Raw genomic sequence first — 57235 nt, forward strand, 5'->3', positions numbered from 1 at the left:
TTTCGGCCACTCGGGTGCGCACAAGAACGCCTGCTGACGTGATGAGCATGATTTCGTCAGTAGGATTGACCAGCACGGCGCCGACCACCTTGCCATTGCGGGCACTGGTTTGAATGGCGATCATGCCTTTGGTGCCCCGGCCGTGGCGCGTGTATTCGACAATAGAGGTGCGTTTGCCGTAGCCGTTTTCGGTGGCGGTCAGTACGCTTTGCGACTCGTCACCAGCGACCAGCAGCGAAATGACCGACTGCCCGTCTTCGAGCATCATGCCGCGCACGCCGCGTGCGGTACGGCCCATGGGGCGAACGTCGTTTTCATCGAAGCGAACGGCTTTTCCAGCGTCGGAGAACAACATAATGTCGTGCTTGCCGTCGGTAAGGTCGGCGCCGATAAGGAAGTCGCCTTCGTCGAGCGCAACCGCAATAATGCCGGCCTTACGCGGATTGGAGAAGTCGGACAAAGGTGTCTTTTTGACCGTACCGCGCGACGTTGCCATGAACACGTAGTGATCGTCGCTGAACTCTTTAACCGCAAGCACAACCGTGATTTTTTCGCCATCGACCAACGGGAACATGTTGACGATGGGGCGACCACGGGAAGTGCGCGAGCCTTGCGGGACTTCCCAGACTTTGAGCCAGTAAACACGGCCATGATCGGAGAAACACAACAGGTAATCGTGCGTGTTGGCGATGAAGAGCTGGTCGACCCAGTCGTTTTCTTTCATTGCCGTGGCCTGCTTGCCGCGCCCGCCCCGCTTTTGCGAGCGGTATTCGGACAAGGGCTGGCTCTTGATGTAACCCGTCTGCGACAACGTCACGACCATGTCCATGGGGGTGATCAGGTCTTCCGTGTCGAGTTCGGTGGCGTTGTGTTCGATTTCGGACAAACGGGTATCTTTGGCGCCAACACTGAACTCATTGCGGATGGCAATAAGCTCGTCGGAAATAATGCCAGTGATACGTTCGGGGCGCGCCAGAATGTCGAGCAGATCGGCGATGGTGTCCATCACGTCTTTGTACTCGTTGACGATCTTGTCTTGCTCCAGCCCCGTCAAACGCTGAAGGCGCATGTTCAGAATTTCTTGCGCCTGGGTTTCGCTTAGACGATACATGCCGTCGTCTTGAAGACCGAAGACTTCAGACAGGCCATCGGGACGATAAGCGGCACGGCCGCCAGGCGTGTCGCCCTGGTCGGCACGGGCAAGCATTTCGCGCACCAGAGAAGCATCCCAGGGCCGCGACATAAGCTCTTGACGCGCAACGGGCGGCGTGGGCGCCGCCTTGATAATGGTGATGAAATCGTCGATGTTAGCCAGAGCGACTGCCAGGCCTTCAAGAACGTGACCGCGTTCGCGCGCCTTGCGCAGCTGGAATACGGTGCGACGCGTGACCACTTCGCGACGGTGGAACAGGAAGTATTCGACCAGTTGCTTCAGGTTCAACAAGCGGGGCTGGCCATCGACCAGCGCCACAAAGTTCATGCCAAAAGTGTCTTGCAACTGCGTGTGCTTGTACAAGTTGTTCAGCACCACTTCAGGTACTTCGCCACGCTTGAGCTCGATGACTAGACGCATGCCGTCTTTGTCAGATTCGTCACGAATATCGGAGATACCCTCGATTTTCTTTTCGTTGACCAGCTCGGCAATACGCTCTTGCAGGGTTTTTTTATTGACCTGATAAGGAATGGCATCAACGATAATGGCCTGCCGGTTGCCGCGTTCGAGGTCTTCAAAGTGGGTTTTAGCCCGCATGACCACGCGACCGCGACCCGTGCGGTAGCCTTCGCGCACACCCGACAACCCGTAAATAATGCCGCCAGTGGGAAAATCGGGCGCGGGGATGATCTCGATAAGATCATCGACCGTGCAGTCGGGATTGCGCAAACAATACAGGCAGCCCTCGACCACTTCAGACAAATTATGGGGCGGGATATTGGTGGCCATCCCCACGGCAATACCCGAGCTGCCGTTGACCAGCAGGTTCGGCAAGCGCGACGGCAACAGCAGAGGCTCTTGTTCGGAACCGTCGTAGTTGGGCCCGAAGTCGACCGTTTCCTGGTCGATATCGGCCAGCAATTCGTGTGCGATTTTCGACAAACGGATTTCGGTATACCGCATAGCCGCCGCGCTGTCGCCATCGACCGAGCCAAAGTTACCCTGACCGTCGACTAGCGTATAACGCAGCGAGAAATCTTGCGCCATACGGACAATGGTGTCGTAAACCGCCGAATCGCCGTGCGGGTGATACTTACCGATAACGTCACCCACAATACGCGCCGACTTCTTGTAGGCACGATTCCAGTCGTTATTCAGTTCGTGCATGGCAAACAGCACACGCCGATGCACCGGTTTCAGACCATCGCGGACATCGGGCAGCGCCCGACCCACAATAACGCTCATGGCGTAGTCAAGATAACTGCGGCGCATCTCCTCTTCCAGCGATATGGGAAGAGTCTCCTTGGCGAAGGAATCCATAGGGTTCTATATTCTTGAAAGGTATGATCGTGAAGTGGCCGACTACGGGCGAATAGGAAATTCTAGCACTTCCACCTTAGCCCTGAAGACGTTGCCCAAAACCAACAATATTGCAAAACTTACGGTAGAATTACTCATATCTGGACACCGCATGCGAATCAGGCGTCACGAAGCTCACAAAAATACCGTAAGATTCGGCCTAACACGCATGATTTCCAGAGCAATTCTTTGTTTAAAACCATTGCATTGCTATACTGGTTACGTTTTTCAATAATGCGGCGGAGGTTCGCTGCGGTCACTTACCAGCATTAAGCTCAACGAGGAGAAACATGAATAAACCCTCTAAATTCGCATTAGCCCTTGCTATTGCCGCCTTTTCGGCTTCCGGTGCAGCTTCTGCGCAAACTGTAGACAACTGGCAAACTCCTTACGGCGGCGCCGTAATGAACGGCACGAACGAATTGTGCTGGCGCGACAACTTCTGGACACCTGCTACAGGTCTGGCCGGCTGTGACGGTGTGCCTGTTGCTCAGCAAACGCCTGTTGTTGCTCCTACAGCTTCGAAAGTTGTCCTGAACGCTGACACGTTCTTCGACTTCGACAAAGCCACACTCAAGCCCGCCGGTCGCCAGGTCCTCGACCAGGTTGCTGCTCAGGCTCAGTCGCTGAACCTGGAAACCGTTATTGCTGTTGGTCACACCGACTCCATCGGTACCGAACAGTACAACATGGGTCTGTCGCAGCGTCGCGCCAACACAGTTAAAAACTACCTGGTCAGCAAAGGCATTGATGCCAACCGCATCTACGCCGAAGGCAAGGGCGAGTCCCAGCCTATCGCCAGCAACAAAACTCGTGAAGGCCGCGCACAGAACCGTCGCGTAGAGATCGAGATCGTAGGCGTTCGCAAGTAATTCTTGCAGCAATAAACGCTACAATAAGGGGTGCCTTCGGGCACCCTTTTTTTATTCGGGAAACGTCCATGCAACAGAACACGTCGTCTTCTTCTACCCAAAATGTCAGCCAGGCTGAAATCGACAAATTCAGCGCACTGGCCTCGCGCTGGTGGGACCCGGAAAGCGAATTTAAACCATTGCATGCCATCAACCCGCTACGTTTGGGCTGGGTACAAGACATTGCGGGTTCGCTAAGCGGCAAAAAGATTGTCGATGTTGGTTGCGGCGGCGGCATATTGGCCGAAAGCATGGCCGTGGCGGGCGCGCAGGTCACGGGTATCGACTTGGCCGACAAATCTTTAACGGTAGCCCGACTGCACAGCCTCGAATCCGGAGTAAAGGTCGACTATCAGTCGATTAGCGCAGAAGACTTCGCGGCGCAGCATACGGGTCAGTTCGATGTGGTCACCTGCATGGAAATGCTTGAACACGTCCCCGACCCGGCATCTATCGTGCAAGCGTGCAGCCAAATGGTCAAACCGGGGGGGTGGGTATTTTTTTCCACGCTCAACCGCAACCCAAAGTCGTTCTTGTTTGCCATTGTCGGCGCCGAATACGTACTGCGTTTGCTCCCCAAGGGCACGCACAGCTACGAAAAATTCATCAAACCCAGCGAGCTTTCGCGGGCCGTGCGTCAGTCGGGCCTCACCGTCATGCAAATGGCCGGCATGGAATACAACCCCATCACCGATTTGTACTCGCTGTCCAACGATACCTCCGTCAATTACCTGATGGCCACGCAAAAAAAGGTACTGTAAGGCATGAGCAAGCTGGTTCTGTTTGATTTTGACGGCACCCTGGCCGACACCGCGCCCGACCTGGCAGCGGCGGCCAACCGGCAGCGCGAACGGCAGGGGCTCAATGCCCTGCCCTACGAAATGCTTCGGCCAATGGCATCGGCCGGGGCACGCGGCTTGCTTAAAGTCAGCCTGGATATCGACCCTGACCATCCCGACTACGAGTCGCATCGGCGGCAGTTTTTGTCAGACTACGAGCAGCACATGACGGTGCTGACCCGACTATTTCCGGGTGTACCCGAATTGCTTCAGTCTTTAAAAGCACAAGGTTACCGCTGGGGCATCGTAACCAACAAGGTGGAATACCTCGCCCTGCCCATCGTCAAGCACCTTGAACTTCATACCGAATGTGCGGTCACTATTGGCGGCGATACCGCCGGGTACGCCAAGCCGCACCCGGCGCCCTTGCTTCTTGCGGCCGAGCGTGCGGGGTTTACGCCACAGCAATGTATTTATATTGGCGACGACGAACGCGATATTGTGGCGGGCAAGGCAGCGGGCATGCCCACCATTGCGGCTGCCTATGGGTATTGCAACCCGGCACAGGTGGCCAACTGGCAGGCCGACGCCATTGCGCATCAAGTTAACGACTTGTTGGGGCATATCAACCGGCTACTGTAAGCATTACTGTGCCATACCAGCGGTCGCTTCTGCTGCGCAGCGGCCTTACCTGCAGCCCGGCGCAGTGCATGGCCGGTTTTTTGCACAAATAATGCGATGCGGGCGGAACTTTCTTCCAGCCCTTCCCTCTAATCCTGTGTAGTACGTTACAATCTACGTTCTGGGGTCGACTTGGCTTCGACGTGGGTCGCGAAACAGAGTAGGGCATGCCGAGCACCAGTAAGCTCGTTAATCCACTGGAAAACTACAAACGCCAACGACGAGCGTTTCGCTTTAGCCGCTTAAGCGGTAAGCCGCTGCACTGATTTGTCTTTGGGTCAGGTAGGGTAAAACCTACAGCAGCGTCATTTACAAAGAATCGGTTTTGGCTGGGTCACTCAGTCAACGCTTAAATTAATGTGAATCGCTAAGGGATGGCCTGTTAACCGGCATGGCCCGAGGCTAAAACCTTAAAGTTGGTTGACTAAGCATGTAGAACTGCCTGCAGAGGGCTTGCGGACGGGGGTTCAATTCCCCCCGACTCCACCAAATGCAGAAGGCCGTAAACGAATAAAACCGTTTACGGCCTTTTTTTGTCTGGGCTCTTAATACCAGCGACGTCAGGGCCGTGTGGCAATAAACTACCGCTACAATCGGCTCAACCGCCACGTGGGTAACCTACACCCACGGCATCGAACATCACAAGAAAAGCACGCCCGATGAATAAAAATGCACTCAAGCCGCTATCTGAAGCGGAGTTTTCCGAACTCGATGATCTACTGCTGCACCACGTTGACGCCGATGATGCGATGACGCTGGACATGCTTGATGGCTTTTTGCACGCAATCGCCATCGGCCCCACAACTATTCATCCGGCCAAATGGCTCCCGTTTGCGCTGGGGTTGGACGGCTCAGGGCCACCGAAAACGTCAATGGCTGTGCTGAACCGTGTCATGGATTTAGCAATGCGGCACTACAACGGCATTATTACGGGCCTGCAATCAACCCAACCCGAAATGACACCCACTTGGGCAGCGCAGGAGTATGAGGGACAGACCTACGATACGGCCGAGGGCTGGGCTTACGGGTTTATTGAGGGCATGCAGATGTGCGCAGATGACTGGCAACCCATGCTGGACACCGCAGACGGCGCAGCCTGGTTTCGTCCTATTGGGCTCCTGGGTCAAGACGATTTTTCGCCCAATCAAGACGAACTAACGAAAACGCCGGCGCAGCGGGCGAAAATCACACAAGAGATTCCGCCAGCCGTACTCGAGATGTACTTATATTGGCTGCCCCATCGCGAGGCCATTCATGAGCAGGAGGTCGCTAACACCTCAAAGCCCAAAGTGGGTCGAAACGACCCCTGCCCATGCGGCAGTGGAAAAAAATTCAAAAAATGCTGTGGTGCCGGTGATGCCCTGCATTAAAGTCAACCACACTTTTCCTAAGGCCCACGATAACCTTAGAGGCGGGTGAAACACCCATAATAAGCTGCGGTTCGCAGCATAGAACGCAGCGCAATGCGCTTCGTATTCAGCCAAATCCAAAAGTGCTGTCATATTCGAGCACTATGGCGACTGCTACACTGCGACGGCCTCCACTTTTAATAAATATTGTCAGGATGACCAGTACTTTAGCCATTGTTGTTTCGCTTTTACTTCTGATGTACCTGGCCTACCGAGGCGTGACCGTGCTGCTTCTGGCACCGCTCATGGCGGCGCTGGCAGTGCTGCTGTCGGGCGAGATCGGCGTGTACCTGCCCATCTACACCGACACTTTCATGAAGGCGCTGGGTAACTACGTCATTCAATTTTTGCCCATTTTTTTGCTAGGGGCGTTGTTCGGTCAGTTAATGGCAGATTCGGGGGCAGCGCATTCAATTGCGCGCTGGATCGTCGACAAGCTTGGCGATAAACACGCCATCGTGACGGTGGTGTTGGCTTGCGCGGTACTTACCTATGGCGGGGTGTCGCTATTTGTAGTGGCATTTGCCATCTACCCTATCGCAAAAGACCTGTTCCGTACGGCTGACATTCCCAAGCGGCTCATACCCGCAACAATTGCACTAGGTTCGTTCACTTTTACAATGACCGCGCTACCGGGCACGCCGTCTATTCAAAACGCCATTCCCATCCCCTATTTTGGTACTAACGTGTTTGCAGCGCCAGGCCTGGGCATTATCGCGGCTGCCATCATGTTTGTGGGGGGTATGTGGTGGTTGCGTGGCCGCGCGGCCAGCGCAAAACTCGCCGGCGAGGGCTATGGCCATCACGAAGACGATAACGACGATACAGCGCTTCGCAACGTAGACAGCGGCGCGTTATCGCATATGCCACTTTTCCTGGCGCTTTTGCCGCTGGTGCTGGTCATTTCCGTGAATGCGCTTTTCACCTACGTTGTCTTCCCGCGTATGGACATGAGTTTCATCACTGACCGCTTCCCCCACACCACGCCCGCCAAAGTTATTGGGCTTTGGGCCTTAATTATTGCGCTGGCCACAGCTTGTACCACGCTGATTATTTCGCGCTTGGGGCACTGGAGCAACTTGCGCGACACAATCAACAAAGGCGTGTTTGGCTTTATGTTGCCCCTATTCAATACGGCCTCGGAAGTAGGCTACGGCGCAGTAATTGCCGGCCTCGCCGGCTTTGTGGTGATCCGCGATGCAGTGCTCAATGTAACCCCCAACAACCCACTGATTTCAGAGGCAATTGCCATGAATGTGCTGTCGGGCATTACGGGTTCGTCGTCGGGTGGCCTGAGCATTGCGCTGCAAACTCTGGGGCCGGACTATTTACGCATGGCACAAGCAGCAGGCATTAGTCCCGAACTGATGCACCGGGTTGCCGTACTTGCCGCAGGCGGGTTCGACACCCTGCCCCATTGCGGCGCCATTATTACGCTGCTGGCCATCTGCAAACTGACGCATCGCCAGTCGTATTTGAACATTGCCGCCGTCACCATGGGCGCGCCCATGATCGCCTTGGTTGTTGTGATTACTTTAGGCACGATGTTCGGCAGCTTTTAAGTCAAAGCCTGAACCTATTCGCTATGTAAAGGTCAATGAGCCTTGCTGTTGATGCCTCCGAATGCTATTAAAACGCATAAGCCATGGTGAGCCAAAACCGGGGCTTAGGGTCTGCATGGGTATCAGAGGATGGTTCACCGCCACGAGTTCGCCATGCAATGGCGGCATCCATCGAAAGCCCGTGCGCCTGGTAACGCACCCCAACCCCCGCCCCGGCACGGGTTTCGTCGGGCGCAGGCGATGTCACTTGGCTGGGTCGGGCATTGATTTTCATGTACCCATAATCATAGAACGCATAAGGTGAAAAATCGCCCAGACGATAGCGAAGCTCTAGCTGGGTAAGCCACCCTTGGTCTCCACTGGCTTCGCCGCTGGGGTAGGCGCGCACAGCGCTGGCCCCACCCAAAGACATTGACTCAGAACTGTCCAGATTCTTATTCGCCCACTGCCCGCTAAAACGGACAAACAGACTGACATTACCAGTTACGGCTTGCAGTCGAACCAGATCAAGGTTGTATTTACTGAAGCTGCCCTGGCGGACGACATCATCTTTGTGCAAGTGGCCCTGTGTCCATGTCACGGCACCATAAGTCACGCCACCGCCGCCAAAACTGTCTTTGTGATCAAAGCCAAGTGTGACGGGGAGCGTCGTTGAATGGTAGCGCTCGGTCGACGCGCCGAAAAAATAACTGTTGTACAGGCGTTTGTGTTGCCACGACACACTTAGGTTAATGTTGCTGCGTTGTGACCTAAGCAGCGCATATCCAAGGCCCGCACCACTTATGCGGGCGACGCCTTCATTACCCTCAAAGCCGTTATCCAGGCTGTATACCGTTTGTGCGTAGCCTATATTGGCGCGCAACCCCTGACCGCCTAAGGGAATGCTGTAGTTAGCGCTACCCAGCCATAAGTGGCTTTGGGTGTACAAGGCACGAAGGCTGATCTGATCGCCCAAGGCAAACGGGCTGTTGACGTCCAGATTGGCGCGTGTGCGCCATTGGCCGGAATAGTAGTTACCGTGGTTATCCAGACCGACCTCACCCTGGTAACGCTTATCGTAATCTACGACGATATCGAGATCACCGGTACCCAGCGCTGCACCAGGGCGTATCACGGGGGTTATTTTTATGCCGGGCAGATCATCCAGCAGCAACGTGGCGCGCTCGAGTGCAGACGACTCGATAAGCGAGCCGGACTGCAAGCCAGAAAGATACGATTGCGCCTTTTGAGTCAGCCCAGGGTTACCGTCCGCACTAACCCGACCATAACGTCCCTCTACAACCTGTATTTGCAAAGCACCGCCGTTCACAAGCTGCTGCGGCGCGATAAAAGCCCGCGCAAACGGGTAACTGGCTTGTTGATAATGCTGGGTGATTTTGTCGCTTAAAGACCGCAAACCCACCAGATCGAAGGATTGGTCTTGAACCTTACCCAACACCCGCAGTAATTCGTCTGAACCGAAAACTGTATTTCCCGAGAAGGTGATGCTACCCACCACCACCTGCGGCCCGCCGGGCTGCGCCGGAGCGCTTTGTGTCGGCTGCATATCCAAGCCTTTGGATGTTCTGGGTGGCGTAGGCAGTTGCTTCAGTTCTTCTTGCAAAACTCTGCCGGCATCGGGTGCTACTTGAGCAGCTGCAGGTACATGGGCAAGACCTATTAACGAAAAACACAGGAGCGCGGCGGACTGAAAAACGAATCGAGTCATGTATGCAAGTAGACGGTACGTTGAATGGCGTTGCAGCTTCGGGGGGCTGTATCAGTTTGCAGGAGGGGCAAATTTATGGCTGCGGTTCGCGTTCGCCCAAGTTACCAAGGGGGTTTACGTTGGCACCACCAGCAGCGGCCTCGGTGGCGGCCTGTGGCAGGCTGACCCCCGAACTAACGACAAAGATCGGGTTCAGTCCCGCAGTGCCAGGTAAGCTCGGCGCAGCCTGACGGCCGACACCATTGAATGACACGTTGTTGTTCAACCCGTTACCAAAACTGTTACTGGTGGCCGATTCGATGGCATTTCTTCCTGGCGTACCAAGCTCGTTCGACGATGCATTTGACGAAACGGCACGACTAGGAACTTCGTTTGACGAGGCCCCTGGCTGGATAGTCAGAACGCCTGACTGAGTAGCTACCTGGTAATTGGAGTTATTCAGGCTTTGCGCGAAGATCGTGTACGTGCCCACGGCTTCGCCGACGTTACGCGTTAAAGGAATCGTGAGTGTTTCGTTGGCAACCAAACTGCCTTCGATAAGGTGCCAGGTGAGTAAGGGATCGGCTTCAGTGCGTATTTTTGTTTTGTCATCAGCCTTTACGGTCACAGCACGTGGCGTAATGCTTGCAGTAATGTATTGGCTGGTCAACGTGTAGTTGCTTGCCTCCCCTTCGCCGGTACTACCGTCGGCCAGGGTATAGCTGACGGTAACGTAGTTTTCCCCGACGTTCTTGCTGTAGAACTGCGCAGAGACTTGCGCTAACGTCAGGCTTTCGCCATCTACTAGCCCGACAAGCTCACCACCCGAGACTGTTGCACTAGTGTTGCCATCGTAAGTCTTACTTGCCACGGTCGCACCCGAAACACTCAAGGCCTTCGGGGTAATGGTGGCTGTTTGCGCCTGGCCGGTAATGTTGTAGCTTATGTCATAACCCACGGGGGACGATGCATAGTAGCCCTGTGTCAGTGTAAGTGTCTGAACCCCGGCGTCTTTCCCCCCAAGTTCGAGTAGCGTGCCCGAAAGAAATGTTCGGTCCGGATCAAACGCAACACCATTTTTGAGCCACGTCAGATTGGCCTGAGATTCCGTAAGCGCACTTGACCCGTCATAAACTTTCGTAATGGGCGCAGCCCCCAGGTCGCCATCGATACTGACCTTCGTCAGAAACCGCCTGAGTAGGGGCGCCGACAGGCCTTCGTAAATGCGCCATGTTGTGTTGTCTGCCCCTGACGATGAAATACCCCAGTCGGCAAACGAACCGGAGGCTTGCATTTGACTGGTGCTTAGGCCCGTGCCGCCCCCGCTAGTGGCCCGGCCGGTAGAGTCAACATTCCAGTAGCTGGCATTCACTACGCCGCTGTTAGACCCTACCAGGCCCCCGATAGGCGCTTTGGCGCTGGGCACAGTTCCACTGGCATAACTTCTGTTGATTACCCCGCTGGAGCTACCGACCAACCCACCTACGATACCGCCACCACGTACTGAACCCAATGCAAAAGAGTCAGAAATTGATGCTGTCCCAGTCATGTGCCCCACCAGCCCACCGACATTGTTCGCTTTTGGCGCGTAAACCGCACCAGCGGCAAATGACTCGGAAACTGAAAAACCACCGGTGTAGCCGACCAAACCACCAAAGTACCTGCTGGTAGAGTCTGTGGAGAGGTTTGCGCGAGAATACGCCCCTATGATCGAACCCATTGAAGAGGTTTGGGCAGAGCCCACAAGCCCGCCAACACGCTCCCACCCTGCTACCGACCCTGTGCTGTAGACATTGATAACTTTGCTGTCGACAACCATTCCCGCAAGAATGCCTGTATAACTTGTGCCCGTTACGTTTGCCGACGTCACCCCGACGTTACTGATTACCGTGGATGTGCCACTTATATAGCCAAACAGCCCCACGTAGTAGGCTTCCCTGTTGATACGCAAACCATCAATAACATGCCCCAAACCGTCAAAACTACCCGTGAATTTAGTAGTAAAGTTTCCCAGCGGCATGAAACCCGCCCCAGAGTCCCAACCCGATGTCGCTCTGGCATCGATATCGGCACCCAGCACAAAACGGCCCGACAGGTTGCCGTTAATACCCTGAAGATCAGAGCCGGTGGTGCTGCCCTGGCTGCCCAAACTGGTAATAACCGTCCAGTTCAGCACTGCGCCGTCTTCGCCCAATAATGTGCTGAAGTTTTCCCCAGCTTGAAGGTTAACTTTGGCCCCTGATTGGATGGTGTACGTCGCCGTATTTCCGGCCGCCGCGCCGCCCTGGCCATACTGCAGCGCCAGTCGCCCACTAGCATTTTGGGCGGTAATGTCGGCATTGATGGCAATATTGCGCTCGGCGTTTAACGTAAACTTCGTCGTCGCATTCCAGGTTACGGCATCGTTAACAAAAATATCGCCGTTGCCACCGGCTGTACCGCCCGCCGTGCTGATCAACATATCGTTCAGGTTCAGGTCGGCCCCTAACTGGGCGCCTGTCATGTTGCCGCCGCTGGCCGCGATAATAAAGTCGTTCGGGTCGATTAAATAGGTACCGGTTTTGCCGTTGACCGCAAGGGTCGTTACTTTGCGATCGCCTAGCGCAACCACATTGGCCGCACTGGTCTCAATAAACCCGCCATCGCCCCCGCTGGGCGCCGAAGCGTCGAGCGTACCGCCAACGTTGATGCGGTCGTTCTGCATGTCGGCCAGCAGGTAAATTTGGCCCTTTTCGCCGGTTTGCAGCGTTTGTGCCTGGGTAATGCCGGTATGGTTGATGACCGTGGCTGCCAGATTACCGGCCGCCTTGGCAGTCAAATACACCAACCCGCCGTCAGCCTTGATGGCCCCACCTTGTTCAATCAGAGCATCGATCGCAGCTTGTTCTACCTCTAGCTTTACCGGCCCGCCCAGGTCTAGCTGCACCCTTTGCCCGGCACCGATCAGCACATTGCCTTTGGCGGCCGCTAGTGTACCCAGGTTGGTCACCTTGGCGGCGATAAGGGCCACGGTGCCCCCGCCGCTGCCATCGCCCACGGCCGTTATATTGCCTTGGTTAACAATGGCGTTCGAGCTCGTACCTTCAAAGCGGTAATTGCCGTTCATGAAGTCTTGTGTGCTCATGTTAAGCGTACTGGCCACCATGCTGCCGACGTTGACCTGAGCACTAGAGGTAAACAGCACCCCGTTGGGGTTTAGCAAGAATACACGCCCATTAGCATTAATAGCCCCCTGAATCACAGATACGTCGGCCCCCATGACCCTATTTAATACAGCTGCTTGGGCAGAAGGCTGGACGAAATTAACCGTGTGGCCGGCGCCCACACTGAACGAGTCCCAGGTGACGGCCATGTTTTGAGTGTTTTGGGTAACGGTGAGCGCGTTACCCGACTGATTAATACTGCCTGCACCCGCCACAATGGCGCCGCCAGTAGGCAAATCGGCCCCCAGGACTGTACCCGCCAAGCTGGCACCAAATACAAGCTGCAACATGCCAGCCAACGGGCGTAAGCGCCCTGACGCCGTGCCAGCCTTAGACCCTGCTACGCGCGCGCGGGCACACTGCTTTTTGCGTGACCTGTTAACTACCCCACGAACCGCATTTTTGCCCCTGGTACGCCCCAATTCGGTGACGGCTTGCCACAACTGTTTGGACGCATTCCAAACCAGACGGTAAATACGATTCATGGGTAAAGCCTTGAAGCATTATGTTATTGATGCAAGCAAATACTTGATTTTTGTAAATTTTAGGTAGTTAGGCGCTTGCGAATCTGAGCGAATCTGATTGAATCTGATCAAATCTGATGGAGTCTGATACCTTATATCTGGCGTGGTAAAGTGAACCTTTAACAAGGATGTAACCACGCCGCATCGGGGCATATCCGGCCCCGCCCATGCGTATGTTGCCAAACTATAAAATCATGACGCTGCCCGACCCCAAATGTGTGTCTGATGTCATGAACCTTACACTCGATGCCGTATGCGTCGTCGGGGAAAATGGCGTATTTTTGTCAGTGAGTGGTGCGCACCAACGCATCTTTGGCTACACCGCCCAAGAAATGATTGGTCGTCAAATTCTAGACCTTATATACGAGCCAGACCTCGGCCGAACTCTAGAGGCCTTTGGTAAATTAATTCAAGGGCTCTTGCCGCCAGGATTCGAAAATCGCTACCGGCGCAAAGACGGCAGTATTGCCTATATTACGTGGTCGGCACGCTGGTACAAAGACAAAAGAATTTGTGTTGCCGTGGCTCGTGACGTTACCGAAGAAAGAATAAGCAAGTCGCCCAATCATGATGCCGCTGTCGCCATGCACACGCCGGTTGGCGGCAACACATGGCGACTTTCCAGCGCCCCGCCTTCGCTTATTACGCCCTCTGGAAAAACCGTGAAACTATCAACACAAGATTACGTGGTTTTACTGGCTTTAGCTGCAGGTAATCAACAACTCGTCAGTCGGCGCGACATCGTTCAGGCCATGGGTAAAGATTTTCTGGAATACGATCAACGTCGCCTCGACTCTCAAATATGGCGCTTACGACGCAAGGTAGAACAAGCAACATGCGAACAACTGCCCATAACCACGCTGCGCAGTATGGGCTACCGGTGCTATGAAGAAATTTTTATACAGCGTTAATCTGGCTGCTGTGGCGCCCCCCAGACTCCGCATTCGTGTAATACAAAAGAAACCCCGCTGGGCATCGTGTAGGGCTATTTAACGCCCAATTTCAGCGCACTGCGTTACGACGCAACCTTTCAAGCTCAGCCTGGTTTAGCCGGGCGGCTTCGTATTCGGCATAGGCGCGCTCACCCGATTCGTACTGGCCTTTGTGTATGCAGCTACGAGGGTTGAGACGACACTGATCGGAACTGGCTGACGGGCCACTGGCGGCCGCCCCCGAGGACGAGGGGCTAAACAGGGCAATGCCGCCGGACGAACAACCTGCAAGTGCCAGGCCTAACAGTACCAGCGCACCAGAACGACCGAAATTACGAATAAGCATGCCAGCCCCTAGAAGTTAACCTTACTATTCTATAGCAGGCGACCAGGGTTGCGAATACTCGCCATCTAACTGATGGCAGACACTCAGCCTGACCGGCAAACTAGACAAACTCTAATTGCCGCGCGCGAGGTCGCTATGCCTACGCAAGAAGAAACTGCAGCCTTGGCCCGCAAAGTATTTGCGCTGGTTGCAAGCTTTACTTTCCCCCTGGCTATTCAAGCGAGCGACTTCCATACACCTTCTCGCTACTTCTCATACCAGAATCAAGAAACGGCGGGTGCAGAATGGACGCCAACAGACCCATACCAGGTATGTTTGTCTGCATCTGCCAGTGGCAAGCCACCCACACCAGCCCATGCCGCGCGCATTATTGCCTTATCCGGTGCACATCGCGTCATCAGGTGCTATTCGGAAGACATAGCCACGGCCAGAACGCATATTGCAGCGGCCATTGAAGCATTTAATACCGATGAAATGGCCAGCGCAAAAGCAGCCAGATCGGCGATGGATGGAGGCATCCCCAACTTCAGCACCGATGCCATGCTGATGAATATATTGAAATACGCCGCTGAACCTTTCAACGAGCAAGCATGGCTTTCTGCAACACGAGACGAGATTATCCGGGCTCAGTACGCCGACAAGTCTGCCTCGACCTCGGGGAAGAAAATCGTGTTCGACTGGGTATTTCCACCTGAAAGCCTGCGCGACCGAAACCCAGACATCTCTGCTCAGGAACTTCTGCCGCGCTTCAAAACAGAGGCTCTGAGACGAGCCAAAGGCGTTCAAGATACCTTTGTTATGCGTAGCGTGGTCGGAAATGTCAAATACGATCTGGGCAGCGGTGTACTTATTTTTGGTAATGGTAAAACGGCCGACAGCCCCATCGTGTTCAAACCACCGATGAATGTAAAGTTTAACGGCCATACCGTTTATGCCGTTAACGGCGCAAACGACGGCATATCAAAATATACCGATGACGCGCCGCTTACCGTGGTTGGGTTCCGAAACATCGTTGCCGCCGGACACCATCCGGGCCTGGTAACCGACCGGACGTTGCTCGCCAAGGCCATTCGTATGCCACAAGACCAAGCCGAAAAACTGCTGAACAAAACAAATATGCTGGTCGTGAATGTGGTTATGACCATTACCGGGGCCGAGCGCCTAAAGAACAAAAACGGACTGGCTTTAAGCCCCAGCAACGGCATTTTGTTTGCCAGGGTAGACAAAATGTTTGTGACCGACATGACAGGCATGCCGTTGACAACATACGCCGTCGAAGCCTTGCCTGCTAATAACGCAGCCACCGCACAACACAAAAAAACAATAAACCGCGCCCCAAACTAAAACACGGCCAGCCCCGGGCCAGGCAAAAACTGGCACAACGCGACCAGATCAGCACAGCTGCGTTCAGTCATCCATTTGCGCCGTGTCACAAACTCGTGCCGAAAGTAGCCCAAATGGGCAATAGGCCCGCCAAACGAGGTGAGCCCCAGGCGCAAAAAAATCAAAAATACGGACCAAGGGCTTTGATCGGATGTGCGGTCGACTTCAGGCGTCATGATCTATTTTCAATAAAAGGTAGCCGGGTCTCGAAAGCATAACCCGGCATTGATGACACTTGCCCCTACGCTTGCACCAACAAGAAATACCGGTGCACAGGCTTGTGACCCCTGCTGCACGCCGATACGATGGCTACTCAAATCAAACCGCGTTTTATTATCCACTGCCGAATTTCCCGATCCCGCCATGTCTTATCACGTCGTTTGGTTCAAGCGCGACTTTCGGCTTCATGATCACGCGCCTTTGCTCGAAGCGGCTCAGCGCGGGTCGGTGCTATGTCTTTATGTCATTGAGCCCGATGCGTGGGCGCAGGCAGATGCTGCAGCCCAACACTATGCTTTTATTCAAGAAAGCGCTAACGCAGTAGACCGCGCATTACGCAAAGTGGGCGGGCAGTTGAATATTGCTGTCGGAAACATCACGGAAGTACTTGATCAACTGCATGCAGCAGCGCCGTTTGCATCATTGCAATCGCATGAAGAAACAGGCAACGGGTGGTCGTATCGGCGCGACCAGGCGGTAGCGCAATGGTGCCGACGGCATAACGTCACTTGGCAAGAACACCAACAATTTGGGGTGGTCAGGCGGCTGAGACATCGCGATATGTGGCAGAGCCAGTGGGAAAGTTTTATGGCGCGTACGCAGGTCAAGTCGCCGACAAGCATTCAATTCATGCCATGGCCGCTAGGGGCACCATGCGTAAGAATCGCCCCACCCGCCTGGCCAAGCCCATTGACCCTAGGTCTTAACGATACGCCGCCCACACGCCGACAACACGGCGGGCGTGAGCGCGGGCTAGCGATTCTTAATCAATTTTTGAGCACCCGAAGCGCACAATACCGGGGTGGCATCTCCTCGCCATTATCCGCCTCCACAGCCTGTTCACGCCTCTCGACCCATCTGGCATACGGGACACTAAGTTTGCGAGAAGTCGTACAAGCCACGCGAGCTCGTGTTAACACCCTACCCATGTCGGCACTGCACCACCGCAGGGGTTTACAGGCCTTTATCAGCCGACTGTACTGGCATTGCCACTTCATCCAGAAACTGGAAAGCGAGCCGGATATTGAATTTCACAACATGCATCGCGGCTACGATGGGCTGCGTGAAAACGACTGGAACTCGCTACATTTTCAGGCCCTGACACAAGGTCGCACCGGCTGGCCCATGGTCGATGCCTGCGTTGCCATGCTGCGCGAAACCGGCTGGTTAAATTTCAGAATGCGCGCCATGCTGGTGTCGGTAGCCGCCTACCCCTTATGGCTGCATTGGCGAGAGGTCGGGCTGTGGCTGGCGCGCCAGTTTCTGGACTACGAGCCGGGTATTCACTGGAGCCAGATGCAAATGCAATCGGGCACCACCGGCGTGAATACTGCCCGCGTCTACAACCCCATCAAGCAGGCCCACGATCACGACCCCAAGGGTGTGTTTGTCAGGCGCTGGCTGCCGGCGATGCGCAAAATCCCCGACACATGGCTATTCGAGCCCTGGCGCATGCCGCCAGAGCTGCAGCAACGCTACGGCATCGAAGTCGGTAAAGATATCCCTGTGCCGTTGGTTGATCTGGAAACCGCCACGCGGGCCGCCAAACAACGACTTTACGCGCGGAAACGTCTGCCGTCGGTGCAGGCAGCGAAAAGCAAGGTCGTCGAGAAACATGCTTCGCGAAAGCGAAGCAACACGCCACCACGCAACACCACACCCCAGAACACCGCAAAACGCCATCAGCTGAATCTGGACTTTTAACTGCCTACGAAGCGCCTACTTAGACACACGCCGACTTTGAAAAAGTCATGACGTGCGACAAAAAATTGCAATGAAAATGCGAAAAAAATCAGACTTGCCGACCAAGCTGTGCTTATGCTGCGGCCTGCCATTTACATGGCGCAAGAAGTGGGAACGCGATTGGGAGACAGTTAAATACTGCTCAAAACGGTGCCAAAGAACCGGTATAAAACGCATCGGTTAAAGACCGCGGCCCAATCGCACCCGGCAGTCTTGAGTCGTGTGCCCCAACATTTGGCGCAGGCAAAAAACATCACGTCACGCTGCGGGAAACCCCGCCTTCTGCGGCCACAAATTATTAAACGCATTCACCGCGACGCTGCCATACAAGCCGGCCTTGTAAAACGGCTCATTAGCCAACCAAGCGTGCGCCGCATCGCGCGATTCGAAGTCCATAACCAGCAAGCTGCCCAACATTGTTTGACCGTCGTCGTGCGTTAACGGGCCGGCAAAAGCGATATGGTCTTGCCGCTGCGCCAGGTAAGCTTTATGTTCGGGCCTGACGCGCATACGCAGGTCGGCCGTACCGGGTTTGTCGAGCAATACAAAGGCAAACAGCATAGTTATTTCCTTTTAAACAATCCGTCTACAATCAAGACCATACACATAAAAAATTCAGGAGTTACGCATGTCAAAACTGGTACCCGTTGTCGACCCCGATGGTTTGCTCGAATATTCAGTCGTCTACACCGACCGCGCGCTAAACCACATGTCAAACCTCTTCCAGGGCGTCATGAACGACATTTCGGCAACCCTGAAAGAAGTGTACGCTGCACAAGCCGCTATTGTTGTGCCGGGTAGCGGCACATTTGGCATGGAAGCTGTTGCCCGCCAGTTTGCCACGGGCAAACGCTGCATGGTGCTACGCAACGGTTGGTTCAGTTATCGCTGGACGCAAATTTTTGATATGGGCGGCATTCCAGCCGAACATAAAGTGCTCAAAGCCCGCCCAATTGAAAGCGGGTCGCAAGGCGCCTTCGCCCCTGCCCCCATCGACGAAGTCGTGGCAGCCATTAACGAATACAAGCCCGACCTGGTCTTTGCGCCGCACGTTGAAACCGCCTCGGGCATTATGCTGCCCGACGACTATCTGAAACAAGTAGCCGACGCCGTTCATGCGGTTGGCGGTTTGTTCGTACTCGATTGCATTGCCTCGGGTACGGTGTGGGTCAACATGAAAGCTGTAGGTGTCGATGTACTGATCAGCGCGCCGCAAAAAGGCTGGACTGGCGCGGCCTGCTGCGGCTTGGTCATGCTTGGCGAGACCGCCCTGCAACGTATCGAACACACCACCAGCACCAGTTTCGCGTGCGACCTGCGCAAATGGCTGCAAATCATGCAGGCCTACGAAAACGGCGGGCACGCCTATCACGCGACCATGCCTACCGACAGCCTGGTCAGCCTGCGCAACGCCATGGCCGAAACCCGCGCCGATGGCTTCGACATCATGAAAGCCAAACAACTTGAGCTAGGCAAAGCCGTGCGTGCCCTGCTGGCTAAACATGGCTTTAAAAGCGTGGCTGCCCCCGGCTTCGAAGCACCCGGCGTCGTAGTCTGCTACACCACCGACAACGACTTGCAATCGGCTCGTAAGTTTATGGAGGTTGGGCTACAAGCCGCAGCAGGCGTGCCTTTGCAATGCGACGAGCCCGCCGATTACAAAACCTTCCGTCTGGGCCTGTTTGGGCTCGACAAGCTCAACAACATTGACCGTACCGTTCAGCTACTAGACGCTGCACTAGCCAAAATTTCCGACTGACATTTCCGGCCGGCGTGCGGTCTATATAACCAAACAGCACCGTACCCTGGCCTTTTGTACGAAATCGCTCCTTATGACCCCGACAACGCTTACATATAACCGTTAGAAATAAGGTTATTTTCTTATATTAGTTCTGATTCTATAGGCGGCTCTCTAGAATGAACGGAAAGAATTTTGATGAACCTCTTTCTGTGAGCATCCATGAGCCGCCTTACTATTCACTCGATCGAATCCGCCCCAGAAGCCGCTAAAGAGCGCCTGGAAACTGCCAAAAAGAACAACGGCTTTTTGCCCAACCTGATTGGCGTACTGGCCAATGCCCCGACCGCTCTAGAAACTTACCAGGTCGTGGGCGCTATCAACGCACGCACCGGCCTGACACCCGAAGAGCGCGAAGTCGTGCAAATCACCGCTGCAACCCTGAACGGCTGCGGCTTTTGCGTCGCTGGCCATACAGCGCTGTCACGCAAAAAACTGGGTATGCCCGAAGAAGTCATTCAGGCGCTGCGCAACACCCAAGCACTGGCCGACCCCAAGCTTAACGCGCTGGCACAGTTCACTATCGCCGTCATCGAGAACAAGGGTCAGGTCTCTGACGACGCCTTGAAATCTTTCTTTGACGCGGGCTACAGCCAAGCCAATGCACTTGAAGCCGTATTAGGCGTAAGCCTGGCCACGTTGTGCAACTTTGCCAACAACCTGGCACAAACACCCATCAACCCCGAACTCCAGCCGCACGCCTGATTTCAGGCATCAGCCTCGGCGTCGCTTGTCGCCGGGGCGCCGCAACACAATTTGCTCCGCCCTGCCCCGAATCGCCCGCCCCACCCAAGGAACCTGGTCATGACTCAATCTGCCTCTACCCTGATCAACGCCATCGCCCAACACGCCAAATCCGACTTGGCGCCACTGGTGACAGCCATTGACCAGGGTCAGTATCCAGAGCAGTATCTGCGTAAGCTGGGGCAACTGGGCGGCTATTCGGCCAGCGTACCCCAGGCTCAGGGCGGTCAGGGCCTTGATTTGTCTGTGCAGGTCGAAGCCACCACATTGGTCAGTCGCGAGTGCGGTTCGACCGCTTTTATGGTGTGGTGCCAGTCAACCTGCGCGTGGTACCTGCTTAATGCCGCCAACGCAGCAGTGCGTGAGCGCTATCTGGCACAGGTGGCATCGGGTGAGCTGCTGGCCGGTACTGGCATGTCGAATACCGTCAAACATCTGGCAGGCATCGAAAAAATCAATCTGCGCGCCACTCGCACCGAGCACGGCTACGAAGTAAACGGGTCGCTGCCCTGGGTATCGAATATCGGTGAAGATCACCTGGCCGTTGTTGCCGCTCATGTCGAAGACGAGGGCTACATTATGTTTGCCGTGCGCTGCAATGCACCTGGTGTCACGCTGCGTCGCTGCCTGCCGTTTTCGGGTATGGAAGGCACCCAGACACTTAACGTACGCTTCGACAAAGTTACCGTCGCAAACGACGACATCATTGCTCACCCCTCGCAGTTCAAAGCCTATATACAGCGGATCAAGCCCGGTTTTGTGTTGGGCCAGACAGGTATGGGGCTAGGCATTATCGAAGCCAGCATCGAATCGATGCGCGCCACCAACCAAACGCATTCGCACGTCAATGTCTTTCTGGATGACCAAGCCGAAGACCTGGCTGCAGAGCTGCAAACACTGAAGACACAGATTGCCGACCTGGCTCGGCAGGCGCAAACCGGCGAGGCACCGCTTCTGGACGTGCTCAAGGCACGCTTGGCGACATCAGAATTGGCTTTACGCGCTACGCAGTCTGAAGTACTACACACGGGCGCCAAAGGCTATCTGATGAACCACGGCGCACAGCGCCGCCAACGCGAGGCTGTGTTCGTCGCCATCGTGACGCCGGCTCTCAAGCACTTACGCAAAGAAATCAACGACCTGGAACGACTGCAAGCCCAGGCGGCCTGAACAGGGTGTCCCGACCGCTTGCCGGGCCATCGCGTTAACCATTGATCTACCCCGTTAAACCAGACGATCGCCCAAAACTTTCAAGCATCATGAATCAAACCACCCACCGCCCGCTCGTGCTCGAGGCCCGTAACATCCAGCTGACCTATACGGGCAAAGGCAAACCTCGCAACACGGTACTTACCGAGTTTTCGTTGCAGGTAGCCCAGGGCGAGACCGTGGCCATACTGGGCCCCAGCGGCGTCGGCAAGTCGTCTTTATTGCGTGTGCTTGCTGGCCTTCAGCAACCCGAAACCGGCTCTGTGCGCGTACACGGCGAAGAACTCAACGGGCCGCACCCTCGACTGGGGTTTGTATTTCAAGACCCCAGCCTGTTGCCCTGGCTCAACCTCGAACAAAATGTCGGCTTCGGGCTCGACTTCAAGCACCAGCCCAAAATCGGTGAAACCGAACGTGAGGCCCGTATCGCCGCCGCCATTGGCGAAGTCGGCCTGGCAGCAGCGCGTCACCGTTACCCTGCCGAACTATCAGGGGGTATGGCGCAACGTGCGGCGCTAGCCCGCTGCCTGGCCCGTCAACCCGAAATGCTGCTGCTCGACGAACCGTTCAGCGCGCTCGACGAAATTACCCGCACCGAAATGCAGGACCTGCTGCGCGCCATTACACAGAAACACCAGGCCGCCGCAGTGATGGTGACCCACGACATCGACGAAGCCCTGTTGCTGGCCGACCGTATCGTACTGATTGGCCATCATCCCGGACGCTTGATCGGCGAATGGCATATCACTTTGCCTCATCCGCGCGACGAAGCCGTCGACGAACTCGAAAGTATTCGCCTTGAAATCGTGCATGCCTTGCGCAAAGCACGCCAAAAACCCGCCCAGACACACTGAGAACGACCATCATGACAACTTTTAACGACACATCCGCCACGAACGAGGCCCGTCGCCAGTTCCTGAAACTTTCGTCTTTGTTTACCGCCATGGGCGCGCTGCCTTTGCTGAGCATGCAACGCAAGGCCTTTGCTGCCGACCCCAACGCCCCATTGCGTATTGGCTACCTGCCCATCACCGACGCCACGCCCTTACTGGTGGCGCACAACAATGGCTTGTTCGAAAAGCAGGGCCTGCAAGTCGAAAAGCCCCGCCTGTTCCGCAGTTGGGCCCAACTTGTCGAAGCCTTCCTGGCCGGCCAGGTCAATGCCGTTCACCTGCTGTCGCCCATGACCGTCTGGGCACGTTATGGCAGCCAGTCGAAAGCCAAGATCGTTGCCTGGAACCACATGTCGGGTTCAGGTTTGACCGTACAGCACGACATCAACGACGTTGCGCAACTGGGCGGCACCACCGTGGCCATTCCCTTCTGGTATTCGATTCACAACGTCATGTTGCAGCACCTGCTTAAAGGTAAAGGCCTTGAGCCCATCAGCGACGGCGAGCCTAACGAAAAACAAGTCAAGCTAGTGGTCATGGCGCCTTCAGACATGTTGCCCGCGCTGGCCAACAAGCAGATTTCGGGCTACACCGTGGCCGAGCCGTTTAATGCCTCGGCCGAACTACTCAAGGTTGGCAAAATTTTGCGCTTTACCGGCGACATCTGGAAAGATCACGCCTGCTGCGTCGTGCTGATGCACGAAGAAGATACCGTGAACCGGCCCGAATGGACTCAGGGCGTTGTCAACGGCATTGTTCAAGCCCAGGCATGGATCCAGAACAACCGTGAGGAAACCGCGCGCATTCTGTCCAAAGATCACGCACAACGCTATACGCCCCACCCCTTCAATACACTGGCCGAAGTTCTGGTACCTGCGAAACTGGATCGTGCCCGCTACGAAGCAGACGGCGCTATTGTCAATAAAGCGTGGCAAGAAAAGCGTATCGACTTCCAACCCTACCCGTTTCCCAGCTACACCGAAGAACTGGTGCGCCGCCTGAAGGGCACGCTGGTGTCAGGCAAAAACGAATTCCTGGAAACGCTGGACCCGGCATTTGCAGCCAAAGACCTGGTCGACGACCGCTTTGCACGCAAGGCCATCGAAAGCATTGGCGGCATGAGCGTTTTTGGCATGCCTCCAGGCTACGAGCGCCAGGAAATCATCACCGCTTAAGGCAAAACGTTCATGCGCAAGATTCTGTTTTTCGCAGCACCCGGCAAGCGCACACTGCTCAGCCTGACCGGGCTGCTGGTGCTGATCGTCCTTTGGGGGGTTGGTATCGAGTTTTTAAAACGCGATATCGCAATGGCCGGACTTCTCAGCCCCGCCGACACGCTGTCAAGCCTGTACGCCCTTGTCAGCGACAACCAGCTCACCACGCACACCCTGACCAGCTTGAAACGAGTACTGGTGGGGTTGTTCTTTGCCTTGCTCATCGGCATACCGGTCGGGCTGGCCATCGGTGGTTCGCGCACGCTTGAAAACAGCACCAGCAGCGCCTTTCAGTTTTTGCGCATGATTTCGCCGCTATCGTGGATGCCTATTGCGGTAATGATTTTTGGTATTGGCGACGCCCCCATTTACTTTCTGCTGTCGTTTGCCGCTGTCTGGCCTGTTATCTTGAATACAGCCGCGGGCGTCAAGCAACTCGACCCAAAATGGTTGATGCTGGCAAAAAGCTTAAGTGCAACCCGAAGCGAAGTCTTGCTGCGCATCGTCATCCCCGGTGTTTTGGGCCACATTCTTACCGGCGCTCGTTTGGCCATTGGTATTATCTGGATCGTGCTGGTACCTTGCGAGATGCTCGGCGTCAGTTCGGGACTGGGATACTTCATTCTAGACACCCGCGACCGCTTGGCTTACTCAGAGTTGATGGCCGTGATTGTGCTGATTGGTGCCCTGGGCTTTTTGCTTGACCTGGCCGCCCAGAAGCTTTATCAGCGCTGGACACACACCAACCAAACTTGACCCCCCTAGTCAATTACTCAAACAGGCGCTGATGCAACTGCAACAGCGCCTGTTTTTCTGATGGTAGCGTCAGTGCCGACTCGGCGCGCTCAAGCGCAATACGGGCATGTGTTAGCAAGTCCCCCTGCACCCATGGCGGCGCGTTACAGAACAAGGCATGCAACGACTTTTGCACGCGCACCTGAACCTCGATCATTCCTGCGCCATCTCGAGAGATCGGCATAAAGAAATCGTTCAGCATGTCTTCGAACGCCAAAGGTGGCACCCATACGCGGGCATACGCTATGTTTTCAGGCGATGATAGCGGCGCAAGGTACTGGGTCAATACTCGCACGCCACGGCCCAGAACATCTATCGCCGTGCCCGGGTCATTGACGGCGGGCGACAACGCGCGCGATGCAATTTCGGCGAGCACGCACAATCCAAAGCGCGGATCTTGATCGAAAGAGCGTTCAGGTGCCAATGTGTAAGCCGCGCGCATCGCCTCGGTTAAACCACTGTCAGAGCTTGAGTCGACCCACAGCAATGGCGTGCGCGGATGCACAAACGCGCCGGCTACGGCATCGACATAAACGTTGCAATTGAACTTTTCAGCACACTCGTTTAATTGACCAATATCAAGATGCTCGACGTAAGCAACACCATCGGGGTATATCGGCATTGCATGCGCTGGAATGGTGGATTGTGGATCACGCAAAACTTGCCCGCCCATTGCTGGGCAACGCCGCCAGTAATCAAGTGCGTTGGCCGTTGCCGTCTCGACGCGCTCGGTGGTGTCGCCCACACGGCCAAAATGGGTCAGGTGGGAAATCCAGCGCAGCAACGCCAGCACCACCAACCCAATAACGACTAACGACACCACAAACAAAATAACCCGGCCACGCGGCCCGTAAACCCCGGCGCTAAGCGCCACAATACCGACCAGGCTAAACAGAAACGACCCCAGAAACGTGGACAACACATTTTGGCTGGTGGTGTCTTGCATGAGCAGCCGGGTGGCGCGCGGCGTAACGCTGGACGTTGCCGCACTGTAGGCCGAGACCATGACGGTTAACGAGAACGTGGTCACCGCCAACATACTGCCTGCCAGGATATCAAGAATATGATCGACAGCATCAGCACCAATAACACCGGCCAGGCCTTCAGGAATGAACGGGTCGAGCAGTACCGACAGCAACGCCGAGGCGATGGCAAGTAATGAGAACAAAAGCGCCCTGACCCAAAGGGTACGGGTGAGCTGCTTAACCAGCCATTGCCATTTTGACAGCATGATTTCCCCCAGTTAACCAAGCGTCCGGCAGAACAATCAGCACTATTTAAAACGTGTCGAACGGGTTGTACGGCAGTGCGCGCTTGTGAGCGGTGGCCCGATAAATACCCACGATTTTTTCAAAGACATCAACCGGAACCGGCTTACCTTCAAGAAAATCATCAAGCTGATCGTAGGTTAGGCCAAACGCCTCTTCATCAGGTTTGAGCGGCGACAGGGATTCGAGGTCGGCCGTGGGTACTTTATAAACCAACGATTCGGGTGCCCCAAAACGCAACGCCAGCGCCCGTACACGGCGCTTGGACAGCCCCGTCAGGGGGGTCACGTCGGCAGCGCCGTCGCCAAATTTAGTAAAGAAGCCCGTCAAGGCTTCGGCGGCATGGTCAGTGCCCACCACAATGCCATCGTATGCACCGCCCACAGCAAACTGGGCAATCATGCGCTGGCGCGCCTTAATATTGCCAAGCAAAAAGTCTTGGTGCGCCGGGTCGCGAAACTCGGCGCCCCCCTGAACAACCGATGCCAGCATTGCATCACTGGCGGGCTTGATATCGACGGTAATCAGGCGATCGGGGCAGATAACGCCCAGGCCAGCCTGCGCATCGGCTTCGTCTTTTTGCACGCCGTAAGGTAAACGCATGGCAATAAATTGCGCCTCGGCCCCGGCGGCACGCACCCGCTCGACAGCACGCTGCGAAAGGCAGCCCCCGACCAGCGAATCGACCCCGCCACTGATACCCAGCACCAACGCCTTACGGCGTGTGCGCAACAGATAATCAGCCAAAAACGTGACACGCTTTTCGATTTCCTGGTCAACATTGAATGTATCGGCAACACAAAGTTCTGAAATAATCTGTTTTTGTAGAGCAGTCTGGTCAGGAGACAACACGGCGCTTCCTCTTTATGGCGTCAAGATCAGGCTTTATGATAGCTGATGCGGTGCACAATCCGGGCACCGCCACCACATTGGAGATTTCGATTCTATGGCACTCAAGCTTCAGGTAGTTATTTGCAGCACCCGCCCCGGCCGCGTTGGCCCGTCTGTGGCCAAATGGTTTGCCGACTATGCCAAGGCCAATAGCCAGTTCGACATCGAGCTGATTGACCTGGTCGACTTCAAGCTGCCCGTTTTTGACGAACCCAACCACCCGGCCATGCGCAACTACCAGCACGACCACACCAAGCGCTGGAGCGCCAGTGTTGATTCGGCCGATGCGTTCGTATTTGTGACTCCTGAATACAACTACTGCGCCCCACCCTCGTTCTACAACGCGCTGAATTATCTGGTTAAAGAATGGGCCTACAAACCTGCAGGCTTTGTCAGCTATGGCGGCGTCTCGGGCGGGCTGCGCGCTGCTCAACAGGCCAAATCGCTGGTTACAACCCTGCGCATGATGCCCATTACCGAAGGCGTGATGGTGCCCATGGTGGCTACCATGCTCGACGAAAACAAAAACTTCAAATCGAACGAACTTATCGACAAATCGGCCGAAACTATGCTGGGCGAACTGCACCGGTGGGCTGTTGCCCTGAAAACCATGCGTGCCTAAACCGGCTAAACAATAGCGGGCAGGTCAACATAGACCTGCGGACGCGTCATTAAAAACACCCCAAAGATTGGATACGTATCCAGTCTTTGGGGTGTAGTTCAATGGGCAATCGGTGTCTTCATTGCGAAGCTATTGCGGCCGCTCGTGTATCGAAAACATTAATGCGCCCCCGGCTAATACGCCGTTTTAACCGCCAGCGTCCGCCATAAAATCTCCCACGCCCATCAGCGCCAACACACCTAATATGGCAAAAATGGCGGCAGCAATGCTGTGAACCAGTCGCATCGGAATCTTGGCGGCAAATTTATTCCCCACAAAAACGGCGGGAACGTCAGCAATCAGCATGCCCAGCGTCGTGCCGGCAATCACCAGCACCGGCGCGGCGTAGCTCGCGGCAAGAGCCACCGTCGCAATCTGCGTTTTATCGCCCATCTCCGCCAAGAAAAACGTGACAAACGTTGCACCAAACACCCCAAGTCGACGGGCGATCTGGGTTTCTTCCTCTTCGATCTTGTCGGGGATGAGTGTCCAGATAGCCATGGCCAAAAATGACAGGCCGAGAATCCAGCGCAAAACATCGGGGCTAAGCACGGTCGTTACCCAAGTGCCAACCGCGCCGGCAAGGCCATGATTAAGCAGGGTTGCCGCCAAAATACCCAAAATAATAGGCACTGGCTTTTTAAAACGTGCGGCCAGAATAAACGCCAGCAACTGGGTTTTGTCACCCATTTCTGCCAGTGCGACGACACCGGTCGATACCCACAATGCTTCCACAATGCTACCTTCACCTATAATTGATCCGGGCGGTATTGTATCGCCCTAAACCTGTCGCAGGCCTGACGACCGCAGCTCAATTACCAACCCCTGTCGCAGTGCTCACCGTGCCCGCCAAATCGCGGTCCGCGTCCCGAACACTTTGTCACCCTCCCCGCCTCAAGGTAAACACCATGCCGATGATTCCCGTCAAACACGCCGAAATCGTGACTTCACCCCGCCCTATCGAGCGTCTGATCGTCGGGCGCCCCACTTCTGATGGCGCCGGCGTCAAATTGACGCGAGTACTGTCAGGTAGCCTGCAGCGGCGTCTGGACCCCTACCTGATGCTTGACGCCTTTGGCAGCGATGACCCCGACGATTACATTGCCGGCTTCCCGAACCATCCGCACCGCGGTTTTGAAACTATTACCTACATGATTGCGGGGCGCATGCGCCACAACGACAGCGCGGGCAACGAAGGCATTTTGCAGAATGGCGGTGTGCAATGGATGACGGCCGGGCGCGGTGTCATTCACTCTGAACTACCCGAACAAGAAGAAGGCGTAATGGAAGGTTTTCAGTTATGGCTGAACCTGCCCGCCGCCGACAAAATGTGCGAGCCCGGATACCTTGATATCCAGCATGAAGAAATGCCCGAAATTACACCCTCGGCAAATGTCACCGTGCGAGTTATTGCAGGGCAAAGTCATGGGGTCGCGGGGAAAATCCAGCGCACAAAAACTCGTCCGCTGTATCTGGACATCCATTTCAGTGGGCCAGGCCAGTTTACCCAAGCCCTGCCTGCATCGGCAAACGCGTTTGTTTATGTGTATCGCGGCGAAGTTAAAACGGGTAACACGCCCGTCCCCTTGCAAAACATGGGCATATTTACCAACACGCCGGGTACCGACGGCGTTGTCATCAGTGCAGACGGCCCGGCCCGAGTATTGCTCATTGCCGGCGAGCCCCTGAACGAACCCATTGCCCAATATGGCCCCTTTGTCATGAACACCCAGCAAGAACTCATGCAGGCCGTCAGCGACTTCCAATCAGGACAATTTTAATTTTATGACCACACCTACGGGTTTTCACACCCTGCCCCTGCCCGACACACTACTGGCCACACTCGACGACCTCGGTTTTACCGACATGACGCCGATTCAGGCACAAACATTGCCTCTGGCACTCGACGGCAAAGACCTGATCGCCCAAGCCAAAACCGGCTCGGGCAAAACAGCGGCATTTGGATTGCCCTTGCTGGCAAAGCTCAACCCGCGCTTCTTCGGCACCCAGGCACTGGTACTTTGCCCCACGCGCGAACTGGCCGACCAGGTCAGCCGCGAACTGCGACGACTGGCGCGCAACATCGAAAACATCAAGATACTTACGTTGTGCGGCGGAGCCGCCATCAAACCGCAAATCGAATCGCTGCAGCATGGGGCCCATGTTGTCGTGGGCACACCCGGCCGGGTGCGCGACCACCTGGAGCGCGAAAGCCTGATTTTGCCCGGGTTGCAAACCCTGGTACTTGATGAAGCCGACCGCATGATCGACATGGGCTTCTATGACGACATGGTGGCGATTGCATCGCACTGTCCGCACAAGCGCCAAACCCTGCTGTTCTCGGCCACGTACCCCGACAACATCCGCAAGGCCAGCGCCCGCTTCCTTAACCGCCCACTCGAAGTCTTTACCGAAGCTCTGCACAGTGCCCACCACATCGAACAGCACTTCTACGAGGTCAACGACGACCAGCGCCTCGACATTGCCGTCAAGCTGCTTTCAAAACACCGGCCCGGCTCCACCCTGATCTTTTGCAACACCAAGGCGCGTGTCACCGACATGACCGACGTGCTGCGCGAGCACGGTTTCAGCGCACTCGAACTACATGGGGACATGGAACAACGCGACCGCGAGGACGTGATGATCCAGTTTGCCAACCAAAGCTGTGCGGTATTGGTCGCCACCGACGTCGCTGCGCGGGGCCTAGACATCAAAACCCTAGATGCGGTCATCAACGTCGATATTTCGCCCGACCCCGAGGTGCATGTTCACCGCATAGGTCGTACAGGCCGAACCGACCAGCCGGGCCTGGCCATTAGCCTGGTCGGCGCCAAAGAAATGCAGTGGGCCGAGCGCATTGCGCAGTTCCAGAAGGCCCCTTTGGTCTGGAAACCGCTCGAGTCGGTTAAAAAACAAGCGATTAAACCGGTGGGTGCGCCCATGGTCACCTTGTGTATTCAGGGGGGCAAGAAAAACAAGCTGCGCCCTGGCGACCTGCTGGGTGCCCTGACAAAAGACGCGGGCCTGCAATTCGACGATGTCGGCAAAATCACTATTCTTGATTATGTCGCCTTTGTTGCATTAAGGCGCGAAGTTGCAGACGACGCCTACGCCCATCTGGCCAATGGCCAAATAAAAGGCAAGCAATTCCGCATGCGGTTTATGAGCTGACGTAATACCCGGCCTGTCGAGCAACCACACGCTTGGCGGGCCGGAAAAAATTGCGTTGCCTTCTACTCGGGTCGCGCGACGTGGCGCCCCTGAAGCCGGGTAGCCCGGAAACTATTCTTGTTCGTCGGCCGGGGCGTGAGTCGCAAACCAATGGCCAAGCTTGGCGGCCTTGGTCTGCAAATACCCTTCGTTGTACCGATTACGATTTACCTGCAAAGGCAAACGCTCGACCACATCGATACCAGCCTGGGTAAGCGCGTTGACCTTTTTGGGGTTATTAGTCATTAAACGCAGTTGCGAGACCCCGAAATGCGCCAGCATGGGCTTGCAAATGTCATAGCGACGCATATCGGCCGGGAACCCCAGACGGACATTAGCCTCGACGGTGTCAGCACCTTGATCTTGCAGCTGGTAGGCCCGAATCTTGTTCACCAGGCCAATACCGCGGCCCTCTTGACGCAGGTAAAGCAACATACCCCGCCCTTCTTTGGCAATCACTTGCAAGGCGGTTTCAAGCTGGGCACCGCAGTCGCAGCGTTGGCTGAATAAGGCATCGCCGGTCAGGCATTCGGAGTGCACGCGCGCCAGTACGGGCTGCCCATCGGCAACATTCCCCAATGTCAGGGCAACGTGCTCTTTTCCGGTGTCGGGGGAAACAAAGGCGTGAAGCGTGAAAACGGCCCAAGGCGTGGGCAACTGACAAGAATCGACGTAATCCAATTTGAGATACTCTGCGTATGCGCTGAAACAGCCGCAAATAAATACAAGATTAACACTGTTTGCCTGGCGCAACGCCCGACAAACACTTGAGGACAGGTTTAGAGCAGATTCTGGAAATCGATCTCGCTGGGGTTTTCATCCCAGGCGCCAGAGGACAGCGCCCCCCGGATACGCGCAATAGCCTGAGACCGCAGCTGAGAAACACGCCCTTCGGTCACGCCCAGAACCGCCGCGATTTCTTTCTGGTTAAGGTCTTGCTCGAACTGTAGCGACAGCAACAACTGTTCGCGCTCGGGCAACCGGGCAATGGCATCGACAAGCGCAGAGCGCAGGCCCTGAGACATTAAAAGCTGCAGCGGGTTAGCCCACTGGCTGTGCGTTTCGTCAGGGTCGCCGACGTTTTCGCCGGCATGACCCGCATCGTTCTGAAAACGGGCCAGGTCTTCGTAGTGCACGACCTGCACCCCGTGCGCGTCTTCAAGCATGCTTTGGTAGTCGTCAAGCGGAAGGTCGAGTTCTGCCGCGATTTCGGCTTCAGTCGCCGGACGCATAAGCTGCTGTTCGAGCTTGTGCACTGCCCGTTCAATAGCTCGCGCCTTGGTGCGTACGCTGCGGGGCAACCAGTCTTGGCTGCGCAATTCGTCGAGCATGGCGCCGCGAATACGCGTAACGGCATAAGTTTCGAACTGGGCATCAGGCACTTGCTGATAACGCCGAACAGCGTCGAGCAACCCCATCATGCCGGCCTGCATCAGGTCGTCGAGCTCGACACTGGGCGGCAGCTTTGAAATAAGCTGCAGGGCCAGACGCCGCACCATGGGTGCGTATTGGCCAACCAGTTGATCTTCCGAGAGCGACATACTTGTTTTAAACGTTGAACAGGGGACAATAAGCCCGTTGCGCCAATTATCGTAGTTTTTTTGCTACAAATTCGCTGGATCAAGCCGGTATTCGCCGGGCTATTCTGTAATTTGAGCCGTTGACCTAAAGTTGACCCGACAACTGCCGTTAAGCACGTTATCCGTTAATAATAACCTGCCTGGTCATACCGCCTCGGGAGCATGCGTCATGATTAACCCCTTATCTTCGTCCCTGCAAACCACCGCCGTGAATATTCAGGCGCAAGACACGGGGCGCGTTGTCAACCAACCCGAGCCCGCCCGTGTCGTGACGGCGCTTGAGAATGCCCTTGATGCGCGGCTTAACCCGCAAGACCAGCAGCAACAGCAACAAGAGACCTCAGCCCGAGGCCTCGACGAAACCCTCGAAGATCTGAATGCGCGCATGCAGGCCTGGTCGACCGGGCTGCGCTTCACGGTCGACGAAGACGCCCAACGCGTAGTGGTATCCATTGTCGACAACAACACAGGTGAAGTTATTCGCACCGTACCCAGCGACGCCGTCCTGAAGGTGGCAAAAATGATTGTCCATCTACAAGGCCAGGTCGTTAACACGAAAGTGTAAGGCCCGCAAATTCCCAATATTTCAAACCGGCAAAATAGACCACATTCTGTCGGTTGCACACGGGTTTACACTAACCCGTAATCGGTAAAAATACCCCCAAGGAGATTCAACATGGCTATTACTTCGATCGGTGTCGGTTCGGGGCTTCCGCTTCAGGATCTGCTGGCCGATCTGCGTGCCAGCGAGAGTCAAGCACTTACGGTTATTAAAAACCGCCAAACCTCCGAGCAAAACCGCATGTCGGCGTATGGCCGCATCAAAAGCGCTGTCGAAGCACTTCAAGGCGCCACAACCGCGCTCGGTAAGCCCGAGGCCTTCACCACCCTTAAAACGTCAATCAGCGGTGGCGATGGCCTGACGGCAACCGCATCAGCCGACGCCATTGCCGGCAGCTACAAAGTCAAAGTCGAAACCCTGGCCACAACGCAATCGCTGGTTACCCAGGGCATAGCCAGTCGCACCGACGCCCTGGGCGAAGGTGGCGTTATTACCTTTACCTATGGCGACGGCAGCACCAAAACGCTCGACCTCACGGGTAAAGACACGTCAATCGACGGCCTGATTGCCGCCATCAATGGCGACGACACGCTAGGCCTGCAGGCCACCGTCCTTAACGACGGCTCGGGCACACCTCACCGTTTGCTTATTACGGCGACCACGACCGGCACCAACGCGGCGCTGACCAACATCAGTGTTGCTGGCAACACCGGCGGTGGCGGCGGCGAGCCCCTGGCCGACTTGCTCAATTTCGGCGATGCCGGCTCGACCATCAGCGAACAAGCCGCCAGCAACGCCAAAATCGACATCAACGGCATTGCCATCACCAGTCAGACCAATACAGTTGAAGACGCTATCGAAGGCGTAACGCTTACGCTTAAAGCCGAAGACGCCAGCAAAACGCTTAACCTGACTGTATCGCGCGACGACGAAGCGGCCACAAAGGCCATTACCAACTTCGTCAACGCCTACAACAGCCTGCAAGGTACGATCCGGTCACTCACGTCATTCAACACCGAAACCCAAACAGGCAATGTGCTTACCGGCGACTCCATGGCGCGGCGTGTACAAGATCAGGTTCGCGGCATTCTGACGGTCAGCAGCAGCTCGGGCGATATCCGCTCGTTCGCCGACATGGGTATCGAATTCAACTACCAAAACGGCGAACTGAAACTCGACACGGCCAAACTGGCCAAGGCCATGAAAGATAGTCAAGGCGATATCGCCAGCTTCTTGCAAGGCCCGCAGGGTATTGCCAATCGCATGACGCAAATTACCGACAATTTGCTCGGTAGCAACGGCCCCATTACGTCGGCCACCAAGGGCGTCGACCAAACGATCAAAACGCTCAAAGAACAATACGACACCGCCTCGGCGCGTATTGATTCGCGTATGTCTATTTATCAAAAGCAGTTCTCGGCTCTCGACAAAATGCTTGCCGAAATGAACTCGGTCAGCAGCTACCTCACCACCCAGTTGTCGGCCCTCGAAAACCTGACCAACCAGACGAAAAAATGACCTACTCCATGCCCCGCGGCCCTCGTGCCAATCGTTCGGCTCAGGCGTATGCAAATATTGGCCTCGAAACCGAAGTGCTCAGCGCCTCGCCCGAGCGTCTTATTACCTTGCTCTACGATGGCGCGCTTGCCGCCATTGCCAAGGCGCGGTTATATATGGAAAATAACAACGCACAGGGGCGCGGCGTGGCACTATCCAAGGCCATAGACATTATCGAGTCCGGTTTAAAAGCCAGCCTTAACATGGAAGCCGGCGGCGACCTGGCCAAGAACCTGTCAGCCACCTACGACCTGATGATCAGCCACCTGATGCTGGCCAACCTACGTAACGATACCAGCAAGCTCGACCTTGCCGAAAACATGCTCCGCGAAATTGCCGACGCGTGGAAGACTTCTGTCGACACGCCCAAAGCAAAAAATGGTGCTGCAGCGGCCTGATGCCCTCCATCCCTGCGCCTACACAGGCGCAGGCAACTTAAAGATTTCGACATGCCAGCCGCCCACATAACTATGACCGAATCCACGCCTACGCTGCGCCAGTACGAACTGATCGCAGAACTCTCCGACAAAATGGTCAGACTGGCGTCCCAGAACGACTGGGAGTCGGTCATCTCAATCGGGCAAGAATATTGTCAGGCTGTAGAATCACTCCGCGCGCTCAGCCCACTCGACGACGAAGATCGCGTAGCGCGCAAGCCCCTGCTCACCAAAATCCTCAACGACGACGCGCGGATTCGGCACTTGGCTGCACCAGAGCTCGAACGCCTGGGCACCATGTTAGGCAGCATCAAGCGCCAACAAAATGTCGTGCAGGCCTACCTGGCACAGCCTAAAACGCAATCATGAGCGTCGGAGGCCCTTCCGGCCTGGGAACACTCCTGGTGCAGCGCATCGACGCTGCCCTGGGCACAACACTTGCGCAACAAACTAACCTGGCCTCAGGCGCACGCCCAGACGCCGTATCCCAGGCCGCTGAAGCGGCCCGTGCCGAACAGCTTCAAAATCAGGTCAATCGCCAACCACGCGAAGCTGTCGACCGAGCACAACTGCAAAACGAACAGCAAGTTCGACAACAAATCGAGCGCGGTAAACTCGAAGCCCACAAAGGGCTGCTCGGCACGACCAAAGAAGGGCCTAATACCGGCACCACACCATCGGCCCCCACCACACTCGGCAATGCGGCACGTACGATTCTTGCCCTGCTGATGAATTTCCCCGAACACCCCGCCCCCGTTCAGGGTCGGCAACCGCTGGTGCCGCCGCCTTCCGAAGGGGGGCAACAGCCCGCGCAAGGTCAACAGACAGCCGCATCGACCAGTGGTACGCCAGCGCAGCAGTCAACCGGCGCCAGCGCCCCGGCCGCCGGGGCTCAGCAAACGGCCTCATCGGCAGCCGGCACGGCTAGCACGGCTCAAGGCACAGCCCAAACATCCACGACGGCACAGACGCTTTTCGCCCAGCGCGTTTCGGCGCAGGCCTTTAGCCAAGCGCTCAGCAACGCCCTCCAAACCAGTGGCTTGTTTTACGAGTCGCACTTAAGCAATATGGCTTTCGGTAAAACCAGTCTGCCACTATTGCGCCAAGAGCCGCAGGCACAACTGACGCAACAAGCAGCAAACACTGCCGGCACCGCGTCCAACACGCCCGCCGCCGGGCAAAACACCGCCGCAACTGCACCCAATACAGCACAAACAGCAGCGACGGCGACAAACGCATCCGCCCGTGTCGACTCAGCCGGCACCCCGGCCGGTACAGCCGCAAACACTTCCGCAACATCGCCATCTAGTTCCCCGGCTACCCAGCCGCAAGCCAACACTGCCCTAAGCGGCCTGCACCCCGAGACCCACTTGCTGGTTCGCCAACAACTCGAAGTTTTAGCGAACCAGACGGTGGCATGGCGGGGTGAAGCCTGGCCCAGCGCCCCTATGGACCTCGAAATCCAACGGCGCGAACCCGGTGAAGGATCGGCAGATGACCTACAGCACTGGGCCACGCGACTGACGCTGCATTTGCCCAATCTTGGCGAAGTCCAGGTACGCATCAATCTGGTCGGACAACAAGTCTTGATGCATATGGTCGCCCCTCAGTCGGCCGATGTCTTGTCGTCCAACAGCGACGCCTTACGTGCTCGTTTCAATGCATCCGGCCTGGCACTCAGCCAATTGGCCATCGATCGCAACACCTCGGAGCCCCAGCATGATTAAGCCCGGGCCAGGCGACCTGCATAAACACCGGCCATCAGCAGTCGCCATCACTTACGACGCGCACGACACCGCTCCCCGTGTGGTGGCCAAAGGCTATGGTTCACTGGCTGACACCATCATCCGGACAGCTAAAGAAAATGGGCTGTATGTACACGAGTCCCCCGAGCTGGTGGGCTTGCTGATGCAAGTCGACCTCGACCAGCATATCCCGCCCGAGCTATACCAGGCGATTGCCGAAATCCTGGCCTGGTTGTACGCACTTGATTCCCGAAAAGACGAATTCAAGCCCGAATAAAAAAAGCCCGCATGATATGCGGGCCAGATACATTGAAACTTTAACAAAACCAGCTTTGCACAATGGCAAGCCAGCGCCAAGCCTTAACTTACACGGGCATGCTGGCAATTTCCTGATAGGCTGCAACCAGCCGATTACGAACTTGCACGGTGGCCTGGAATGCCACGCTGGCCTTCTGCATATCGATCATGACATCGTTAAGCGAAATGTTCGGGTCGCCCAACTGAAACGCTTTGGCTTGCGTCGTAGCGGAGTTTTGCATTTGCGCTACCCGCTGCAAAGAGCGCTGAAGCTCGTTTGCAAAGCCGCCCGGTTCAATAGCCGACGCACCATTATCGGCCGGCTGTGCCTGGGCCGTCTGGGCAACAGACCGCATTTGGGCCAAAACGTTTTCTATTGCAGAATATTGTTGAATAGCCATGACAAAAATTTTGATGATCGACACGCAGGTCTTAGTGGATTTAATGTAACCTGATACCGTCAAACCAAAGACCGACAATAAACGGACATATCCCCGGCTTTTCCGGCGTTTCAAATCCAAACAAGATTTGTTCCTAGCGATCAAAGCATTACAAGAACAAATAAATGAACGCAACAGCCTAAACTTTGCCAACACATTGCCGTTAGAGCGAAAAGACACCCAAAAGCGGTGCTTTTCGGCGCTTGCGACTCCCCTCAGACAAGTAATAATCGACGCTCTGATTATTAACGTCTAATCGAATGCGTAACTTGCACTCTGCCCGATCAACCGCTTTACCCGCAGCACAAGTGTGTCGTCCCCGAGGTCTTCAATGAGCCAGGCCGCCGCTTTGTTGGCTCGTTTCCCCATGCTGTCAAAGTTGGGCGCTATCCCCAAGCCTGCGCTGATCGGTGCCGTATCGGTGCTAGTCGCGCTTGTTGTGGTGGCCTTTCTGTGGTCACGCCCGCCCGAATACCGTACATTGTTTTCAAACCTTGAAGACCGTGACGGCGGTGCCATTATCACGGCACTGACGCAAATGAACGTACAGTACCGAATTTCGGACAACGGCACGTCGATCATGGTGCCGGCCGATATGGTGCACCGCACCCGCCTGCAACTTGCCGAACAGGGCTTGCCGCGTGCGGGCGGCGCGGGTTTCGAGCTACTCGACAACACCCGATTCGGGGCCAGCCAGTTTACCGAGCAAATCACCTACCAACGTGCCCTTGAGGGCGAGCTGGCCAGCTCGGTCGAAGCAGTTCATGCGGTTCAGTCGGCACGCGTACACCTTGCGCTGCCACGCGAAAGCCTGTTTGTGCGGGACCGCCAGCCCCCTACCGCATCGGTATTGGTCACGCTGTATCCAGGCCGCTCACTCAGTGAAGCCCAGGTTGCCGCCATCACCTGGCTGGTTTCGTCCAGCGTTCCCAACCTCACCTCTGACAGCGTTTCCATCGTCGATCAAAATGGTCGACTACTCACTTCACCCTCTGGCGAAGCCGGCCTGGAGAACTCTCGCCGGTCTTTGGTCAACGACATCGAACAGCGAACCGTTCAGCGGATCATGACACTACTGACCCCCCTGGTGGGTGCCGGTAACGTCAGGGCGCAGGCCAGCGCCGATGTCGACTTTTCGGTGCGCGAGCAAACCTCCGAAGTTTATCGTCCCAATCAGAACCCGGGCGAAGCGGCCGTACGCAGCGAGCAGCGCAGTGCCGCCGACCAATTCGATAGCCTTCCGCCCACTGGCGTACCGGGCGCACTCACGAACCAGCCGCCCGCCAACGCCGCTGCGCCTATTGTTGTTCCTCCCGGCGACAACCCGAACGCGCAACCGGGCAACAACGCTAATGCAGCTGCAAATCAAGATAACGCTCAGGGTACCGACGGCGGCCCCGCCAATATCCGACGTGACTCAACCATCAATTACGAAGTCGACCGCACCATCAGTCACATCAAAGACCCGGTCGGCAAACTGCGCCGGTTGTCTGTCGCCGTTGTCGTCAACTACCAGCCCAATGCCGAAGGCGAATACGCTCCCTTGCCACAGGAAACGCTCGACAGCCTGAACAGCCTGGTGCGCGACGCCATGGGCTACTCGGTCGATCGCGGTGACACCGTCAGCGTCATCAACAGCCCGTTCAACGAAAACACCACCGTTACGCCGCCGGTCTGGAAAGACCCCGAATATCACGCACTGGCGCTCAAAGGGCTTGAATACCTGCTCATTGCCATCGCCCTGTTCATTGTCTGGCGCAAGATCGGCAAGCCAGCCATCGACAGCCTGACTGCCAAGCGCGAACAGGTCGCTGCTCTGGCCGGGGCTGCCGGCACCCAACCCGAAGGCGAAGATGCTGTACTGAAACGCGCATCCGAAATCACACGCTACGAAGACCTCCTGAAGGCGGCACGCGAATTGGCCGAGAAAGACCCACGCGCTGTCGCCATGGTCTTGCGCTCATGGATGGAAAAAAATGGCAAACCTTGAAGACCCCTCTGAACGCTGTGCCATTCTGGTGATGTCGCTGGGCGAAGACGCGGCGGCCGAGGTATTCAAACACCTCTCACCACCCGAAATCCAGCAGATCAGTAGTTCAATGGCCGGCATCAAACAGCTCACGCGCAGCGATGTCGACAAAGTTTTGGCCGACTTCCGCCAAGAAGCCGACCAGTTCATGGCGGTCAGCCTGGGCTCTGAAGACTACATCCGCTCGGTGCTGACAAAAGCGCTGGGTACCGATCGGGCGGCCGGCCTGATCGAAGACATCCTCGACGCCGAGGCCGGCGCCGGGGGTATCGACGCGCTTAACTGGCTGGATGCCGCCAGCGTTGCAGAACTCGTCGCCGACGAGCACCCGCAGATCATCGCTACCATCCTGGTTCACCTGCAGCGCGACCGAGCATCCTCGGTCCTAGAGTTGCTTAACGAGCGCCTACGCAACGACGTCATGCTGCGTATTGCCACGTTTGGCGGGGTACAGCCCGCCGCCTTGGCCGAACTGACGGACGTACTGAATAATTTGCTGTCCGGCCAGGGTGCAAAACGCAGCAAGCTGGGTGGTGTACGTACGGCAGCCGAGATCCTCAACTTCATGACATCGTCGGAAGAAGATGCGGTCATGAACAATCTGCGCGAACTCGATGCCGATCTGGCCCAACGCATCAGCGAGGAAATGTTCGTTTTCGAGAACCTCGTGGACATCGAAGATACGGCTATCCAGCTTATTCTCAAAGAAATCAACACCGACAGCCTCACCATTGCACTCAAGGGCGCCCCCGAAGAGCTGCGCGAAAAGTTCCTGGGCAACATGTCCAATCGCGCCTCCGAAATGCTACGCGACGACCTGGAAGCGCAAGGTCCTGTCCGCATGTCCAAGGTCGAAGAAGCCCAGAAAGGTATTCTGGCTGTGGCACGCCGTCTGGCCGAAACAGGCCAGATCAGCCTGACACGCCTGGGCAACGACGAGTATGTCTGACACCAATCACGATCACAACGACCCTGGCACGTGGCAGCGCTGGGAAATGACTGACCTGGGCAACGGCAAACCTACAGCGTCCGCCCCAGGTGGTCGTCTGGCGCGCCGCTTGGCCGAAGAAAAAACCGCTCAAAAAGCCACCTCCGCTCGACAGCCGGTTAAGGCTACCAACGATATCCCAGAAGATGTCGTCGCCCAGGTCGCCCGAATCGGGCAAGAGGCGCGCGAGCGAGCTGTTCAGGAAGGCCGTGAAGCCGGACTGAAACAGGGGCACGCGGAAGGCTTTGCTGCGGGCAAGGCCGAAGGCCTGAAAAGCGGCCATGACGAAGGGTTTCAGGCTGGGCACCGCGAAGGCTACGAGAAAGGGCTGGCCGAAGGTCGCGCCATCAGCGCAACTGAGGTCGGTCAGATCCAAAGCGTAGCCCAGTCGTGCGCGGCATCTGTCAACGCACTTAATAATCAGGTGGCCGAATCACTGGTTGATTTGGCCTTGAACATTGCCAGACAAGTGATCCGCTCGACGATAGCGGCCTCACCGGAAGCCATCCTCGATACCGTACGCGATATCCTCGCCACCGATAGCGGCGAAGGCAAAGGGCTCATGCGTTTGCGCATGCACCCCGAAGACCTGACGCTGGTCAAACGTCATTTGTCAGACGACCCTCGCATGCATCATTGGCATCTCGAAGCCGACCCTCGAATCGAACGCGGTGGTTGCTACGCCGAGACTTCGCTAGGCGATATCGATGCTACGCTGAAAACCCGCTGGGAGCGTATTGCTGGCACCCTGCGCGAAGCTCCGGCCTGGGACACGGGCAATGACTGAAGCCAAGTCCGCTCTACCTCAAATGGCCGCACGCTGGAGCAATCGACTGCAAAATGCGTCTCGCCGAATCTCGACGATTGAATCCTGGAATGCCAGCGGACGGGTCACCCGTGCGACGGGTATGGTGCTTGAGGCAACAGGCCTGCGACTAGCCGTGGGCGCCGCATGCAAAATCGAAATTTCCCCCCGGCACAACCATTGGGCAGACGCCGAGGTCGTGGGCTTTCATGGCAACACACTTTACCTGATGCCGCAAAGCGACATTTCCGGTTTGCCGCCCGGAGCCCGCATTGTCCCCGGTGAAACCACCGTCGTTCAGATCGACGATCGCTCTCCCGAGGAGGCGGACGAAACCCCGTTAACGTCGCAGGCCCGACACTTGCCGGTAGGCGATGCCCTGTTGGGCCGGGTACTTGATGCCGCCGGGCGCCCGCTTGACGGCTTAGGGCCCGTCAACCACGTCTCGCAAGCATCGCTCAACGCGCACACCATCAACCCACTGGCGCGGGCCCCCATCGATACGGTGCTCGACGTTGGCGTGCGCGCCATCAATGGGCTGCTTACCGTTGGGCGCGGTCAGCGCATGGGGCTGTTTGCAGGTTCAGGGGTCGGCAAAAGCGTATTGCTGGGCATGATGGCGCGCTACACTGCGGCCGACGTGATTGTGGTGGGCCTAATCGGCGAACGGGGCCGAGAGGTTAAAGAGTTTATTGAACACAATCTTGGGCCCGAAGGCCGTAAGCGCGCCGTTGTCGTTGCTGCGCCGGCCGACGTGTCGCCACTGCTGCGCATGCAAGGCGCCGTATACGCTACCCGGTTAGCAGAGTACTTTCGTGATCAGGGTAAAAATGTATTGCTGATCATGGACTCACTGACCCGCTACGCCATGGCGCAACGAGAAATCGCCCTGGCCATTGGCGAACCTCCCGCCACCAAAGGATACCCACCTTCAGTATTTGCCAAACTACCGGCGCTGGTTGAGCGCGCGGGTAACGGTGCCCCTGTCGGGGACAAGCCCGCAGGTTCTATTACCGCGTTTTACACCGTTCTGACCGAAGGCGATGACCAGCAAGACCCGATCGCCGATTCGGCGCGCGCCATTCTTGATGGCCATATCGTGCTGTCGCGCAAGCTGGCAGAAGCCGGCCATTACCCAGCCATCGATATCGAAGCGTCGATCTCCCGCGTCATGAACGCCATTGTGCCCCAGTCACAATTCAGCATGGTGCATCAGTTCAAGCAAATGCTGTCGCGTTACCAGCGCAACCGCGACCTTATTGCCGTGGGCGCTTACCGCCAGGGTAACGACCCAAAAATTGACGAAGCTATCGAAAAATACCCGTGGCTTGAAGCTTATTTGCAGCAGAGCCTTAACAGCCGGATCGACTACACGCGGGCCAGCAAAGAGCTGGCCGGCCTGCTTGGCCACCCGGCCAGTGGAGATGTAAATGGCAAAGCATAACCCCATGCACACGCTCATTGACCTGACTCAGAACCAGGCCAACGAGGCAGCACGACAATTGCAGAACCTGAATGCGTCGCGAGACGACGCCCAGGCGCAGCTGTCTACACTGCACGTTTACCGACAAGATTATGTTGACCGCCTTGAAAAAGCCACAGCATCTGGCATATCGGCGGCGAACTATCACAATTTTAGGCAGTTTATCGCCACTTTGGATGAGGCCATTTCGCAGCAAAATAAGATAGTGGCCCAGCTCGACCAAAAACTCGAACAGGGCAAGCAGCGGTGGTTCGACCACAAACGCCAGCTCACATCGTATGAAACCCTGTTGTCGCGCCAGGAGCAAGAGCGTATCCAGCAAAACAACCGGAAAGAACAAATCATGACCGACGAACTATCCAGCATCCAGTTTCGTCGTCATCACAACACCCATTAACAGGGTAAAGCCATGAACGCACAAAATCCGGCCTCGGTACTTAATATGATTTCTGCGCCGCCAGCAGTGGCCAGCCAGTCATCGCCCGACGCCAATGCCAACGGCCCCCGTTTCTCCGAAGTCCTGGGTTCGCAAAAAGCAGCCCAGGCGCCGGCCAAAAAGCCGGCGCAAAGCAACGACAACGCCTCGGCCCAAAAAAATGCGGCCGCCCAGGGCAGTCAGAGCAACAACGGGGCAATAAGCACCCAAGATAGCAACAGCCAAAGCACAGACGGTACCGATGGTGCCCAATCAAGCAAACCGGACGGCGCTCAAACAAATCAAGACGCCCTGGCAACCGCCGACGATGCCGCCCAAGCCGCCCCCGCACCGGGCACCGAAACGGCCGCAGCCATGTCTAGCCTTGCCCTGGCCGTGGCCCAGGTGCAACTGGCCGCCCGCAGCGCGCAAGTCGACGCCGATAGCGTCAAAGCCGCTCGTAGCGCAAGCGCGGTCGACGCAGACTCCATTACCCTAGCATCACAATCGCAGCGCACACCCGCGCTAACCGAAGAAGGCCTGCCTGGTAACACCGCGCGACTGAACGATGCCAACCTGGTTAGCGCTGCTGCCGCGCGTCAGTCTGAAGCACGCGAAGCAACGCAGCGTTTTTCGCTGACTAACGTCGGCACCGACACAGCCGACTCAATCGAACGCAATTCCGCCGACACTATCTTGCGTTCGCAATCGGCACGCGAAACCAACGCCAACAAAGCAGGTGCGGCCATCACACTGGCCGACGTGGGCCAACGCGCCGATCATCTCGACAAGCAAGCACGCCTTAACGCCAGTGCACGTGATGTTTTGGCCAACAAGATTGCACAAAGCCAGGGCACTGCCGAAACAACGACGGCAACTCGAGTTGCCGTCGCCGAGTTCAATACCAACGCCGCCGATACACGCAGTATCGAGCCGCTTGCGTTAAGCAGCACCCCGCAAACTGGCGCCATGGCCGCACCTGGGCAGCTAACCGCATCGGGGGCACCTGCATCCGGGGCCTCGCTCGTCGTCGCAACACCGCTTGGGCACCCACAGTGGGGCAACAACTTCAGCCAGCAGGTATCGCAAGTCAGCCAGTCGCTTAAAAACGGCCTGCAATCGATCGAATTGCGCCTCGATCCGCCCGATCTTGGCCCTATTCGGATTTCCATCAATATCAACGACGGCGTGGCCCAGGCCATGTTTGTTTCGCCTCACGCAGCGGTGCGCTCTGCGGTTGAAAACGCACTGCCGCAGTTGCAGCAACAAATGGCACAAGCGGGTATTTCACTGGGTCAAACATCTGTCAGCGATCAGGGTCAGGGCCAACAACAGGCAGAAAACGGTAATAATTCGGGGCGCGCCGGGCTGTCCGGCACCGCGCTGAGCTCAGGCGCAACGCTTGATCAACCCGACACTGCGCTGGCATCACGCCCCCAAAGCACGCATAATGGTCAGGTTGATACATTTGCCTGATTAATACGTTAAAAAGCCGACCCTTAACCGATGAAACTGCTGAAACTTGCGTTACTTGTTATTGCGATCATGGCGGCCACCCTGGGTGCCACCTTCTATTTCCTGAACGCGTCCGGCATGCTGGGCGCGCCTGCAAACAGCGCCGAAGTGGTAGAAGCCAAACCCCCAGCCAAACCCATTTTCCTGCCACTTGATCCTTTCACAGTAACGTTGCGCGACAATCATAGTTCGCGCATTCTGTATGTTGAAATCACGTTGCGCGTCGACGACGAAGCCTCGCGTGAACACCTGCGCGAGTACATGCCCGAAGTTCGCAACCGCGTTATTTCAGAGCTTACAAAAAACACCCCAAGTTATGTTCAGGCCAATGAAGGTCGTAATCAGCTGGCGGCCGATATCGTCGCTTCGCTGACACAACCCTACTTCCCGAATCCCAATCAGCCCAAAATTTCCAACGTGCTTTTCACCGCGTTCGTCATCCAGTAAATGTCGTATTCGAACTTTCTATCTCAGGATGAGGTTGATGCCATCCTGGCCACGGTCTCCGGCGAAGAAACTCCCGTTTCGCCGTCGTCCGACGACGCGCGCACGGGGGTCAGACCCTACGACTTAAGCTCACCCGACCGTGTCGTGCGTCATCGTATGCACACGCTCGAGCTCATTCACGAGCGTTTTGCTCGCCGTTTGCGCACCGTGTTGCTCAACTTCATGCGACGCAACGCCGACATCACTGTCTCGGCCATCAAAATCCAGAAGTACTCCGACTTCGAACGCAACCTGCCTGTGCCGGCCAACCTTAATATGGTTGCCCTCAAGCCGCTGCGCGGCACGGCGTTGTTCACCTTCGATCCAAATCTGGTGTTTCTGATCATCGACAGCCTGTTTGGTGGTAGCGGTCGTTACAACACCCGCATCGAAGGACGCGACTTCACCACCACCGAGCAACGCATTATTGGCCGTTTGCTGAACGCAACACTCGATTGCTACAAAAGCTGCTGGGAAAACATCTACCCGCTTGAGCTCGAATACATCCGATCCGAGATGTACGCCAAGTTCGCAAGCATCACCAGCGGCAACGAAGTCGTTGTCGTGTGCTCGTTCAACATCGAACTGGGCGCATCGGGCGGCAACCTGAATATTTGCCTGCCCTATTCCATGATCGAGCCCATTCGCGACGTGCTGTCTCGCCCGCTGCAAGACTCGTCATCTGACGCGGTCGACCGTCGCTGGACAAACCAGCTCGCCAACGAAGTTCGCAGTGCCGACGTCGAAATGGTCGCCGAATTCGGTCAGATCCAAAGCACAATCGGCGAACTCATGCGTATGAAGATCAACGACGTTCTGCCTCTCGAACTGTCCCCCACTATTACTGCCCATGTGGGCGGCGTCCCGGTCCTCGAATGCAGCTACGGTACATTCAATAACCGTTACGCACTGCGTGTACAGAAAGTTCTGGCACCGATAGAACACGAATTAACCCGAGCAAGACACCATGACTGATCCGACTCAAGATCCCGATAAAGAAAACGCAGCCACCAACGGTCTGTCCGACCAAGACCCTACACAGGCCGGCGGTTTGTCAGAAGAACTTGACGACGACTGGGCCGCTGCGCTGTCTGAACAAGCGGCAGCCTCACGTGGTCCTACTCAGGCCGATGGCTTGCAAGACGACATGGACGACTGGGCTGCTGCGCTGGCAGAACAAACTGCCGCCACGCCATCAGGCGTTGCCGAAGACCAGGACAAGCCAGGCTCAACTGCAGGCAACGCCTTTTCATCGCCCGCACCCACGGCAACGCCGGCGACACAACAGGTCTTCCAGCCGCTCATTGGTTCGGGTAGTGGTGGCAACAGCGATATCGACCTTATCATGGACATCCCCGTCCAGCTTTCGGTCGAACTCGGGCGCACCAAGCTCACGATCAAAAATATCTTGCAACTGGGACAAGGTTCGGTCGTCGAGCTCGACGGCCTGGCCGGCGAGCCCATGGATATTTTCGTCAATGGCTACCTGATTGCTCAGGGCGAAGTTGTTGTGGTCGATGACAAGTACGGCATTCGTCTTACCGACATCATTACGCCGTCCGACCGTCTGCACCGACTCAACAGCCGCCGTTAAACCCATGAATGCGCCCGAAGTCCTGCAGCCGATTCTGGCTCTGCTATTCATTCTGGCGTTGATTTTGGGCGGTGCCTGGCTCGCCCGACGGGCCGGCCTTATTCGTGGCCGTAGCCAGCAAGACATCAAGGTTGTCAGCTCATACAGCCTTGGCGGCCGCGGCTTTATTACCATTGTCGAGGTCGAAGACACCCGATTGGTGCTGGGCGTAACGCCTCAGAACATTTCGTTATTGCATACGCTGCCGCCAGCAAACAGCGCGCGCCAAGACGCCGGCACGCCAAAAGACACAGTATGAACGCGCCCCTACAGTCTGCCTGCACCACACCCTCGTTCAGAGTGTCTTTAAAAGCATTGATTTTGGTTGCCCTGTTCATTTTGGGCAGTACCTTCGCCATCGGTGCAGCCGCACAAGGCATGCCCGCGTTTATAGCCACGCCAGGGGCCAACGGCGAACAAACCTATTCCCTCAGCCTGCAAACCCTGTTGCTGCTGACCATGATGTCGTTCCTGCCGGCCATGTTACTCATGATGACCGGTTTCACACGCGTCATTATTGTGCTGGGTCTGCTGCGTAATGCCATGGGTACCGGTGCGTCGCCCCCCAACTCGGTATTGATTGGTCTGGCATTGTTTCTGACCTTGTTTGCAATGGCACCGGTTTTCGATCAAATCTACGAACAGGCCTACCTGCCCCTAAGCACCGGCGACCTGTCTTTCGAGGCTGCCTTGCAGGCCGGATCACGGCCCCTGCACGCCTTTATGCTCAGCCACACTCGCGAAACCGACCTGTCGCTCTTTGCCAATATGGCCAACATTGGCGACATTCAAACCCCACAAGATGTCCCGCTACGGGTACTTGTACCTGCTTTCGTCACCAGCGAATTAAAAACCGCGTTCCAGATCGGCTTCACCATTTTCATTCCATTCCTGATCATTGACCTGGTCGTTGCCAGTGTTTTGATGGCCTTGGGTATGATGATGGTACCGCCAGTAACCATTTCGTTGCCGTTCAAACTCATGCTGTTTGTACTGGCTGATGGCTGGCACCTTTTGCTGGGTTCGTTGGCCCGCAGCTTTTCTCAATAGCACAACGCAAGGCAAGCTCAATGACTGCTGAAACCGTCATGTCGATGACCTACGTGGCAATGCAAGTCGCTCTGATGATGGCGGGCCCGCTGCTATTCGTAACACTGGTGGTCGGTTTGGTCATCAGTATTTTCCAGGCAGCCACACAAATCAACGAAATGACACTGTCATTTATTCCGAAGCTGCTGGCCGTTGGCGCTACGCTCGTGTTGCTTGGACCCTGGCTGATCAGTGTGATGGTCGATTACATCCGTCAACTCATCCTGTCATTGCCCGGGCTGGCCGGCTAGCCGCAGCCCCCGCGCCATGGTCTCCATCGAAGTCGATCAGCTATACACGTGGCTAAACGCCTTTCTGTGGCCGTTTGTTCGACTGCTGGCATTTTTAAGTACTGCACCACTACTGGGCGAATCCTCGATTCCCACGCGGGCCAAAGTCGGGCTCGCCGCGTTCCTGTCCATCATCATAGCGCCGACGCTACCCACCCCACCTGCCATTTCACCGGCATCGTACGAGGGGTTGTTCATAACGCTTCAGCAGTTTCTTATTGGCACCATACTGGGCCTGGTGATGCGCATCGTATTTGCCGCCGTGCAAACCGCGGGCGAATTCATCGGACTACAAATGGGGTTGTCGTTCGCCTCGTTCTTCGACCCGCAAACTGGCGCCAATACAGCAGTGCTGGCGCGCCTGATGAACATGATCGCCATGCTGCTGTTCCTGGCGGTCAACGGCCACCTGCTCATGTTGGCCGGCCTCATACGCAGCTTCGATCTGCTGCCCATCAGTTCAACCCCTATCCAGTCAACTGGGCTAGGTGTGCTGTTTGACTGGTCGGCCCAAGTCATGATTTCGGGGATGCTGTTGGCCTTGCCACTGATTATTGTGTTGTTATCTATCAGCCTGGCGCTCGGCATCCTGAATCGTACCGCTCAGCAGCTGTCGGTTTTTGCCGTTGGCTTTCCCATTAGCTTGCTGGTCGGGCTAATTTTGCTGTGGGTTGTGCTGCCGCAAATTGCCCCGTTCGTTCAACAGTTATTTGACTCGGGGTATGACGCGATGGGCCGCGTCATTAACGCGCTATAGCCGAACACGCAGCCGCTGGTTTGGCCTCACGCCTACACCAAATCGGTCACGTCGGGAACCTGACCCCGACGGCGCCTTTATCAAATTAGTATGTTCCCCGAACCGGGTAGGTCACCGACTTGGAATGCAACGGTTGCTCTAGCTCGGGATTAGGTTGCGGCACCGGCGATGGCGGCGGCGGCATAGGTGTGCTAACTTTTACCGGCGTTGGCTGGATTGTGGCGCTCATGGTGGGGTCATCGTAAACCTGGCCATGCGCCGGCATTTTTTGGCCACCGGGCTGACTCAGCACGTTCACGCTATCAACCACACGCTCAAACCGCCCGTCAGGGCTAAACCGCAACATCACTTCTTGCCGAAAATAAATAGCATCGGTCAGCACAGAGTTTTTGTTCGCCCATCGGGCGATCATGGTGCCGTTAAGCTGCGAATAAGTGTTTTCCGGCTCCGACCCTAACATTTCGACAGCCTGAGCGTAAGTCGTTTGACCGGGCACGAAATTGGCCAGCGCCATGCTGTTGAATGAACGGCCGGTCGTAGAACAGGCCACCAATAGCGCCGACGCCGAAAATACCGTCCATCGGCATATCTGATTAAAACGTTGTTTGACTGACATTCAGAACTCTTCCCAATCGTCTTCGCGATGGCTTTCGTTGGTACCGCTGCTCACGTAACGTGCAGGGGTAGGAGGCACTGCTCGCGACGCGCCGCCGTCGGACTCTGAGCCGGCAACCGACCCGCGCGGATTAAGCGTTGCATCGCTATCGCGTGTTGCGGATGCCGCCGTTGACGACGATGCTGGCTTGCGCGCGATCACCGGATTTCGAGGGGTACTTGAGGCTGTCCCGGCGCCCGATGTCGTTCTAGAAACAGCACGAGTGCTACCCCCGGTCAATGCCGGTGCAGACCTTGTCGCCTGCCGGGCCGCCCCTGCAGACAACTTAGGTGCATTTACCTGCGCTGTCGCACGCTCGTTCTTTACTGTCGACGCGTGTGCCGACGCGACATCAACGACGGCCCCCTGCTCGACTTGAAAGCCCAACAGCGCGGTACTGACTTTATTTACCCGACCATCAAGATCTGCAGCGACTTCGGTCGAGCGATGCACCAATTGCGCGTTCTGACGCGTCATACCGTCCATCTGCCCAATCGCCTGATTAATTTGGTCGATACCTTCGGCCTGCTCGGTGGTTGCGGCGGAAATCTCGCCCATGATGTCGGTAACACGCGCCACGGAAGTAACAATTTCCTCCATGGTCGCACCAGCACGCTCAACCTGACCCGAACCTTCGGTCACTTTCTTGACCGAATCTTCGATGAGGTCTTTAATTTCTTTGGCCGCATGCGCACTGCGCTGCGCCAGCGCACGCACCTCGGAAGCCACCACGGCAAAGCCCTTACCCTGTTCACCGGCTCGGGCGGCTTCAACGGCGGCATTTAGCGCCAGAATATTAGTCTGAAAGGCGATACTGTCAATAACGCCAACGATATCTGCAATTTTGTGCGAACTGGTCGAAATGCCGTGCATAGTTGCCACTACTTCACCAACCGCATCACCACCGCGCTGCGCGACCTGCGACGCAGTTACGGCTAGTTGGTTTGCCTGGCGCGCATGATCTGCATTTTGCCTGACAGTGCCTGACAACTGCTGAATACTTGACGCTGTTTGTTCGAGGGCAGTGGCTTGCTGCTCAGTACGCGAGGTCAGGTCGGAATTGCTAGAGACCAGTTGCTTGATGTCGTGATTGATATAACTGACACCTTCACGCACGGTACCCACGGCGTTGCTCCAGGCATCTTGAAGCGCCTTTGCGTTAGCAAACATCTGGCCAGGCTCGTCGGTGCTGCGTACCGAAATTTTATTCGTGAGGTTCCCTTGTGCCAGATTAGCCAGCAATGCCGCCATATGCTGCATTGGATCGGTTGCCTTGCGCACTACGGTCAGGTAAGTCAGCAGCGCCAAGAGCACCGCAAGTACAGCAACCATCATAAAAACATAAGTCGCCTGCTCTTGGCGCTGAACCAATGCGGCAGAAGCTGACCGTGCTTCAGAGGCTGACGGCATGGCATACCAACCCATTGCCACGGCCAGCAGCGTTAGCGCCAGCATAAAAAACAGCAACAATGCCAAACGTGTTTTCACCTGCAATTGCGCGCGCATGTTTTTTTATATCTCGATGAAAAAGTAAAAGGAAACCGCAAATAACGCGTACTGAAAAGGGCGCCTGATGCGCCCTTTGATGCTTATCAGTTATTCATATTGAACAAACTGGTCGCCTGAATTTTCTTGAAGGCCATTGACGCCGCCTCGAGCGCTGCAGTACGCAACTGGAGCTGCGCCGTCGCCTCGTAGTAGTCAACGTTTTCGAGACGCGACAGATCTTGTGCGTAACTTAAACCGCGCAGGCTGGCGTTATCGTCGATGGCGGCGATTTCGGCCATACGCGTACCCACCGACGAACGCACGGTGAGCACCTGATCATAGACCACATCGACGCGCTGCATGGTGGACGCGAGCACGTTACTGAACATGGCGCGCGCGGCAGGATCGGCTACAGTAGGCCGCTCGAGGGCCGCAATCATGGCGTCGATGGAATCAAAAATATTCAGGTTCGCTGGAGCCTCTACGGGCTTGACCGTAAAGGCGTCACCACTGACCGGTACGCCAGACAACGCCACTTGCATGCCTCCCCCCAGGTCTAGCGGATTGCCGCTGGCAGAATCGTATTGAAGCGTCGTGGATACTGGCGGTGTACCGTTATCGGTCACGGTGTAATCATAAATACCCGAACCCGGGGCGGTTTCGGCCCCAAAAACAACGGACAGTTCGCTGCTGACATTGGCCCCGGCTGGGTCAGTAACCTGCGGTTTGCCCAGGGTTACGCCACCCGACCAGCCGGCCGATGCAGCCGCCACATGAGGGTTGCTCAGGAATACGGGTTCGACACGGAAGGTATCGCCGTCGGCTGGAACGCCCGAGAACTTAACCTGCACGCCACCCGGCAAATCGAGCGAGGCGTTTTCAGCCGAATAGTTAACCGGTGTTGAGGGGCCCGAAAGGACATTACCATCAGCATCAAACACCTGAAAACTGTACTGCATGGTGCCATCGGCAGCTTCGGAAAAGTCGATTTGAAACGACTCGCCCACATAGGCGCCTTTGGGGTTGGTGATAATGGGCGATTCAATAACCCCGGTACCGGTATTGCCCAGGTCGGCCATGGTGATGTAATCGCGTGCACCCGGAGCAGCACTCATGAAGATTTCGCGACCGGAGTCAGCAGAGTCGAGCTGGCGGGTTTGATCGATCTGAATCAAACGGCGGCCTTCGTCGCCCTGATAGGAAACAGCACCAGTTGAGCCGGCGACAAAGGGCGGACGGCTACCGGCATGCCCGGAAAACAGATATTGCCCACTGCCATCGGTGGCGTTAGCCAAACCCAGCAGGTTGTCTTTGGCGTTTGAGAGCACATTGGCCAGCACCGTACGGTCGGCGTCGGAAAGCGTACCGTTACCCGCTTCGACCAGCCGGGTCTTAATACCTTGCAATAACGACGACACCGAATTCAGCGTGTTTTCTTCAGTTGCCAAGGCTGTTTTGGCCACTTGGCGATTTTCGGTATAGCGCGCATTCAGAGATTGCGACTGCGCAATATTGATGGTTTGAGCGGCCGCCAAGGGGTCGTCAGACGGCGTGATCATGCGCTTGCCCGTACCGATTTGCTGATACAAGTGCATCAGGTCGGCTTGCTGGGTGTTGATGGTTTTTACACCGGTCTGGAAAAACAAAGATGAACTGATACGCATGACGACCGCCTATAAATCGGGGACTGTAATTACTACCACTAACCCAAAACCTAAATTACTGCTTCAGACCCAACAGGGTGTCGAACAGCGTACCGCTGATATCGATAAGCCGTGAGGCCGCCCGAAACTGCTCTTGATAGCGTTCGAGATTGACGTACTCTTCGTTGAGGTTGACGCCCGAAACGGCCTGCTGTGCAGAAAAGTTTTGCTGCACCAGCGTAGATTGCGCCTTTTGTGACGTAATGTTTTGCTGGGTTTGAACACCGATATTGTTGACGATCTGCGAAAACGATTCGTTCAGGCTCATGGTGCCCTGCCCCAACGTTTTTTTGGTTTGCAATTGAGCCATCGCCAGCGCATTAGCGTTATCGGCGTCACCTGCGTCGGTACCGGCCGCAGCAAACCGCGCAGGGTCATTTAGTGTCAAGCCGAGGTCTGATGCCGCGTTGCGAGTGGGCGTCAACGACCAGACGTCGCCGGCAACCGGCGCGCCCGAAGTAGACGAAAAGTTAATTTCGAGGCCATCGATAACCTGAGGAAAACCGCTGCTGTCACCCTTATAGGCCAGCGAGCCCTCGGGGACACGAACCACCGAGTAATTGGTGCCATCGTAGGCTATTTGATAGTCTTGCGCCGTCAGCTGGCTGGCGTCGGAAAACGTAGCCGTGAATGCAGCCGTACCTTTGTTGGTAACTGCCGCCCCCACAACGGGTTGACGCATGGAAAAGACTTCGCCGCCCGGGTTGCCATTTTGATCAAACCCTTGCGCGTGCGCCTGATTAACCGACATGGCCAAGCCCACCGCCATACGTCCCAGGTCGTTCTGGATAGGGTCGAGCGTTTCGGAACGATACTGCATCAGACCGCCTAATGCACCGCCGCGGATGTACTGATCGTCGATTTCGACTTGGGTGGTTTTGTTGTTGCCCACCGGCATGGTGTACGACACGACGGTACGTTTGGGATCGTTGTCAGACGGCTTGGCCGTAAGCGGGTACATCGTGTCGGCGCTCAGCAAGACTTGCCCACTGCCAAACGACAACCCAAAGCGATCGCCTTGTTCGATAACGGTAACGCCCACCAGCTTATTCAGTTCAGCCACAGCCTGATCGCGCTGATCGAGCAGATCGTTAGGCGCAGCGCCTGCGCCGGCAGCCTTCGCCGTCACAATTTGCTGGTTGAAACCGTGAATGCGTTCGACGTAACTATTGATCTGGCGTACCGTCGTGCTGATTTGCGTATTCAGGTTATTGCGCTGATCGTCAAGGAATCCGTTGGCATCATTGATTTGACCCACAAGACTCGAAGCGCGGCCCAGCAGCTCTTTACGGGCGGCCGGATCAGCCGGCGCCGATGCCACGGCCTGAATGCCGTCAAAAAACTTTTGCAGCGCCGGTGAAATGCCTACCGTGCGATCGGCAAACAGATTATTGATTTGCTTAATCTCGGTACCGTAAGACGCAAGCTCGGACTCTTTGCTTTGCGAATTGACCAACTGACGATACAAAAAGTTGTCGTAGGCGCGCTCGATGGAGTCGGTTTTCACGCCCATGCCGATATACCCACGCCCCATGCTCTGAGCACCCGCCGTCGAAACATTGACCGACTGACGGTTATAGCCATCGGTATTGGCGTTATTGATGTTGTGGCCGGTGGTCTGGAGACGGTTTTGTGCAACATTGATGCCCGACAGACCCAGATTCGCTAAATTCATTGAGGTTCCACTAAGAAAACAGGGTAAATAACCTTACGTCAGGTTAACGGCCGGAATCGCCAAATGTTTAGCGCCTTAACCGGGGGTTACCAAAGAAGTCGGGTTAGCACGCGCTACCTGCTTCGGCCCCAGACGATCGTCTAGGTAACCCATGATAGAAATGAGCTTGTCTGCGTATTTTGGATCGGTTGCATAACCCGCCTGCTGGATCCTTACCGCCGCCGCTTCGGCATTGGGCGCCGTCATCACCTCGCTGTAGCGCTCGGACTGGCTGATCAAGCGCGCATAGTCGGCAAATGATTCGGCATACGAGTTGTAGGCCCGGAATGGCTGCACCATTTTTTGCGGCTGGCCGTCGACGTACTCGGTGGTGGTGATATTCACGACTTTGCCAGTCCAGTTTGACGTAGCCTTGATACCGAACAGGTTATAGCTGTTACTGCCATCTTCGCCGCGGATTTCACGCCGCCCCCACCCCGATTCGAGCGCAGCCTGGCTAAGAATCAATTTAGCCGGAATACCGCTGCTTTCCGCGGCCTGGCGCGCAGCACCGCCCAATTTCGCCACGAACTCTTCTATGTGAGCGGGCGAACCTTTAATGGCCGTATACAAGGCTTCGGTTGTGGCCTTAGCCTGCTTGGCTACGGGCGTATTGCCCAACAGTTGGAGCAAATCGGTAATTGAATCAAATTTGTTTTGCGACCCTGCGCCCGATGACTGCAGCGCCGCGGCGGCGGCCAGACCACGATCGTGCGGCAAACGCGGATCGACCGCGGGCTGCATTTCGCCCCGCATTTGCGACAGCAAAGCTTGGGCCAGGCCCAACCCCGATTTGGCCAGCGTCTGCGCCGATTGCTCATCGGACAAGCTCTGAGCCAAACGCGTTTGATCGCTGTCGAAAATACCTTCGATACCTGGCGTCGAGGCGCGGGCCTGCTTGAGCATTTGCTGGATGAACAAGGCCTCGAACTGCTGGGCAACCTCTTCCTGCGCTTTGGGATCGAGCGCGCCCATGCCCTGCACATCGCCACGCAGACGGTTCAGATGATTCATGTCCATCGAGGACACTTGATCGGCAGGACGAGGCAGATAAAGCGGTGCGTTCATGGCAGTCAAACGTCAGATGATTTCAAGATCGGCGCGCAGAGCGCCCGCGCTTTTGAGTGTTTGCAGTATCGACAGCAAATCTTGGGGTGTCGCGCCCAAGGCATTCAACGCACTAACGACATCAGCCAGGCGGGCACTCGTTTTTACCCGCTTGATGCTGCCACTGTCGGTGCGCATCTCGATTTGGGTGCTTTCGGTCACCACCGTTTCGCCGCCGGCAAAGGGCGTGTCGGGCTGGTTGACCTGCTGCTGGCTGCTGATAGCAACAGACAGGTTTCCGTAGGCAATCGCAGCTTCTTCGATGGTTACCGTACGGTTCATGACCACAGATCCGGTACGCGCATTAATAATGACTTTTGCACGGGCAGGCGGCAAGGCCACTTGAATATTTTCGATTTGCGACAGGAACAAGGCCTGACGCTCAGGATCGGTGGGGCCCCTCAGCTGAACCAGACGCCCATCAAGCACAGACGCGGTACCAGCGCCCAGCTTGCGGTTAACCGCAGACGCCACGTTTTGCGCAATACCAAAATCAGTGGTGTTCAGTTCGAGGTTGATGAAGCCATCGCGGATAAATGTCGTGGGCACCCCGCGCTCGACGATCGCCCCATCGGGAATCGTACCGCCATTCAGCTGATTAACCTGCACACTGGACCCACCCGATTGCGCACCTGCGCCACCTACAAGCAAATTACCTTGGGCGATGGCGTAAACCTGGCCATTGGCGCCTTTGAGAGGCGTCATCAACAACGTGCCACCACGCAAGCTTTTGGCATTGCCCATCGAAGAAACAACGACATCGACAGCCTGCCCTGGGCGGGCAAAGGCCGGCAAACGCGCCGTTACCATCACAGCGGCCACGTTTTTAATCTGCATATTGGTGCCCTGGGGTACGGTCACACCAAGCTGGGACAACATGTTCGTAAGACTTTGCTGCGTAAAAGGCGACTGACGCACCTGATCGCCACTGCCGTCCAGGCCCACCACCAAACCGTAACCAATCAACTGGTTCTCACGGACGCCTTGTATTGAAGCCAGATCTTTGATTCGATCTGCCTTGGCCGGCACCATCAGCACCAGCGCCAACACGGCAAAGAAATATTTAAGAAATTTCATACGTATGACCGAGAGAGATTAGAACGGCGAAATGTTGAGGAAGAAACGTTGCAACCAGCCCATTTCCTGAACCTCATCCATACGACCCTTGCTGCGATACTCGATTTTGGCGTCAGCAACCTGCGTAGAAGGCACCGTACCCGCACCAGAGATAGAGCGCGGGTCGACAACACCAGAAAACCGGATGTACTCAGACCCACGGTTAATAGCAATTTGCTTCTCGCCGGCAATTTGTAAATTGCCGTTAGGCAACACGCCTATAACGGTTGTGGTCAGCGTACCGGAGAATGTATTGTTGGCCTGGCTAGACCCCCTGCCTTCGGCATCGTTGTTGCCGCCCATGTTGAAATTTTGCTGCGGGCCAATATTGGAAGGCAAAATTGCCGGCGCCAGCTCAATGCCCAGGCCAGCGCTGCCAGAACGACTGGACTCGGTCGCTACGCTTTTGGCAGCGTTGGTGCGCTCTTGAATGATGATCGTGACGATATCACCCACATTGCGCGGACGACGGTCTTCGAACAACGGGTAGTTACCATACGCCGTCGGTTGATAGATCGAGCCGTTGGGCTCGGGCATGACCGTATTCATGGGAGGCGGCGGCGCCGTGAGCGGCCCCGTAACAATAGGTTCAGGCGGCACAAGTGCACAACCCTGAACCAGAACGGCCACTGCCGCTACCACATACCCACGAAAACCACGAAGCAACATCGATATTCCAGACCAATAAAATTACAGCTGAGTCAAGCGAGCAAGCATCTGGTCGGATGTCTGGATAGCTTTACTGTTCATTTCGTATGCACGCTGCGACG

General features: G+C 56.1%; 56 protein-coding genes, 1 other RNA gene and 1 pseudogene (2 of these 58 cut by a window edge). 38 read left to right on the plus strand and 20 right to left on the minus strand.

Annotated features, from left to right (window positions below):
• On the minus strand, positions 1-2473 hold the 5' portion of the coding sequence (gyrA, locus tag PuT2_RS07665) for a DNA gyrase subunit A (RefSeq protein WP_093970421.1). Its footprint begins 245 nt before the window's first position; the window shows 2473 of its 2718 coding nt (coding positions 1-2473); it begins with the start codon at positions 2471-2473; its stop codon lies beyond the left edge, outside the window.
• 329 nt (positions 2474-2802) lie between these two features.
• On the opposite strand from gyrA, the gene ompA reads away from it, so the two are divergent.
• The 6 genes from ompA to PuT2_RS07695 all read left to right on the plus strand — a co-directional run bounded on the left by ompA (position 2803) and on the right by PuT2_RS07695 (position 7854).
• Positions 2803-3384 (plus strand): outer membrane protein OmpA, encoded by a 582-nt coding sequence (ompA, locus tag PuT2_RS07670; RefSeq protein ID WP_093970422.1) that lies wholly within the window; start codon positions 2803-2805, stop codon positions 3382-3384.
• Between the two features lie 68 nt (positions 3385-3452).
• Complete coding sequence (ubiG, locus tag PuT2_RS07675) at positions 3453-4184, plus strand: bifunctional 2-polyprenyl-6-hydroxyphenol methylase/3-demethylubiquinol 3-O-methyltransferase UbiG (RefSeq protein WP_093970423.1); 732 nt, start codon at positions 3453-3455, stop codon at positions 4182-4184.
• 3 nt (positions 4185-4187) lie between these two features.
• On the plus strand, positions 4188-4844 hold the full coding sequence (gene gph, locus PuT2_RS07680; protein WP_093970424.1) for a phosphoglycolate phosphatase: 657 nt from the start codon (positions 4188-4190) through the stop codon (positions 4842-4844).
• A gap of 162 nt (positions 4845-5006) precedes the next feature.
• Positions 5007-5372, plus strand: a transfer-messenger RNA (tmRNA) gene (ssrA, locus tag PuT2_RS07685).
• Positions 5373-5542: 170 nt separating this feature from the next.
• Positions 5543-6253 carry a UPF0149 family protein gene (locus PuT2_RS07690; RefSeq protein WP_093970425.1) on the plus strand — a complete coding sequence of 237 codons (711 nt, stop codon included), beginning with the start codon at positions 5543-5545 and terminating at the stop codon, positions 6251-6253.
• Positions 6254-6447: 194 nt separating this feature from the next.
• Positions 6448-7854, plus strand: coding sequence for a GntP family permease (locus tag PuT2_RS07695; protein WP_093970426.1), 1407 nt, complete (start codon positions 6448-6450; stop codon positions 7852-7854).
• A 67-nt stretch (positions 7855-7921) separates the two neighbouring features.
• On the opposite strand, the gene PuT2_RS07700 is transcribed toward PuT2_RS07695, so the two are convergent.
• Positions 7922-9400, minus strand: a complete 1479-nt coding sequence (locus tag PuT2_RS07700) for a ShlB/FhaC/HecB family hemolysin secretion/activation protein (RefSeq protein ID WP_216820806.1) — start codon at positions 9398-9400, stop codon at positions 7922-7924.
• 235 nt (positions 9401-9635) lie between these two features.
• Complete coding sequence (locus PuT2_RS07705) at positions 9636-13229, minus strand: filamentous hemagglutinin N-terminal domain-containing protein (RefSeq protein ID WP_093970428.1); 3594 nt, start codon at positions 13227-13229, stop codon at positions 9636-9638.
• A gap of 206 nt (positions 13230-13435) precedes the next feature.
• Between PuT2_RS07705 and PuT2_RS07710 the strand changes: the two genes are divergently transcribed.
• The gene (locus PuT2_RS07710; protein WP_254046968.1) at positions 13436-14179 is read left to right on the plus strand and encodes a PAS domain S-box protein; all 744 of its coding nucleotides are present in this window, start codon (positions 13436-13438) and stop codon (positions 14177-14179) included.
• Positions 14180-14270: 91 nt separating this feature from the next.
• Here the strand turns inward: PuT2_RS07710 and PuT2_RS07715 are convergent, their stop codons facing one another.
• Positions 14271-14546, minus strand: coding sequence for a hypothetical protein (locus PuT2_RS07715; protein ID WP_093970429.1), 276 nt, complete (start codon positions 14544-14546; stop codon positions 14271-14273).
• A 135-nt stretch (positions 14547-14681) separates the two neighbouring features.
• Between PuT2_RS07715 and PuT2_RS07720 the strand changes: the two genes are divergently transcribed.
• Entirely contained in the window at positions 14682-15890 is a 1209-nt protein-coding gene (locus tag PuT2_RS07720; RefSeq protein ID WP_143516120.1) for a hypothetical protein, read from the plus strand.
• 14 nt (positions 15891-15904) lie between these two features.
• On the opposite strand, the pseudogene PuT2_RS07725 reads toward PuT2_RS07720, so the two are convergent.
• A pseudogene (locus PuT2_RS07725) lies at positions 15905-16105 on the minus strand (chromate transporter); the annotation flags it as partial.
• Between the two features lie 187 nt (positions 16106-16292).
• Between PuT2_RS07725 and PuT2_RS07730 the strand changes: the two are divergent.
• Both PuT2_RS07730 and PuT2_RS07735 read left to right on the plus strand, forming a co-directional pair.
• Positions 16293-17852 carry a cryptochrome/deoxyribodipyrimidine photo-lyase family protein gene (locus PuT2_RS07730; RefSeq protein ID WP_093970431.1) on the plus strand — a complete coding sequence of 520 codons (1560 nt, stop codon included), beginning with the start codon at positions 16293-16295 and terminating at the stop codon, positions 17850-17852.
• Between the two features lie 76 nt (positions 17853-17928).
• Positions 17929-18075 carry a DUF2256 domain-containing protein gene (locus PuT2_RS07735; protein ID WP_093970558.1) on the plus strand — a complete coding sequence of 49 codons (147 nt, stop codon included), beginning with the start codon at positions 17929-17931 and terminating at the stop codon, positions 18073-18075.
• Between the two features lie 74 nt (positions 18076-18149).
• Here the strand turns inward: PuT2_RS07735 and PuT2_RS07740 are convergent, their stop codons facing one another.
• On the minus strand, positions 18150-18452 hold the full coding sequence (locus PuT2_RS07740) for a YciI family protein (protein ID WP_093970432.1): 303 nt from the start codon (positions 18450-18452) through the stop codon (positions 18150-18152).
• A 67-nt stretch (positions 18453-18519) separates the two neighbouring features.
• Between PuT2_RS07740 and PuT2_RS07745 the strand changes: the two genes are divergently transcribed.
• From PuT2_RS07745 to PuT2_RS07770, 6 genes are all read left to right on the plus strand, one after another.
• Positions 18520-19650 (plus strand): aminotransferase class V-fold PLP-dependent enzyme, encoded by a 1131-nt coding sequence (locus PuT2_RS07745; RefSeq protein WP_093970433.1) that lies wholly within the window; start codon positions 18520-18522, stop codon positions 19648-19650.
• Positions 19651-19851: 201 nt separating this feature from the next.
• On the plus strand, positions 19852-20394 hold the full coding sequence (locus tag PuT2_RS07750) for a carboxymuconolactone decarboxylase family protein (RefSeq protein ID WP_093970434.1): 543 nt from the start codon (positions 19852-19854) through the stop codon (positions 20392-20394).
• Positions 20395-20493: 99 nt separating this feature from the next.
• Positions 20494-21603 carry an acyl-CoA dehydrogenase family protein gene (locus PuT2_RS07755; protein ID WP_093970435.1) on the plus strand — a complete coding sequence of 370 codons (1110 nt, stop codon included), beginning with the start codon at positions 20494-20496 and terminating at the stop codon, positions 21601-21603.
• A gap of 89 nt (positions 21604-21692) precedes the next feature.
• Positions 21693-22496: an ABC transporter ATP-binding protein gene (locus PuT2_RS07760; protein ID WP_093970436.1), complete on the plus strand. Its 804-nt coding sequence runs from the start codon at positions 21693-21695 to the stop codon at positions 22494-22496.
• Positions 22497-22507: 11 nt separating this feature from the next.
• A complete protein-coding gene (locus PuT2_RS07765) occupies positions 22508-23710 on the plus strand; it encodes an ABC transporter substrate-binding protein (protein ID WP_093970437.1) in 1203 nt (400 codons plus the stop codon).
• 12 nt (positions 23711-23722) lie between these two features.
• Positions 23723-24505: an ABC transporter permease gene (locus PuT2_RS07770; RefSeq protein WP_093970438.1), complete on the plus strand. Its 783-nt coding sequence runs from the start codon at positions 23723-23725 to the stop codon at positions 24503-24505.
• A gap of 13 nt (positions 24506-24518) precedes the next feature.
• Here the strand turns inward: PuT2_RS07770 and PuT2_RS07775 are convergent, their stop codons facing one another.
• On the minus strand, positions 24519-25775 hold the full coding sequence (locus PuT2_RS07775; RefSeq protein ID WP_093970439.1) for a DUF2254 domain-containing protein: 1257 nt from the start codon (positions 25773-25775) through the stop codon (positions 24519-24521).
• Between the two features lie 46 nt (positions 25776-25821).
• Positions 25822-26664: an ammonia-dependent NAD(+) synthetase gene (gene nadE, locus PuT2_RS07780; protein ID WP_199722919.1), complete on the minus strand. Its 843-nt coding sequence runs from the start codon at positions 26662-26664 to the stop codon at positions 25822-25824.
• 94 nt (positions 26665-26758) lie between these two features.
• Here nadE and PuT2_RS07785 point away from each other — a divergent pair, with 94 nt between their 5' ends.
• Positions 26759-27325 carry an NADPH-dependent FMN reductase gene (locus tag PuT2_RS07785; RefSeq protein WP_093970440.1) on the plus strand — a complete coding sequence of 189 codons (567 nt, stop codon included), beginning with the start codon at positions 26759-26761 and terminating at the stop codon, positions 27323-27325.
• Positions 27326-27511: 186 nt separating this feature from the next.
• Here the strand turns inward: PuT2_RS07785 and PuT2_RS07790 are convergent, their stop codons facing one another.
• A complete protein-coding gene (locus PuT2_RS07790; protein ID WP_093970441.1) occupies positions 27512-28099 on the minus strand; it encodes a TMEM165/GDT1 family protein in 588 nt (195 codons plus the stop codon).
• 173 nt (positions 28100-28272) lie between these two features.
• Here PuT2_RS07790 and PuT2_RS07795 point away from each other — a divergent pair, with 173 nt between their 5' ends.
• Both PuT2_RS07795 and dbpA read left to right on the plus strand, forming a co-directional pair.
• The gene (locus PuT2_RS07795) at positions 28273-29145 is read left to right on the plus strand and encodes a pirin family protein (RefSeq protein ID WP_093970442.1); all 873 of its coding nucleotides are present in this window, start codon (positions 28273-28275) and stop codon (positions 29143-29145) included.
• 4 nt (positions 29146-29149) lie between these two features.
• Entirely contained in the window at positions 29150-30535 is a 1386-nt protein-coding gene (gene dbpA, locus PuT2_RS07800; RefSeq protein ID WP_093970443.1) for an ATP-dependent RNA helicase DbpA, read from the plus strand.
• Positions 30536-30646: 111 nt separating this feature from the next.
• Here dbpA and ribA read toward each other — a convergent pair whose 3' ends face one another.
• Together ribA and PuT2_RS07810 are read right to left on the minus strand one after the other, a co-directional pair.
• Complete coding sequence (ribA, locus tag PuT2_RS07805; protein ID WP_173862519.1) at positions 30647-31255, minus strand: GTP cyclohydrolase II; 609 nt, start codon at positions 31253-31255, stop codon at positions 30647-30649.
• A gap of 98 nt (positions 31256-31353) precedes the next feature.
• Positions 31354-32115 carry an RNA polymerase sigma factor FliA gene (locus PuT2_RS07810; RefSeq protein WP_093970444.1) on the minus strand — a complete coding sequence of 254 codons (762 nt, stop codon included), beginning with the start codon at positions 32113-32115 and terminating at the stop codon, positions 31354-31356.
• Positions 32116-32323: 208 nt separating this feature from the next.
• Between PuT2_RS07810 and PuT2_RS07815 the strand changes: the two genes are divergently transcribed.
• The 6 genes from PuT2_RS07815 to PuT2_RS07840 all read left to right on the plus strand — a co-directional run bounded on the left by PuT2_RS07815 (position 32324) and on the right by PuT2_RS07840 (position 36732).
• Positions 32324-32719 carry a flagellar protein FlaG gene (locus PuT2_RS07815; RefSeq protein WP_093970445.1) on the plus strand — a complete coding sequence of 132 codons (396 nt, stop codon included), beginning with the start codon at positions 32324-32326 and terminating at the stop codon, positions 32717-32719.
• Positions 32720-32830: 111 nt separating this feature from the next.
• Positions 32831-34234, plus strand: a complete 1404-nt coding sequence (gene fliD / locus PuT2_RS07820; RefSeq protein WP_093970446.1) for a flagellar filament capping protein FliD — start codon at positions 32831-32833, stop codon at positions 34232-34234.
• On the plus strand, positions 34231-34671 hold the full coding sequence (fliS, locus tag PuT2_RS07825; protein WP_093970447.1) for a flagellar export chaperone FliS: 441 nt from the start codon (positions 34231-34233) through the stop codon (positions 34669-34671). Before fliD ends, fliS begins: the two co-directional genes overlap by 4 nt.
• Before the next feature lie 51 nt (positions 34672-34722).
• Positions 34723-35079 carry a flagellar protein FliT gene (locus tag PuT2_RS07830; protein ID WP_233574942.1) on the plus strand — a complete coding sequence of 119 codons (357 nt, stop codon included), beginning with the start codon at positions 34723-34725 and terminating at the stop codon, positions 35077-35079.
• On the plus strand, positions 35076-36437 hold the full coding sequence (locus tag PuT2_RS07835) for a flagellar hook-length control protein FliK (protein WP_093970448.1): 1362 nt from the start codon (positions 35076-35078) through the stop codon (positions 36435-36437). Before PuT2_RS07830 ends, PuT2_RS07835 begins: the two co-directional genes overlap by 4 nt.
• On the plus strand, positions 36430-36732 hold the full coding sequence (locus PuT2_RS07840) for an EscU/YscU/HrcU family type III secretion system export apparatus switch protein (RefSeq protein ID WP_093970449.1): 303 nt from the start codon (positions 36430-36432) through the stop codon (positions 36730-36732). The genes PuT2_RS07835 and PuT2_RS07840 overlap by 8 nt, the downstream gene beginning before the upstream one ends.
• A gap of 88 nt (positions 36733-36820) precedes the next feature.
• On the opposite strand, the gene fliE is transcribed toward PuT2_RS07840, so the two are convergent.
• A complete protein-coding gene (fliE, locus tag PuT2_RS07845) occupies positions 36821-37153 on the minus strand; it encodes a flagellar hook-basal body complex protein FliE (RefSeq protein ID WP_093970562.1) in 333 nt (110 codons plus the stop codon).
• A gap of 370 nt (positions 37154-37523) precedes the next feature.
• On the opposite strand from fliE, the gene fliF reads away from it, so the two are divergent.
• From fliF to fliR, 13 genes are read left to right on the plus strand one after another with little or no spacing between them, the layout of a single operon-like run.
• On the plus strand, positions 37524-39182 hold the full coding sequence (gene fliF / locus PuT2_RS07850) for a flagellar basal-body MS-ring/collar protein FliF (protein WP_093970450.1): 1659 nt from the start codon (positions 37524-37526) through the stop codon (positions 39180-39182).
• Positions 39169-40170, plus strand: a complete 1002-nt coding sequence (gene fliG, locus PuT2_RS07855; RefSeq protein ID WP_093970451.1) for a flagellar motor switch protein FliG — start codon at positions 39169-39171, stop codon at positions 40168-40170. The genes fliF and fliG overlap by 14 nt, the downstream gene beginning before the upstream one ends.
• Complete coding sequence (fliH, locus tag PuT2_RS07860; RefSeq protein WP_093970452.1) at positions 40163-40996, plus strand: flagellar assembly protein FliH; 834 nt, start codon at positions 40163-40165, stop codon at positions 40994-40996. Before fliG ends, fliH begins: the two co-directional genes overlap by 8 nt.
• Positions 40989-42458: a flagellar protein export ATPase FliI gene (gene fliI, locus PuT2_RS07865; RefSeq protein WP_093970453.1), complete on the plus strand. Its 1470-nt coding sequence runs from the start codon at positions 40989-40991 to the stop codon at positions 42456-42458. The genes fliH and fliI overlap by 8 nt, the downstream gene beginning before the upstream one ends.
• Positions 42445-42894, plus strand: coding sequence for a flagellar export protein FliJ (gene fliJ / locus PuT2_RS07870; RefSeq protein WP_093970454.1), 450 nt, complete (start codon positions 42445-42447; stop codon positions 42892-42894). The genes fliI and fliJ overlap by 14 nt, the downstream gene beginning before the upstream one ends.
• A 12-nt stretch (positions 42895-42906) precedes the next feature.
• Positions 42907-44388 (plus strand): flagellar hook-length control protein FliK, encoded by a 1482-nt coding sequence (locus tag PuT2_RS07875; protein WP_093970455.1) that lies wholly within the window; start codon positions 42907-42909, stop codon positions 44386-44388.
• A gap of 30 nt (positions 44389-44418) precedes the next feature.
• Positions 44419-44874 (plus strand): flagellar basal body-associated protein FliL, encoded by a 456-nt coding sequence (gene fliL / locus PuT2_RS07880; RefSeq protein WP_093970456.1) that lies wholly within the window; start codon positions 44419-44421, stop codon positions 44872-44874.
• Entirely contained in the window at positions 44875-45888 is a 1014-nt protein-coding gene (fliM, locus tag PuT2_RS07885) for a flagellar motor switch protein FliM (protein ID WP_093970457.1), read from the plus strand.
• Positions 45881-46507 carry a flagellar motor switch protein FliN gene (fliN, locus tag PuT2_RS07890; RefSeq protein WP_093970458.1) on the plus strand — a complete coding sequence of 209 codons (627 nt, stop codon included), beginning with the start codon at positions 45881-45883 and terminating at the stop codon, positions 46505-46507. The genes fliM and fliN overlap by 8 nt, the downstream gene beginning before the upstream one ends.
• A 4-nt stretch (positions 46508-46511) precedes the next feature.
• A complete protein-coding gene (gene fliO, locus PuT2_RS07895; protein ID WP_158214024.1) occupies positions 46512-46805 on the plus strand; it encodes a flagellar biosynthetic protein FliO in 294 nt (97 codons plus the stop codon).
• The gene (fliP, locus tag PuT2_RS07900) at positions 46802-47596 is read left to right on the plus strand and encodes a flagellar type III secretion system pore protein FliP (RefSeq protein WP_093970460.1); all 795 of its coding nucleotides are present in this window, start codon (positions 46802-46804) and stop codon (positions 47594-47596) included. Before fliO ends, fliP begins: the two co-directional genes overlap by 4 nt.
• Positions 47597-47616: 20 nt before the next feature.
• Positions 47617-47886, plus strand: coding sequence for a flagellar biosynthesis protein FliQ (gene fliQ / locus PuT2_RS07905; RefSeq protein WP_093970461.1), 270 nt, complete (start codon positions 47617-47619; stop codon positions 47884-47886).
• A gap of 16 nt (positions 47887-47902) precedes the next feature.
• Positions 47903-48682, plus strand: a complete 780-nt coding sequence (fliR, locus tag PuT2_RS07910) for a flagellar biosynthetic protein FliR (RefSeq protein ID WP_093970462.1) — start codon at positions 47903-47905, stop codon at positions 48680-48682.
• An 85-nt stretch (positions 48683-48767) separates the two neighbouring features.
• Here fliR and PuT2_RS07915 read toward each other — a convergent pair whose 3' ends face one another.
• From PuT2_RS07915 to flgG, 8 genes are all read right to left on the minus strand, one after another.
• Positions 48768-49298 carry a hypothetical protein gene (locus PuT2_RS07915; protein WP_093970463.1) on the minus strand — a complete coding sequence of 177 codons (531 nt, stop codon included), beginning with the start codon at positions 49296-49298 and terminating at the stop codon, positions 48768-48770.
• Positions 49299-50825 (minus strand): methyl-accepting chemotaxis protein, encoded by a 1527-nt coding sequence (locus PuT2_RS07920; protein WP_254046969.1) that lies wholly within the window; start codon positions 50823-50825, stop codon positions 49299-49301. It lies immediately after the preceding gene.
• 104 nt (positions 50826-50929) lie between these two features.
• Positions 50930-52489, minus strand: coding sequence for a flagellar hook-associated protein FlgL (flgL, locus tag PuT2_RS07925; RefSeq protein ID WP_093970465.1), 1560 nt, complete (start codon positions 52487-52489; stop codon positions 50930-50932).
• A 55-nt stretch (positions 52490-52544) separates the two neighbouring features.
• Positions 52545-54203 (minus strand): flagellar hook-associated protein FlgK, encoded by a 1659-nt coding sequence (flgK, locus tag PuT2_RS07930; protein WP_093970466.1) that lies wholly within the window; start codon positions 54201-54203, stop codon positions 52545-52547.
• A 75-nt stretch (positions 54204-54278) separates the two neighbouring features.
• Positions 54279-55310, minus strand: coding sequence for a flagellar assembly peptidoglycan hydrolase FlgJ (gene flgJ / locus PuT2_RS07935; protein ID WP_093970467.1), 1032 nt, complete (start codon positions 55308-55310; stop codon positions 54279-54281).
• A 12-nt stretch (positions 55311-55322) separates the two neighbouring features.
• Positions 55323-56426: a flagellar basal body P-ring protein FlgI gene (locus PuT2_RS15895; protein WP_173862520.1), complete on the minus strand. Its 1104-nt coding sequence runs from the start codon at positions 56424-56426 to the stop codon at positions 55323-55325.
• Between the two features lie 18 nt (positions 56427-56444).
• Entirely contained in the window at positions 56445-57134 is a 690-nt protein-coding gene (locus PuT2_RS15900) for a flagellar basal body L-ring protein FlgH (protein ID WP_173862521.1), read from the minus strand.
• 21 nt (positions 57135-57155) lie between these two features.
• On the minus strand, positions 57156-57235 hold the 3' end of the coding sequence (flgG, locus tag PuT2_RS07945; RefSeq protein WP_093970468.1) for a flagellar basal-body rod protein FlgG. 706 nt of this gene lie beyond the right edge of the window; 80 of the gene's 786 nt are visible here — the last part of the coding sequence; its start codon lies beyond the right edge, outside the window; it ends in the stop codon at positions 57156-57158.

Source organism: Pusillimonas sp. T2 (genome assembly GCF_002236805.1).
Lineage (GTDB): Bacteria > Pseudomonadota > Gammaproteobacteria > Burkholderiales > Burkholderiaceae_B > Neopusillimonas.

Coding starts and splice junctions, on each gene's coding strand:
- ompA (WP_093970422.1), top strand. CDS start 2,803: ATGAATAAACCCTCTAAATTCGCATTAGCCCTTGCTATTGCCGCCTTT.
- ubiG (WP_093970423.1), top strand. CDS start 3,453: ATGCAACAGAACACGTCGTCTTCTTCTACCCAAAATGTCAGCCAGGCT.
- gph (WP_093970424.1), top strand. CDS start 4,188: ATGAGCAAGCTGGTTCTGTTTGATTTTGACGGCACCCTGGCCGACACC.
- PuT2_RS07690 (WP_093970425.1), top strand. CDS start 5,543: ATGAATAAAAATGCACTCAAGCCGCTATCTGAAGCGGAGTTTTCCGAA.
- PuT2_RS07695 (WP_093970426.1), top strand. CDS start 6,448: ATGACCAGTACTTTAGCCATTGTTGTTTCGCTTTTACTTCTGATGTAC.
- PuT2_RS07700 (WP_216820806.1), bottom strand. CDS start 9,400: ATGCAGCCGACACAAAGCGCTCCGGCGCAGCCCGGCGGGCCGCAGGTG.
- PuT2_RS07705 (WP_093970428.1), bottom strand. CDS start 13,229: ATGAATCGTATTTACCGTCTGGTTTGGAATGCGTCCAAACAGTTGTGG.
- PuT2_RS07710 (WP_254046968.1), top strand. CDS start 13,436: ATGCGTATGTTGCCAAACTATAAAATCATGACGCTGCCCGACCCCAAA.
- PuT2_RS07715 (WP_093970429.1), bottom strand. CDS start 14,546: ATGCTTATTCGTAATTTCGGTCGTTCTGGTGCGCTGGTACTGTTAGGC.
- PuT2_RS07720 (WP_143516120.1), top strand. CDS start 14,682: ATGCCTACGCAAGAAGAAACTGCAGCCTTGGCCCGCAAAGTATTTGCG.
- PuT2_RS07730 (WP_093970431.1), top strand. CDS start 16,293: ATGTCTTATCACGTCGTTTGGTTCAAGCGCGACTTTCGGCTTCATGAT.
- PuT2_RS07735 (WP_093970558.1), top strand. CDS start 17,929: ATGCGAAAAAAATCAGACTTGCCGACCAAGCTGTGCTTATGCTGCGGC.
- PuT2_RS07740 (WP_093970432.1), bottom strand. CDS start 18,452: ATGCTGTTTGCCTTTGTATTGCTCGACAAACCCGGTACGGCCGACCTG.
- PuT2_RS07745 (WP_093970433.1), top strand. CDS start 18,520: ATGTCAAAACTGGTACCCGTTGTCGACCCCGATGGTTTGCTCGAATAT.
- PuT2_RS07750 (WP_093970434.1), top strand. CDS start 19,852: ATGAGCCGCCTTACTATTCACTCGATCGAATCCGCCCCAGAAGCCGCT.
- PuT2_RS07755 (WP_093970435.1), top strand. CDS start 20,494: ATGACTCAATCTGCCTCTACCCTGATCAACGCCATCGCCCAACACGCC.
- PuT2_RS07760 (WP_093970436.1), top strand. CDS start 21,693: ATGAATCAAACCACCCACCGCCCGCTCGTGCTCGAGGCCCGTAACATC.
- PuT2_RS07765 (WP_093970437.1), top strand. CDS start 22,508: ATGACAACTTTTAACGACACATCCGCCACGAACGAGGCCCGTCGCCAG.
- PuT2_RS07770 (WP_093970438.1), top strand. CDS start 23,723: ATGCGCAAGATTCTGTTTTTCGCAGCACCCGGCAAGCGCACACTGCTC.
- PuT2_RS07775 (WP_093970439.1), bottom strand. CDS start 25,775: ATGCTGTCAAAATGGCAATGGCTGGTTAAGCAGCTCACCCGTACCCTT.
- PuT2_RS07785 (WP_093970440.1), top strand. CDS start 26,759: ATGGCACTCAAGCTTCAGGTAGTTATTTGCAGCACCCGCCCCGGCCGC.
- PuT2_RS07795 (WP_093970442.1), top strand. CDS start 28,273: ATGCCGATGATTCCCGTCAAACACGCCGAAATCGTGACTTCACCCCGC.
- dbpA (WP_093970443.1), top strand. CDS start 29,150: ATGACCACACCTACGGGTTTTCACACCCTGCCCCTGCCCGACACACTA.
- PuT2_RS07810 (WP_093970444.1), bottom strand. CDS start 32,115: ATGTCGCTCTCGGAAGATCAACTGGTTGGCCAATACGCACCCATGGTG.
- PuT2_RS07815 (WP_093970445.1), top strand. CDS start 32,324: ATGATTAACCCCTTATCTTCGTCCCTGCAAACCACCGCCGTGAATATT.
- fliD (WP_093970446.1), top strand. CDS start 32,831: ATGGCTATTACTTCGATCGGTGTCGGTTCGGGGCTTCCGCTTCAGGAT.
- fliS (WP_093970447.1), top strand. CDS start 34,231: ATGACCTACTCCATGCCCCGCGGCCCTCGTGCCAATCGTTCGGCTCAG.
- PuT2_RS07830 (WP_233574942.1), top strand. CDS start 34,723: ATGCCAGCCGCCCACATAACTATGACCGAATCCACGCCTACGCTGCGC.
- PuT2_RS07835 (WP_093970448.1), top strand. CDS start 35,076: ATGAGCGTCGGAGGCCCTTCCGGCCTGGGAACACTCCTGGTGCAGCGC.
- PuT2_RS07840 (WP_093970449.1), top strand. CDS start 36,430: ATGATTAAGCCCGGGCCAGGCGACCTGCATAAACACCGGCCATCAGCA.
- fliE (WP_093970562.1), bottom strand. CDS start 37,153: ATGGCTATTCAACAATATTCTGCAATAGAAAACGTTTTGGCCCAAATG.
- fliF (WP_093970450.1), top strand. CDS start 37,524: ATGAGCCAGGCCGCCGCTTTGTTGGCTCGTTTCCCCATGCTGTCAAAG.
- fliG (WP_093970451.1), top strand. CDS start 39,169: ATGGCAAACCTTGAAGACCCCTCTGAACGCTGTGCCATTCTGGTGATG.
- fliH (WP_093970452.1), top strand. CDS start 40,163: ATGTCTGACACCAATCACGATCACAACGACCCTGGCACGTGGCAGCGC.
- fliI (WP_093970453.1), top strand. CDS start 40,989: ATGACTGAAGCCAAGTCCGCTCTACCTCAAATGGCCGCACGCTGGAGC.
- fliJ (WP_093970454.1), top strand. CDS start 42,445: ATGGCAAAGCATAACCCCATGCACACGCTCATTGACCTGACTCAGAAC.
- PuT2_RS07875 (WP_093970455.1), top strand. CDS start 42,907: ATGAACGCACAAAATCCGGCCTCGGTACTTAATATGATTTCTGCGCCG.
- fliL (WP_093970456.1), top strand. CDS start 44,419: ATGAAACTGCTGAAACTTGCGTTACTTGTTATTGCGATCATGGCGGCC.
- fliM (WP_093970457.1), top strand. CDS start 44,875: ATGTCGTATTCGAACTTTCTATCTCAGGATGAGGTTGATGCCATCCTG.
- fliN (WP_093970458.1), top strand. CDS start 45,881: ATGACTGATCCGACTCAAGATCCCGATAAAGAAAACGCAGCCACCAAC.
- fliO (WP_158214024.1), top strand. CDS start 46,512: ATGAATGCGCCCGAAGTCCTGCAGCCGATTCTGGCTCTGCTATTCATT.
- fliP (WP_093970460.1), top strand. CDS start 46,802: ATGAACGCGCCCCTACAGTCTGCCTGCACCACACCCTCGTTCAGAGTG.
- fliQ (WP_093970461.1), top strand. CDS start 47,617: ATGACTGCTGAAACCGTCATGTCGATGACCTACGTGGCAATGCAAGTC.
- fliR (WP_093970462.1), top strand. CDS start 47,903: ATGGTCTCCATCGAAGTCGATCAGCTATACACGTGGCTAAACGCCTTT.
- PuT2_RS07915 (WP_093970463.1), bottom strand. CDS start 49,298: ATGTCAGTCAAACAACGTTTTAATCAGATATGCCGATGGACGGTATTT.
- flgL (WP_093970465.1), bottom strand. CDS start 52,489: ATGCGTATCAGTTCATCTTTGTTTTTCCAGACCGGTGTAAAAACCATC.
- flgK (WP_093970466.1), bottom strand. CDS start 54,203: ATGAATTTAGCGAATCTGGGTCTGTCGGGCATCAATGTTGCACAAAAC.
- flgJ (WP_093970467.1), bottom strand. CDS start 55,310: ATGAACGCACCGCTTTATCTGCCTCGTCCTGCCGATCAAGTGTCCTCG.
- PuT2_RS15895 (WP_173862520.1), bottom strand. CDS start 56,426: ATGAAATTTCTTAAATATTTCTTTGCCGTGTTGGCGCTGGTGCTGATG.
- PuT2_RS15900 (WP_173862521.1), bottom strand. CDS start 57,134: ATGTTGCTTCGTGGTTTTCGTGGGTATGTGGTAGCGGCAGTGGCCGTT.